Origin of the sequence: Exiguobacterium sp. CH10 (genome assembly GCF_018617635.1) — a bacterium.
GTDB classification, from domain to species: Bacteria; Bacillota; Bacilli; order Exiguobacteriales; family Exiguobacteriaceae; genus Exiguobacterium; species Exiguobacterium aestuarii_A.
This window is the reverse complement of the sequence record NZ_JACSKO010000003.1, coordinates 288,358-333,739: the sequence shown is the minus strand read 5'-3', so window position 1 is coordinate 333,739 and position 45,382 is coordinate 288,358. Positions and strand designations below refer to the sequence as shown.

Here is a 45,382-nt window from a genome sequence, read left to right as displayed (position 1 = left end):
GTTCGTCCTGAGCCAGGATCAAACTCTCCAAAGAATTTGATATAGCTCTTAAATTGACGAAGCTTGCGCTTCATTCAAAAATTGTAAAACTTATTTTTGCCTCATCGTTCAGTTTTCAAAGTTCGTCAGTTTAAATGGTGGGCCTAAGTGGACTCGAACCACCGACCTCACGCTTATCAGGCGTGCGCTCTAACCGGCTGAGCTATAGGCCCATAAAAAAGAATGGTGCACCCTGAGAGATTCGAACTCCCGGCCTTTAGATTCGTAGTCTAACGCTCTATCCAGCTGAGCTAAGGGTGCATATGGTGCGGTCGAGAGGACTTGAACCTCCACGGTGTTAACCACCACTAGGCCCTCAACCTAGCGCGTCTACCGATTCCGCCACGACCGCAGCGTATGAAATTAAAATGGTGAGTCATGCAGGGCTCGAACCTGCGACCCTCTGATTAAAAGTCAGATGCTCTACCAACTGAGCTAATGACTCAAATAAAAGCTGGGCTGGAAGGGATCGAACCTTCGCATGTCGGAATCAAAATCCGATGCCTTACCACTTGGCTACAGCCCAACGTAAATGGCGGTCTTGACGGGATTCGAACCCGCGATCTCCTGCGTGACAGGCAGGCATGTTAACCCCTACACCACAAGACCAGATTACGTTTTTATTTGAAATGGTGGAGGATGACGGGATCGAACCGCCGACCCCCTGCTTGTAAGGCAGGTGCTCTCCCAGCTGAGCTAATCCTCCATATATGGTGACCCGTACGGGATTCGAACCCGTGTTACCGCCGTGAAAGGGCGGTGTCTTAACCGCTTGACCAACGGGCCAGTGTATGTGTCTTCTAAGTAATTTTAAGTGGCGGAGACGGAGGGATTCGAACCCTCGCACCGGTTTCCCAGCCTACTCCCTTAGCAGGGGAGCCCCTTATAGCCTCTTGGGTACGTCTCCAAAATAAAATGGCTCCGCAAGTAGGATTTGAACCTACGACCTACCGGTTAACAGCCGGTTGCTCTACCACTGAGCTATTGCGGAACGTTGCTTGAAATTATCGAAGTAACGATTTATATTGTAACCGCAAACCAGAAACCTGTCAATCACTTTCTTAGAAAAACTTTTATTTCGCATGCCGTCTCTCGGCGACTTCTATAAGATATCACGGTACAAAAAGACCGTCAACACTTTTTCTAAAAAAAATCAGGTAAAATGAAAAACATTTTACCTGATTCGAGTTTCTTCTTATTAACTGTTCGGTTCAAGCATCGTCAAACTAATTCGTCCCCGGTTGACATCGACCTGTTCGATCCATACCGTAACGATATCACCGACCGCCACGACATCTAACGGATGCTTCACGTAGCGATTCGATAATTTCGAAATATGGACGAGCCCGTCCTGTTTTACACCAATATCCACGAACGCACCAAAATCAATGACGTTTCGAACGGTCCCTTGGAATTCCATTCCGACTTGAAGGTCTTCAAGACTCATGACGTCCGTGCGCAGTAACGGCTTTTGAATATCTTCCCGTGGGTCACGTCCTGGTTTCGCTAACGACTTCAAGATATCCTCGACAGTTGGAAGTCCCGCATCTAATCGCTCACTCAATACATTCGCATCAACTTGTTGTAACCGTTCACGCAATGCAGCTGTTCCGACCTCAGCTTTCGAGGATCCGATTTCTTTTAAGATTGATAATGCGAGGGGATAACTCTCTGGGTGAATCTCCGTCTGGTCGAGAACGTCCTTCCCATTCATAATTCGCAAGAATCCAGCCGCCTGCTCGAATGCCTTCGCTCCAAGTCTTGGCACTTTCTTAATTTCCTTTCTCGTTTCAAAGCGTCCATTCTCTTCACGATATACCACAATATTTTTAGCAGTCGTTTTGTTCAGTCCCGATACGTAAGTCAATAAAGACTCCGAGGCACGGTTCACATCGATTCCGACCATGTTAACCACGCTCTCCACGACGAATTCTAAAGATGCCTTCAGTTTATTCTGACTCACATCATGCTGATATTGCCCGACACCAACCGACTGCGGGTCGACTTTGACGAGTTCTGCCATCGCATCCTGGATTCGGCGTGCAATCGAGACGGCTGACCGTTCCTCTACTTTTAAGTCCGGAAATTCACTACGTGCGACTTCCGATGCAGAATAGACACTCGCTCCCGCTTCGTTCACAATCGCGTAAGCAATCTCACGCTCTGCTTTCTTTAACCAATCCGCAACGAATTGTTCGGTCTCCCTTGATGCCGTACTGTTTCCGACGACAATAACGGAAATTGGGTACTTTTTCGCGAGTCTCGTTAACACTTTCTCCGCTCCATCGATATCGTGCTTCGGAGCCGTCGGATAGAAGACACCGACCTCTTCGACTTTTCCGATTTCATTGACGACCGCCCACTTACATCCCGTCCGATAAGCCGGATCGATCCCTAAAACGACGACCTCGCGAAGAGGCGGTTGCATGTAGAGTTGCTTTAAGTTTTTCGAGAACACATCGATTGCCTGCTCTTCTGCCTTGTCGGTCAATTCACCACGAATCTCTCGTTCAATGGCTGGGAAGACAGATTTTTTATAAGCCTCTGTCACAGCTGCTTCGACAACTTCACGTTTCTCTTTGGGAAGTCGCTCATATGTACGAAGCGCTTGATCCATGAAACGCGTCTCGTCAAAAATGACTTTCACTTGAAGGACATCAGTGCGCTCCCCACGGTTCAAGGCGAGTACACGGTGTGGGACAATCCCCGCAATTTTCTCTTCATATTCATAATACTGCGCAAAGATCTCTTTTTCGTCTTCCGCTTGTTTTTTCTTCTTCGAACGCAACAATCCTTCTTTGCGAACACGGTCACGAAGCATCTGTCTTAATTTTGCTTCTTCCCCCCATTCTTCCCCGATGATGGCATGTACGAGCGGAAGAGCTTCTTCTAGCGCTACACCCTTCGAGAGCTCTTCAACCACATCTGTTGCGTATGGAGACTTGTCTCGGAACCAGTCCGCAAGTGGCTGCAATCCTTTCTCACGTCCTTGTTCCGCTTTCGTCCGCCGTTTCGGACGATATGGTAAGTAGATATCTTCCACTTGCTGAAGGGTTGTCGCTGCCTCTAACGCCTTCGTTAGTTCAGGTGTATTCTTTTCCAGCTCTTCTAACTTAGCAAGAACATCCGTTTTCCGTTTTTGCAGACTTTCTTCATATTGAAGGGCGTCCAAGATTGCTTTGATTTCGACTTCATCCAGGTTCCCCGTCATTTCTTTCCGGTAACGGGCCATGAACGGAATCGTCGCCCCTTCAGATGCGAGCTGTTGAACCGTATCTACTTGGTTCACTTTCAAGTTTAACGCCTTAGCCACTTTCGTAATCACTTGAATCACTTCCTTTTATGATCTCTTCCAAAGTGTAGCAAACATTCAAACAAAAAAGCGATGACTCGATTAGTCATCGCTTGAGAATACTTCATTGAGTGGGACTTTGATGGCTTCACGCAGTTTTTCGAGTGCTCGCCGTTGCAAACGGGAGACATGCATCTGCGAGATCCCAAGAAGTTCTCCAGTCTCTTTTTGACTCATATTCTTATAGTAGGCGCATTCTAAGATGGCGCGTTCCCGTTCATTTAGGACGTTGAACGCTTTCTCTAGAATGAGACGTTGGTCGACCGATTCATATCCACGCTCTTGGCTACCGACCAAGTCGAGTAACGTGACCGTACTGCCTTCGTTATCCGCTTCGATTGAACTATCGACCGATAGCGCTTGATAACTCTTGCCCATCTCAAGCGTTTCGAGAATTTCTTCGTCTGATACGCCAAGATGATCGGCAATCTCATCGATTCGCGGAGAACGTTGCAATTCAGTCGTCAACTCTTCGACCGTCTTCTTAATTTTCGGTCCGAGCTCTTTAATCCGACGTGGAACATGGACACTCCATGTTTTATCGCGGATGAATCGCTTGATTTCACCGATGATGGTTGGGACGGCAAACGATTCGAAGCTACGACCGAATTCTGGGTCAAATCGACGAAGTGCCGCCAATAACCCAATCATCCCAACTTGCACGAGATCATCGTGAATCGCTCGTCCACGCGAAAACTTACGGGCGAGTGCTTCAACGAGGTCTGAATAGCGATTGATGAGTAGCATTTGCACTTCTTCGTTTTGATCGTCTTGTTGGTAGCGTTCAATCCACTCTAGTACCTCGTCATCACTGTGATGGCGTTGTTGAGATTTTGCTGGCACTCTGATCCACCTCGTCCCTGTTAAGGAGTTTTGTCATCGTCACTTTGACACCGTTGTCTTTATTGATCGAGACATCGTCCATTAACGCTTCGATAAGGAAGAGACCAAGTCCTCCTTCGTGGAGCGATTCAATTTCCGTCGTCTCTTCGACCGGAGCCGCTTGACGTTTCACATCATCTGCGAACGTCTTGCCTGAATCTTCAATCGTGATTTCAAGACGATCTGCATATACTCCACAAGCGAGTTTGACCTCTCCATCTTGATGATCTTCATACGCATGCTGGACTGCATTCCCGCATGCTTCCGAGACCGCGATTTTAATATCTTCGATCTCGTCGTACGTATATCCCATACGGTTAGCGATTCCTGAAACGACTAATCGAACCACACCGACATATTCGGGTTTGGCCGGGAACGTCATGACCGTCTGTTCAACATTGTTCATTGCGTGCCACCTCTTACGTTCGAATTAATAGAAAGAAGTTTGTGAAGACCCGTCAATTCGAATAGACGATTGACTCGCTCCGTAACCCCGACAAGTGACAACTCTTTTTCGTTACGCGTGGCGATTTTCAACGCCCCGACGAACACACCGAGACCTGTCGAGTCCATATACTCCACTTCATCTAAATGAACGACCACATCTTGCTCACTGATGGCCGGATGCAATACTTCTTTCAATTTTGGTGCAGTATATGTATCCACTTCTCCGGATACGTAAAGGTGTAATTGTTCTCCAATGACTTGCTCACGAATCGATAAATCCATCGTCTATTCCCTCCTAAATGTCCGTACAGATAAATTGAGTACGATTTACTTTAATTCCCCACTATCAAAATCTTAAACCACTTTTTTAAAAAATGTTTAAAAAAAGACCGATACCTATGTACCAGTCTTGATCTATGTAAGGCTAGAGAGGGATCAATCCCATACTAATCTCTAGCGCTCGGTCAACTTTATGCATCGTCTCATCATCGAGATGAGTGACTTTATCCGTCAGACGACGCTTATCAATCGTTCGAATCTGCTCAAGTAAAATCACAGAGTCTCTCTCGAGTCCATGCTTCTCTTGATATACTTCCACATGAGTCGGCAGTTTTGCTTTTTGAATCTGAGCTGTAATCGCAGCGACAATGACGGTCGGGCTAAAGCGATTGCCGATGTCGTTCTGTACGATGAGAACGGGTCGAACGCCACCTTGCTCTGAGCCGACTACGGGCGACAGATTCGCATAAAATACGTCACCACGCTTTACGATCACTCTGCTCACACCCCACTTACTTGACGTAAGAGAGCGTGTTCGGCTTCGGCTTCAATCGTTAGCATCTCTTCTGCCATATTCAAGTTAAACGCGGCCATCTCTTGATAGCCTTTCGCCAATTCTTCACGCAGTGTTTGTTGTCGATCAGCAATTTCTTTAGACAAGTATGTCACTACATCGTTCAAGGACAGTGTTTCACGGTCTTTCATCGAAATCGGACCCCCTTGTTGCGAGAACCGATCTGGGACGGACGCTAGCGCACCCGCAGTTCGCTGCTTCAACATCTTACACCTCCAGAATCGTTTCATGGACTGGCGGAAAATCTCCCGCGTTCTTTATCAATATAACACGCGGGAATGGGAAAATATAGAGAAATCGAGAAAGAATTCAGATAATTTCACACGATTTGTGATTCACACATAGTGACGCGGTAATCGACTCGTGAACTGGCAAACGATCTCATAGTTAATCGTCTCAAGATATGACGCAAGTTCATCAATGGTGATGTTTCCACCGACAAGGGTCACATCTGTCCCTACCGGAAACTCTTCTGGAAGTCGGATCATGAAGCGATCCATGCAGACGCGTCCCACAATCGGACAACGAACACCATTCACCTCAACTTCAAATCCGCTCGCCTTCCGTAACCAGCCGTCCGCATATCCGACTGGAACGGTACCAATCCATTCATCGGTCGATGTCGTATAGGTCGCTCCGTAACTAATCGTTTGACCTGCCTCAAGACGCTTCACTTGCATCAGCTGGCTCTTCAACGTAAAGGCTGGACGGAGGAACGAATAGAATGTCTCCATCTCATATGACGGATATAAACCATAGAGTGCAATCCCGACACGAACCAAATTATAAGGAACATCTTGTCCTGCCATTCGGATGGCCCCTGCTGAATTGGACGTATGAATATAGCGGAACCGCTCATGTAGCCCATCCATCAAGTGTTCGAAACGTTCTTGTTGTGTGTAGTACAAGTCGCTATCAAGTTCATCCGCTGTCGCAAAGTGGGTGTAGATGCCTTCAATGACAAATAAATCGTTCGCTTCTTCAAGCAACGCATCAAGCTGCTCTCGCGTACGAAGACCGAGACGCCCCATCCCTGTGTCGACTTTAATATGAACCGTCAACGGCTTTTCTTCTATATAATCAGCAGCTTCTTGTAACCATTCGGCAGAGAAAACGGACAACGTGACGTCTCGTTCTGCTGCAATCCCTGCATATTGGGGAAATTGCGCCTCCATGACTAAAATCGGTGCCTCGATCCCTGCATCCCGAAGTTCGATTGCTTCTTCTAATAAAGCGACCCCAAGCATCGTCGCCCCGTTCTGAAGGGCGATATTCGCTACTTCAACAGCCCCATGACCGTAGGCATTCGCTTTGACGACCGCCATGATGTCTTGCGGGATACGTTGTGTTAACTCTTGTATGTTATGGGCGATGGCCGCCCGATCAATCTCGATTCGACTAGGACGAAACATGTTGCCCCTCCTCTTCTAAGATGACTTGTGCGACGGCATATGCACTGCTGTGACTGATGCTGACATGAATTCGTCCCGAAAACGGCGCAGTCATGACAGGTCGACCTGTCTCATCCGGTAAAATTTCAATGTGGCGCCACGATAGACCGTGCGCGATTCCGGTGCCAATTGCCTTGGCATAAGCCTCTTTTGCGGCAAAGCGTCCCGAAACAAACTCGATTTGACGCGGCAGTGGGTATTGTTGAATAAGCCCATACTCTGCATCGGTGAGCAGACGTTTTAAAAAACGCGGTTGTTTCATCGAGCGAGCCATCCGATCAAGCTCGACGATATCGACTCCGATTCCTACAATCACAGGACACTCGCTCCTTTCCTTTTTTCCCCGTTTCCCTATACAATTGGAGAAAGAGGTGATGTTATGTTTAGTCGTACGGAAAATGTACAAACGTTTGTACGGGCATATCCACTCGTAACGCTGTTCATTGTAATCCAACTCCTTGTGTTTGTCATCGATTCTTTCGCTCCTGGTTTACGAATCGTGTCAACAGGCGGGTCGTTTCATTTGGCACTCGCCGACGGACAATGGTACCGCTTGGTGACGGCCAACTTTATTCATTTGAGTCTCGGCCACTTACTATTTAATTCGTTTGCGCTGATCATCTTCGGACCAGCGATGGAACGTATGGTCGGGCATGTGAAGTTTGCTCTATTTTATGTATTCGCCGGGGCACTTGCCAACTTGTTCACCTACTTCACCGTCAGTAACTTGTTTTATCTACAAGCTGGTGCGTCAGGTGCCATCTTGGCCATTCTCGGATTCTATGTGTTCATCGGTCGCTTCCGCCGCACGTTGATGCTTAGCCAAGATGCCCGCTTGGTCTATATCTTCGTCGCCATCAGTGCCGTCTTTACACTCATCGGTTCGAACGTTTCGCTTTGGGGCCACGTGTATGGCTTCTTGGCAGGATTTTTACTTGCCATTCCACTCTCACGGTATGCCGTCCCGTATACACGCCCGATGCGCTACGGGAAGTATAAGCAACGTTCTTACGCGCCCCCAATCATTCATTCTGGGGACGGAAAATGGCTCTTCTACATCATCATCGGACTGGCAGTTTTCGGTTTATTGGCACAGTTCCTATAACAAAAGGGTGACACACGTCGTGTCACCCTTTGTCGTTACGTCAATAATGTCAGCATCAAAGCCTTCTGTGCGTGTAAGCGATTCTCGGCTTGATCGAATACCCATGACCGTGGTCCATCAATCACATCGGCCGTCACTTCTTCCCCGCGATGCGCCGGTAAACAATGAAGGAAAATCGCATCTGTTTTCGCAAGTGCCATCAAGTGACCGTTCACTTGGAATCCTTCGAATTTCAACAGTCGTTCATCAGCTTCCTGTTCTTGTCCCATACTCGCAAAGACGTCCGTGTAGACAACATCCGCCTCGTTCACAGCAAGCGTCGGGTCATCAAACAACGTAATACTGCCTCCAGTCGTCTGAGCCAACTTCTGTGCATTCTCATAAATCGCTTGATCGACAGTATATCCGCTCGGCGAAGCGATGCGGATATGCATCCCACTCAGCGCACCGCCGATCATGAGCGAATGTGCCATGTTGTTCCCATCTCCGATATACGTCAACACTCTTCCCGAACGACTACCGAATTGTTCTTCAATCGTCAACAAATCTGCGAGCACTTGGCACGGATGATGCAAGTCCGTCAATCCGTTCATAATCGGAATCGACCCGTGTTGCGCCAACGTCTCTACCGTTTCATGGGCATACGTCCGAATCATCAATGCGTCCACATACCGACTCATCACTTGAATCGTATCCGTCAATGGTTCTCCACGTCCGATTTGCAAATCTTGACCACTGAGGAAGAGCGGGTATCCGCCTAGTTCGACGACACCCACTTCAAATGACATACGTGTACGCGTCGATGCCTTCTCAAACAATAACGCAACTTTCTTACCTGCCAGCGCGGTCGCATAAGATTGGGGGGACTGTTTGACGTCGCGCGCCAACTGAAGCAACGCATCGAGCGTGTCCGGTGTCAGTTCTTCCATCGTCAAAAAGTGTTGCATCGTCTTTACTGTCATTTAACTACTTCCTCTCTCATTTGAATGGACTGTAATGATTGAACCGGATTGTCGGTCAGCGACTGACTCATTTGATAATACTGAGCCAACTGTCGTGACGAGATGATATGAACACCATTTCGGACGGCAATTTCGCGTAAGTCCCGCTCGTCTAAAGCGTCCGAGAATAACACGGCGACATTTTGGAAATCTGTGACGTCTGCGAGCGGTGTATTTCCGAACTGTTCAAACCCTTCCCCAAATGCACTCTGCGGACGGTTCATCACCCGTGTCGTTAACGCATCATACGTAAACCGTTCTGGCACATACGGGTGTGAACTGAACTGGAGTGTCTCACCTGTCGAACGCATGACCGGACCTGTCATTGGGTCGACGCCCGGCAATTTGACGTTCGAGAAAATCGGTGTCTTCACCGCATAGTTCGTCAATGTGCAAGGACTTGTCGGAACGTGATCGGCTAACGGCAAGCCGTAAGCCGCATATGTCGCCCATTCGATTAACGGTTCGCCCGTCACTTTACTGACAATCGGTACGGTCCGAGATGCTCGCGGATTGATTTCAAGGACATAGATCGTTTCTTCCTTCAACACAAACTGAATGTTCAAGGCTCCCTTATAATCGAGCGCTCGTCCGATTCGTTTGGCGATCGATTCGACTTTCCCTTGAATCGATTCACTCGTCTCGACAGGCGGCAAAACCATCGTCGAGTCTCCCGAATGGACACCCGCCGCTTCGATTTGTTCGAGGATAACTGGCACATACACCGTTTCCCCGTCTGTCACACAATCCACTTCGAGCTCACGTCCCGCTACATATTGATCGACAAGGATTGGATAGGCAAGACTCGGTAACGCCTCTGCTAACTGTTCCTCTGAACGAATGAGCAGCATCCCTTTCCCGCCGATCACGTAAGACGGGCGAAGGATACATGGATAGCCAAGTTGTTGTACCGCCTCATTCAATTCTATTTGGGAAGACACTTCCTCTCCCGGGATGTGTTCGACTTCAATCGAATCAAGGAACTGATAGAAACGTTCCCGATCTTCCATTTGATCGATGGTTTGCGCAGACGCACCGAGCAAGTGATACCCCGCCGCTTCTAATTCATGAGCGAGCGCAATCCCCGTCTGTCCTCCAAACTGAATCAACACATCGTGACATCCTTCCGCTTCTAACACATGCATGACATCCTCACTCGTCAATGGCTCCACATAGAGTTTGTCCGCAATCGAGAAGTCGGTCGACACGGTCTCTGGGTTGTTGTTGATCATAATCGTTTCCACACCGAGCTTTTGAAGCGCCCATACCGCGTGAACGGAACTGTAATCGAACTCAATGCCTTGCCCGATTCGAATCGGTCCTGCACCGATAATGGCAACTTTCGTCTTGTCACTCGGTTTTACTTCAGTCGTCCCGTGCCATGAGCCATAAAAATATGACGTCTGGCTTTCGAACTCGGCCGCACACGTGTCGATCATTTGGTATACCGGGTGAATCGAAGCCACTTCCCGAATCGCCTTGACGTCCGCGACGTGTACATTCATAATCTCGGCAATCTGCGTGTCCGTGAATCCGAGTCGCTTCGCCTGTAACAGCTGACTCGGTTCCATCAAATCTTGCTTCGTCATCTGGATGATCCGCTTCAACATCTGAATGAAGTGTGGGGTGATGCCCGTGATTTGCTGTAACGCGTCACCAGACACGAGTTCACGGTCGAGTAAGGCAAGACAAGCATGCAGACGACGATCAGTCGGTGCCTCGACTTCGTTCATCAATCTTTCGACGGTAGCGTCCTGCATCCATTTCGGATAAAGCGGTGCCTGTTCAATCCCGGCGCCACGCCATGCTTTCTGCAATGCCTCTTCTAACGTTTTCCCCATTGCCATACTCTCTCCGGTCGCTTTCATTTGTGGACCGAGCGCACGGTCTGTCTCGGCGAACAAATCGAATGGGAAGCAGGGCACTTTCGCCGTAACGTAATCGAGTGCCGGTTCAAAACTTGCCATTGTGTTTGTTGTGACCGGATTGATGCAACGGTCTAAAGGTTCCCCAAGAGCGAGACGTGTCGCAATCTTCGCAATCGGATATCCGGTCGCTTTTGACGCGAGCGCTGAGCTCCGCGAGACACGAGGATTCACTTCGATCACGTAGTACTCTGACTTCGTTGGATGAACGGCGAACTGAATGTTACAGCCACCAATCACACCTAATTCGGATACGATTCGGAACGAAGCACTCCGCAACGTTTGATGCATCTGATCCGATAGCGTTTGTGCCGGTGCGAATACGACGGAGTCCCCCGTATGCACACCGACCGGGTCAATGTTTTCCATGTTGCAGACGATAATGCACGTTCCGAACGCATCGCGCATCACTTCATATTCAAACTCTTTATAGCCGGCGATACTCTTCTCGACTAAACATTGTGAGATCGGACTCGCTTCAAGACCACGACGCGCCATCGTATATGCTTCTTCTTCCGTCGTCGCGATGCCGCCACCTGTTCCACCGAGCGTAAAAGCTGGTCGAACGATGAGTGGGACACCCGTCGTCTTGATGAAAGCTGTCAATTCTTCAATCGATTCAATCGTCGTCGACGTCGGAATCGGTTCATGTAACAGCTCCATCTTTTGTTTGAATCGTTCACGGTCTTCTCCATCACGAATCGTTTCAAGTGACGTCCCGAGTAGTTCGACTTCATATTGCGCCAATACTCCGGCTTCCTCGAGATCGAGCGCCAAGTTCAATGCCGTCTGCCCCCCGACTGTCGCGAGTACGTGAGTCGGACGTTCTTTCTCGATGATCGCGGTCGCTTTTTGCACGGTCATTGCTTCGATATATGTCGCATCTGCCATCCCAGGGTCCGTCATGATCGTCGCAGGATTGGAGTTCAATAAGACAACTTCACAACCGGCTTCACGAAGCGCTTGGCACGCTTGTGTTCCGGAATAATCAAACTCTGCGGCCTGCCCGATCACGATTGGTCCTGAACCAATGACGAGTACCTTTTTATGCATACACGTTCACTCCTTGCTGAATCATTTCATCGAAACGGTCGAATACGGATTGCGCATCGATTGGCCCCGGACTCGCTTCTGGATGGAACTGCGTCGTGAACAAGCGCCCATTCGGATGAACAAGCCCTTCAACCGAATGATCATTCACGTTCTCATAGAGCAGTTCGAGCGGGCTTTGTTCGATACTCATACGCTCGACCACATAGCCGTGGTTTTGTGACGTCATCCACACTTCGTTCGTCTTAACGTTTCGAACCGGATGATTCGAGCCCCGATGACCATATGTTTGTTTCTCAATTTTGCAACCGAACGCGAGGGCGAGTAGCTGATGTCCCATGCAAATCCCGAGTGTCGGATACGATAGCGCCAATTCGCGAATGACTTCAATCCGTCCGAGATGGTCTCGCGGGTCCCCAGGGCCATTCGATACTAAAATCGCATCCGGTCGTAACGACGTAATGACATCTTTCGTCGTATCATATGGAACAGTCGTTACGCGATAACCACGCTTCATGATTTCTCCAACCATTGATGCCTTCACTCCGAAGTCGAGACAGACGACATGTCCTTTCTCACCATTGCCTTCTAGAACCTGAGAAGTCGTCGTGACACGCGCTGTCAGATGATTGACAGGTTGAATACCGATGTGCACATCTGGGTTTGATGACATGACTCCGAATTGATCCCCTTCTTCGCGTAACACATGGACGAGGGCACGTACATCGACTTGTGAAAGTACCGGAATCCCTTCCTTTTCAAACCACTCCTTCAATGCAGGGCGATCCCCGTGGTCTGCCAGTGTCTGAACGAGGACGCCAGCCGCTTGAATGCGAGCACTTTCGCTCCCGTCTGATTCCAGTCCATATTGTCCGATCAGCGGGTAAGTGAACGCGATGATTTGTCCTGCGTATGACGGATCGGTCAACACTTCTTGATAGCCCGTCATCCCGGTGAAGAACACGACTTCGCCACTTGCGTGTCGTACACTCGTCTCCCAAGTTCCTGTAAATTGCATCCCGTTCAATAGGCTGATGCTTCCGTTCATACGACGCCCTCCTTCTGTAAGATGTGTTCAAGTTTCGTCAATGCCTCGTCGATTTCGGATTTCGTGACTAGAAGTGAGGGGAGGAAACGAATGACCTGGGGACCCGCCATCACGACCAATAACCCTGCCTCTGCCAGTTGAATGACCCACTCGGCTACCGGTTCTGTCGAAACGAGTCCAATCATCAATCCAAGTCCTCTCACTTCTACGAAGCGTTCTCCGTCCACGAATCGGGTGAGTCCCTTCTTCAAGTAATCTCCCATGTCTTTGACATGTTGAAGGGACGTTTGTGTGAAGAGAACATCGAGCGTCGCTTCTGCCGCAGCCATCGCCAACGGATTTCCACCGAAAGTCGAACCGTGACTCCCAGGTCCAAAGACCACCGTCGCTTCTTCGGTCGTCAACATCGCCCCAACCGGGATGCCGCTCCCTAACCCTTTCGCCAACGTGACAATATGAGGTTGAAGCGGTGTTTGTTCGAAGGCGAAACGTGTTCCGGTACGAGCAATGCCGGTCTGCACTTCATCGACGACGATTTTCACGTCATACTTGTCAGTCATTTCTTGCAACGCCTGTAACCACGATTGATCCGCCACGACGACACCCCCTTCGCCCTGCACGATCTCGAGCCAAACAGCGGACGTTTCTTCATCGATTAAGTCTAGTGCATTCATATCGTTGAATGGCGCATGAATGAAATCGTCCACCATCGGTCCAAATCCTTGTTTCACTTTATCTTGCCCGGTCGCCCCGAGCATCGCGAACGTGCGTCCATGGAACGACTGAGTGAAGGTAATGATTTTCGTCTTTTTCGTCCATTTGCGTACCAACTTGAAGGCCGCCTCATTCGCTTCTGTTCCGCTGTTACAAAAGAAGGCTTGCGTAAGATGTGTTCCTTCCATCAATTTCTCTGCAACCTGCTGCTGACCGGATATCACATATAAGTTTGATGTATGCCACACCTGATTCAATTGCTCTTCAATCTTTTGCTGCACGTATGGATGACGATGTCCTGTCCCACACACGGCAATCCCCATCACAAAGTCTAAGTACGTGTTTCCTGATACATCCGTCACGTACGATCCGCTCGCTTTCGCAATCTCAATCGTTCGTGGTCCGTATGTCGGTAAAAGCGAATTCATAGTTCCCCTCCCATAAACTTGTCCCTTCCAGTGTTGCGTCACTGCCATCTCGGATACGGGCACTTTTGACCCCACCTGCCACTGCTGCTAGTAATGCCTCTACTTTCGGTACCATCCCGCCATAGATCTCTCCATTCGCAATCGCTTCTTGTACGTCACGCTCATGTAACGTTGTTTGGAATTCACCATGAATACGAATGCCATTTACATCTGTCAGAAGTTCAAATTCGTCCGCTTGTAACGAAACAGCAAGTGCCACCGCACAATCATCGCCGTTACAGTTCAGCGGTCCGTCCGCGCTCGCAATCACCGATGTCACGACCGGCACATGACCAGAATCCATTAATTGTTCGAATACGTCATTTCGAATCGCTACCACCTCACCAACTTTCCCGAGGCCGGTGAGTCGGTGACCAACAATCGCATTCCCGTCGACACCTGATAAGCCAAACGCATCGATGTCATGTTGTGTCAGCGTCGACACGACATCTGTCTGCATTTCCCCAGCCAATACTCGCCAAGCCCCGATCAATACTTCGTCTGTCGTCACGCGACGTCCGTCTAAAAAGAACGGTTCAATCTGTTGAGACGTGCAGTACGCCGATAGTTTTGGTCCACCCCCGTGAACGATGAGCAGTTCATTACCCGCTTCAATCCAGTCACGCCACTCCTCAAAGTACTCAGGTGCAATCGAGTCCCAAACGCTACCGCCCAGTTTGATGACTTTCCGCTTCTTCATGTCCGATAACTCGCATTGATTTTGACGTAGTCATATGTCAAGTCACACCCGTATGCCTGACCGCTTCCTTCCCCGTCATTCAAGTCGACCGTGATGGTGACGACATCCCGACTCATCTCTTCTGTCGCATACGTCTCATCAAACCAGACAGGCGTACTGTTCTGAAGGACGAGTTGACTTCCGATGTGAAGATCGATTGCTCCGACGTTCACCGGGAACGGAACGGCACCGATGGCGGCAATTATTCTTCCCCAGTTGGCATCTTGACCGTACACCGCTGTCTTCACGAGGGAAGATCCGACGATTTGCTTAGCGATTGTTCGAGCCTCTTGGTCGGATGTGGCTCCACTGACATTGACTTCAATGAGTTTTGTGGCACCTTCCCCGTCTTTCGCAATCGCTTTGGCAAGGTCTAGACACACCTCTGTCAACGCCTGTTGGAACGCCTCATGTGCTGAAGTTCCCTCTTTGATTTCCTCCATTTCGAGTGCACCGCTCGCCATGACGAGTACCATGTCATTCGTCGAACTATCCCCGTCTACCGTGATGTTGTTGAACGAGGCGTCGACACTTTTCTTTAACGTTTGTTGCAAAAGCTCTGGTGAGATGACGGCATCCGTCGTGACGAATCCGAGCATCGTCGCCATGTTCGGATGAATCATCCCCGATCCTTTGGCGACTCCCGCGATGGTCACGGTCACTTCTCCCTCTTCGTACTGGACGCTCGTCTGTTTCGTCCCGGTATCAGTCGTCAAAATGGCTTCAGCGAACGATTGTCCACCTTCCCACGCGTCTGTCGGTTGCAGATGACCGATTCCATTAACGAGCGGGGGCATCGGGAGCGGCTGACCGATGACACCTGTCGAGGCGACCGCCACCTCTTCTGGTTTCACTCCTAGTTGTGTCGCCGTCACGTCACGCATCGTATAGGCGTCTGTCAATCCTTGTTCTCCTGTACACGCGTTCGCATTACCACTATTGATCAATACTGCCCGAATGTACCCATTTGATTCGGCCAGTGATGCTTTCGTCACTTGAATCGGTGCCGCTTGAAAGTGATTTGTCGTATAGACCGCTGCCGTACTCGCTGGTCGTTCACAAACGAGTAACGCCAAATCTTTACGTTTTCGTTTTAGTCCCGCATGGATGCCACACGCTTGAAATCCTTTCGGTGATACGATGCCCGGCTTTTTAGTCGCCATGATGTCGATCATGCTTCATCCTCCTAAATGTATTGTGGTTGACTCAACAGTCCGAGCGTTTCTTCGAATCCGAATCGAGCGTTCGCATTTTGCAGTGCTTGCCCGGCCGCCCCTTTTTGCATATTGTCGATGACCGACACGATGGTCAGTCGATTCGTCCGTTCTTCTTTGTACACCCAGAGATCGCAGTAATTCGAACCGACGACCGACCTGATTTCAGGTTCACCTTGCTGCACTCGGATGAATGGTTCGTCTTCATACGCGCTCTGAAGACGGCGTACCCACACATCTTCTGAAACGTCATCGTTCGGCTGAGCCGTGATTGTCGCCATGATACCTCGATTGATCGGCAATAAATGCGTCGACATCGTGACAGTTGTTTTCTTCTCACTCCATGTATTCAGCGTCTGCTCAATTTCAGGAATGTGCTGATGGGAGTGGATTTTATACAATTGCACGTTCTCATTCGATTTGGCGTGATGCGTCTTCTCACTCAATCCCTTGCCCGCACCCGTGATTCCTGAACAAGCAGAGACGATGATATGCACCGGATCGATCCAATCATTCTGAACAAACGGTAACAAAGCGAGCGAGACGGCTGTCGCATAACAACCAGGATTTGAAATCCATTTCGCGGTCGAGAGCTTGTCTCGATTCCACTCGGTCAATCCGTAAACAGCCTCTGCTTGAATGATTTCGTTGACAGATGGCTTCCCGTACCATGTTTCATACAAGTTGGATGGTAATCGCAAGTCCCCACTCAAATCGATGACCACCCCATCAAAAGATTCCAACTGTCGTATATAGTCAGCGGATACGCCACTCGGTGTCGCAAGGAACAACACATCGATTCCTGCTAAGGCCTCCACTTGAAACGGCTCGAGTTTTTGTGCACCCGCCTGTAACCACGGATACAGTTCCGATAAGGTCATCCCGGCGCGCGAATCGCTGATTGCTTTTTTTAAATGGATAGTCGGATGTTGTTCGATCAGCTTCAACAATTCCAACCCGGCATAACCTGTTACGCCGACGATGCCACACGTGATCATCTCTCTACCTCCTCTAAAGAATAAAATGATTGAACCATATGTATATTTATTCTGTCAATTGTATTTTTATTCATATAAAACAGCGAACTTTTATGATTGCTTGTGTAGTAAGGCTTTGGAGCATAAAAAAAGTCCGATGCATATGCACCGGACCTGTGATTAGATTTGATTTTTATGACGAGCCTCTTGAAGCGCATCGACTAAGTCTTTCACGTCTTCGACGAGGTTTTGAATTGTATCTTGGTTTTCTTCGTAGAGCGATTTCCATTCCATGACTCGGTCTTTCAAGTTGCCTTTCGATGACGCTTGAAGACCGACTGCATGTGCCTCAGTCGATGTGTTCGATGACTTCAACTTCGACTTGATGCCTTTCAATTGTCTCACTTGTTGATCGCGTGTTTCGCTATGGAGAAGTGATGCCGCTGCGCCGATTACTGCGCCCGCAGCCATCCCCAACCAGAAATAATTCTTGTTCATAAAAATCCTCCCCTAACATGACGTTATCTTTTATTATAGATTATCTGACTCGGTGACGACATAGTGTTTTATAACAGGACCTGCACCGCGCTGTTCGACCGCCCGTTTCAGACGATCTTCAAGCACCGCGTAGTCCGCTGTATCTCGGAAGTGTTTCCCACCAGATGTGAATTGAATGAATACGACCGCATGATTGTCGTCCGGGTCGACACCTAGACGATACGCCGAAAACCCATCATGTCCGACCCCGAGCGGCGCCTTTTCCGTCAACAACTGATGAAACAGGAGCGAACGGGCATTTTCATCCGTTGGCACATTCGCATATAAAATATTTCCTTTTTTGACGAATTCGCCAGATGCCTCTTCAATCTCAAACACTTTTCCACTTTTGAACGGAGATTTATCTCCTTCTGCAAGCAGAATCGTTTCATGTCCATTTGCCGCGACCACGCCCGGTTCTTTCCGGAGACGCTCGGCCACACTACCTGACGCGAAGGTCATATACAGTTTAGACAAGCTCCTCACACCCTTTCGCGAGTGTGATGTCTTTCTCCGTGATGCCCCCTTCGTCATGGGTCGATACGGTCAATGTTACGTTCCGATACTCGATCAAGATATTTGGATGATGATCGAGCGATTCAGCCAAATCCGCTACGAGATGGACGAACTGGATGGCTTCCGGGAACGTCTCAAGCCGATATGTCTTCTGAATCTCCCCGTTCACTTCTTCCCAACCGTTTAAACGTGACAGTTCATCTGTCAATTCACTTTGTGATAATACCATCGTCACAATCCCCTTTCCCTATACAGTCTACTGTCTTATTCTACCCAAACCGGAGAAAAATAATCTTCCGCGCATGATGTATAATGATTTAGAATGAGATGGATAGCCATCATTTTGATTACGAGAGAGGAGCATCTCCCATGCGCGCATTGATTGTTATAGATTATACATTTGATTTTATCGCAGACAGTGGTCGTTTGACTTGTGGGAAACCCGGGCAAGAGATTGAAGAACGGATTGTCGAGTTGATCAAAACGTTCTCGACCGAGGATTATGTCGTCATCGCGAACGATGTCCATGATGCAGGCGACACGTTCCATCCTGAAACGACGTTGTTCCCGCCTCACAATATTCGTGGGACGGAAGGTCGTGAATTGTATGGTGCGGTGAAAGAAGCATCCAAAACAGCCGACCATTGGATCGACAAGACACGGTACAGTGCGTTTGCCGGAACAGACCTTGACCTTCGTCTTCGGGAACGTGGGATTACAGAAGTTCATCTTGTCGGTGTCTGCACCGACATTTGTGTGCTCCATACAGCCGTAGATGCCTACAACCTCGGTTATCAAATCGTCGTCCACGCCGATGCCGTCCAAAGCTTCAACCCGGTCGGTCATGAATGGGCGCTCGAACATTTCGTCACGACTCTCGGTGCGACCGTCGTCGGAAAGTGACGTAAAACAGAAAGGAAAACATATGTTACATCGCAATTTAGCACTTCACACAGACCTTTATCTCCCACGCTGGATGTATATCTACTGGAAGCAAGGTCGCCATAACGAAAAGGTCGTCTTTGACCTCTATTACCGCTCGAACCCGTTCAGCGGTGGCTATGTCGTCTTCGCCGGACTCGAAAACATTGTCCACTACTTGGAGAACGTCTCGTTCACAGAAGAGGATATCGCTTATTTAAAAGCGCAGCTCGGCTTCGAAGACGAATTCGAAGATGTGTTACGAAACTTTAAGTTCACTGGTTCACTATATAGTGTCCGTGAAGGAGAGGTCATCTTCCCACACGAGCAAGTCGTCCGAATCGAATCGACCATCTTTGAGGCAAAACTTTTCCAAACAGCGCTACTCAATATCGCGAACCACGAATCACTCATCGCGACGAAGTATGCCCGGATTCGTCAGGCCGCTCCGAATGAGACACTTCTCGAAGGAGGAGCACGTCGCGCACAAGGCGTCGATGCCGCCTATTACGGGACACGCGCCGCTTATATCGCTGGCTTTGACGTGACGAGTCTCGTTTCTGCCGGACGTGATTTCGACGTGCCTACAGGAGGGACAATGGAACATGCGGACATTCAGTTCCATGATGATGAATTGAGTGCATTCCGTTCGTTCGCCGAGATGTATCCGGACAACACAAGTCTCCTGATTGATACGTATGACACACTTAAATCCGGTCTTCCGAACGCGATCACGGTGGCAAAAGAACTCGAAGTGAAAGGGCACCGCCTCAAGTCTGTACGACTCGATTCGGGTGACCTCGCTTATCTGTCAAAACGTGCTCGGAAAGCGTTGAATGAAGCCGGTCTCGACTATGTCAAAATCGTCGTATCTGGTGATTTAGATGAATACGTCATTCAAGACTTACGCATGCAAGGTGCAGAAGCCGATACGTTCCTCGTCGGGACGCGTGGAATCACGGCTTACGAACAACCTGCGCTCGGCATGGTCTATAAATTGGTCGCTCGTGAGGGTGAATCCGGAGAATTAAAACCGGTCATCAAAGTGTCTTCTTCTAAAGTGAAGACGACGACCCCTCATAAAAAAGAGTTGTACCGCATTATCGATAAGGAGACGAAAAAGTTCAAAGGGGACTATATCGCCCTTGCCGACGAACCCGTCGAATCGTATAGCGAAATCGACTTGATTGACGTCCGCGACCCTGCCTTCAAAATCAAGACGCGCAATTTTAACGTCAAACGGTTGTTGCAACCGATTTTCCTCGACGGAAAACGTGTATACGACCTTCCAAGCACGACCGAGATTCGCGCGTACCATCATGAACAGATGAACGGACTTTGGGAAGAGTATAAGCGCCTCCGTTTGCCGGAAGTGTACTCGGTGACGTTCAGTAAACCACTATGGGATTTAAAACTCGATATGATTCGCAAAACGCGAGTACCGAAATAAAAAAACGGTTGTGGGTACATTCCCACAACCGTTTGCTTATACCATCGTCATCTCGCCTGCTTGGCTTTGATCTTCTTTTCTCCGAAAGTAAAGCGCCATCGACAAAGAGAGCAATATCAAGACAAAATAGACGGTTCGTTGCCAAAACGTCGCTTCGGTGTCCCCTTGGAACAGTGCAATGATATAATCGCTCCCACTGACTAAAAATAGTCCGGCAAGCAAAAGAAAGATTCGATAGCCGGCCCGACTCCGCTCCCGTTTCACTTTGAAGAAAAGGACACCATAGTAGACGATCGCGAGAATCGTCACATACCCGATTACGCCAACAACCCAACTCATCTTGATGCCTCCCTCACTCTCTATTTTTCTGTTTCTTCCCCGTTATCTTAACACATTCTATTCGTCAGACTATGTTAAGATGGTCTAAAGAAAACGCGGAAAGGAACGATCCTATGAAAACGTTTCGCCTCGTCCAAGTCCGTCTCGTTCAAGACGAGTACGGCAATGAACTAAATTTACCAATCGATTTGCTCGACGGGTTGATCATCTCGAAAGAACATGATTCAGAATGGTTGCTCGAGATGCTCGTGCCGACCGAATCGGCCGTCACCCTTCACCATTACTTAAACAAACGAATCCTCATCCTCGCTGAAGCCATCATCACATCTCCGACGAATGCGCCCGCCGCACTCGCCTTGACCTTCACGAGTGAACGAGCCTTGAGCGATCACCATACGTTCGTCGCCGAAGGACTCATGTTGAATCCAAAACAAGATGCGACGAAACAAGTGCTCGACTCTCTCATTCAAGAAGGGGTAGCCACGTCGAATTTGAAACCCGCCTTTTTCGAGAAGAAAGTGGAAATCCAACAATCGTTCAGTCGCTCTGCCTTCAATCAATTGGTCAAAACCGGGTCATTCGAGTAATCGAATGGCCTTGTTTTTTCTTTCCCCAAAATGATTCCCCTCTCAAACAAAAAAGACGGAGAAAGGATCCCCGCCTCACACATAGATAAAGAACAAGATGACCATCATCGTCATTCCAATCACTTTTAAGAGCGTGCTGCCGAGAAACGCGAGAACCGTTCCGACACCGATGCTCCATGCTTCACGTGTTGTCTTCCCGAGTGTCAATTCCGCTAAAAATGCGAAGACAAATGGGAAGATGAGGACCCCGACGAGCGGGAAGATGAACGGTCCAGCAATCAAGCCAATGGTTGCGCCCCATTTCGCTCGTTCTGATCCCCCACGTTTATCCACTGTAGCTCTGGTGACAACGTAGTCCACCATAAACAAGAAGATGAGGAAGACTGACTGCCATACCCAGAATGTCCAGGTCAACGGCTCAAATGAAAAGCCAAATCCGTAAATCATGTATCCGATAAACAAGAACAAGACGCTCGGGATGACCGGGTAAATGAGTCCGGCAAAAGCAACCACAAATGATGCGATGATGAATACCCATAGTAAGGTCGTCATGACAGTCTCCTCATTTCATGATGGCCGGATCAGTGATATGATCAGCAACATTAATCGCCTTCACCTCAAACTGGCCATGTTGATGGATGATATAGTTCGAGCAGGCGTTTCGCATCGCATGGCGGAACGTATACGTGTCATCGATTGCAGAGAGCGCCGCTTTAATCGCATGCGAATGGCAGACGACAATGATCCGTTTCCCGGGATACATCTCTACCAAATGTTCCATTCCTTCTAGGACACGAGCACGCATCTCATCCTCTGACTCGAGACCCGGAACACGGCTCTGATCATCTGCCTGCACCGCTTCATAAATACCTTTCACCGGTTGTCCGGAGGCTGCTCCAAACTCGCGTTCAATAAATCGCTCGTCCAATCGAATCGCATCATGCTCGATTCCACAGGCTGTCGCAATTGCCTGTGCTGTATGGACCGCACGCGTTAATGGACTAGAAACGATGAAATCCCATGTTTCTTGACCCAAAAAAGCTGCACTCTCTTCTGCCTGTTGGCGTCCGAGTGCATTCAACGGATTGTCTTCACGTCCTTGAATGATTTCTAAACGATTCCAATCGGTCTGACCGTGTCTAACTAAACATAACTCTGTCACTGCTTCCACTCCTTACTCTTTCAATCATCCCCCATCGTACCATCTTCCCTAAAAATCGCAACTTCAGACAAGGCATTCGTCAATGAAACGATTGATCCGCGCCATCAACTGCTCTTCTTTGATCGGGTTGTCCGATTGTAGGAAACTCGCAAGCGAATGTGTCCCATTCGGAAACGAGATGAGCTGAACGTTCGCGCCGACATCACTCGCATGTTCGACGAAGTGAAGCGCTTGACCGAACGGCACAATTGGGTCTTTCTTTCCGTGTAACAGTAAAATAGGTGGGGCATCGGCATATAAATGGGAGACTGGTGAGCATTTTACCATCAGTTCACGCCATTCTTCACGGCTTCCCTCGTAAAACTTCAAATGAGCTAGCCATGTTTGAATGAATTTGAACAACAAAAAGTTCGTCGGTGGATATAAGGCGATAACTCCTTTGATTGTCGGAAGGTCATCCCCGAGTTCCCCTACAAATTGTTTGTGACGATCAAGCGCAGTCGCGAGCATTAAAGCTGCTCCAGCAGAGTCGCCCCACACGAGTAACTGACTCGTATCGAGGGTGAGCAATGATTCATGCTGTTTTAAATAGCTAAGCGCATCGGAGACGTCGATGATATTGTCAGGGAAATACACCCCATCTTCAAATAGACGGTAATCGATACTGACGACGGCGATCCCTTTCCCCAAAAAGTGATCGAGTAACGGATGGAACAGCGTAACCATGCTACGGCTCCCTCTCACAAATGCTCCTCCATGTGCATAGACCGCTACCGGGAACGGTCCCTCCCCTGGCGGGAGATACAAATCAAATTGGAGCGGACGATCATTAACAATTTTATACGTATACGTGTGGCGCCGGCGTGTTGTCGGTCGAATCGGCAATTCGGGCTCTTGCCATCTGACAAGTGATCCGTACTGACTCCACACGCTAGCCCCGGCTGCCGTCGCCGCAGCAAGTGCCGCGCCCCCGACAAACCAGGCAGTCTCCTTTCTCATACAATCCACTCCTCGTTCCTTTTTTAAATCATATTCCCGCTTTTTTCAAAAATCTATCCATCAGAAGTCGGACTTGACGTGCTCCGAAGGTCACACTATAATATTACTCGCAGTCATAAAACGTAACAGTTACGATTTAATATTCAGATAATTTGAAAGGTGGACGATAAAAGATGAAGAAGACTTGGCTAGGCGCTGTCGCAGCCGGCACGCTTTTGCTTGGCGCGTGTGGGAATACCGAAGGAGACAATGCATCCGAATCGACAGATGATCAACTGACCGTCTACGCTTCGACTTTTGCCTTAAAATCAATAGCAGAGGAAATCGGTGGTGACCGCGTCAATGTGGAAATGGTGATCCCACCTGGAGCAGACCCGCACACATATGAGCCGACTTCAAAGCAGATGACTCAAATTGCAGAAGCGGATCTCTTTTTGACAATCGGTCATGACCTCGAACCTTACGTCGAGTCCATGGAGAAGAGCTTGGAAGGACAAAACGTCGCTTTCGTCAAAACGGCAGAGGACGTGACGTTGCTTGATTCAGCAGATACCGTCCATGTTCATGGCGAAGATGGACATTCTGAAGATGAACACGATCATGAGGAGGACGGACATGCGAACGAAGAAGAAACACATGCCGAAGATGATCATGGTCACGGACAATATGACCCCCACGTTTGGCTTGACCCGATGAACGCCGTTTCAATGGCAGAAGCGGTAGAAGCAGCTTTCAGCGAAGAAGCGCCGGACTATAAAGACGAGTTCTCAGAACGGTTGAGTGTATTTAAAGACGAAGCGAATGCCCTCGATGCTGAGTTAAAAGCAGCCGTCGAGAACGGTTCGAAGTCAGAGTTGCTCGTCACACACGCAGCATACGGCTATTTGGCTGAACGATATGGTTTCGATCAGTTGCCAATCGCCGGACTCACACCTTCTGAAGAACCATCACAACAAGCCCTCAAACGAATCATTGAAGAGGCTCGTCTCCACGACTTGAACTATATTGCCTTTGAAGACACGGTCACACCGAAAGTGGCTGAGGTCGTGAAGCAAGAAATCGGCGCAGAGAGCGTGACGATTTATAACTTGGAATCTGTCACAAAAGAACAGATGGATAAGAGCTATTTTGACTTGATGCGTGAAAACGTCAAGGCACTCGAGACAGCTTTGAAATAATCAAAATCCCGAAACGAACGGATTCGTTTCGGGATTTTTTATACTTCGATCCGACGGTCTAGCGTTTTCATCGTCACGAAAAGAAGAAGTAGTAGTGACACAATCACACTCATCATCCATACATCTTCATGCATGAAGGATGACCACTCCCAGTTGTCCGTGCTCAGTCCGAACCACGCTTGACTAACGCCCACTCCAATCAGTCCGAATAGAGTAAACCGAAACCATGTCATCTGCGGGACGAACCGTTTGCTGACGAAGTAACTATTCAACACCAAAAGACTAACGTAAGCGATGAACAGCAAACTCCACGCTGTGTCAAATAGGGTCGGTACTGTTCCGCCCGCTACAGCATACCCCCACGTCACCAAGAATACGATGAATAAGATGAGCGTGATGCGATAAAGCGACACACTTTTCGTTTGATAGGCGAGAAACGGGTTGACGAGAATACCAAGCCAGATGAGTGTGCCGAACACGTCCATGATCGAATCCCCTTTTATCCATTTTTTTACATTATACCATGGTGGATTCATCTTTACTCATAATAAATGAGGACGAGTTCTTCTTGGGATGCGGCCGTCTCACAGAACTCTTGCAACCTTGTCCAATCTTCCCAAATCGTCTCAAACTCATCTTTCGGTACGAGTGCCATATCTTTCACATCATCCCGTCCGAACGCATGCAATGTGTCTTTGACGATGTGAAGTAGCTGTGGGGTCAAAATCCCGACCACGACCGCCTGTGCTTCATTCACAATCAACTCCTCGCCAACGAGCGCCATTTCCATATTGTATGTGTCAGCCCCATCGATATACACCTCGATTTGACTGAGCACGCGTTGAAACGATTCGACATTTGAGAGCGTTAACGTGTCGTCCCGATTACGGTATTGCTCATGCATATGAATCAACCAGTCTAAAATCATCTCCGGATCTTGATTAAATGACACCCAAACTTCTGGGGAAACACGTACATAATGCGTCGTCTCCATACATGAACGCCCCCTTTTTATGACATTACCCGTCTTGTATACGTAAAAAAACCGCCTACGTGAATTCGTAGACGGTTCCATTCATCAAGAACGACTTGTTCCTGTTTTTTGTTCTTCCGTTTCGCTTTCCCAAGCTTCTACATACTCACGACCTGGAAGGTTTTCTACCGAGTCGACATAGAAGACCGGATCTTGTCCTGCCCGACGCTGTGACAAGTAGTCGTCAAGAACGGCTCGAGCCACTTTCGCCAAGCGGAAGATTGCGTACAAGTTGACGAGAGCCATGAGACCCATGAACACATCAGCAATCGACCAGACGAGGCCGGCAGAGCGAACCGCACCAAACAAGACCATTCCGACAACACCGATCCGATAGAGCGTGACGTAGATTTTTTTATCCGAGATGAACTGAATGTTCGTCTCACCGTAGTAATAGTTTCCAAGAATCGAACTGAATGCGAACAAGAAGATCGCAATCGTCAAGAACGATGTCGCGACCGAACCGACTTCTGCCGTCAATGCAGCTTGCGTCAATTCGACACCACCGAACGATTCTGAACCGGCAACACCTGAAATCAAGATGATCATTGCTGTCGACGTACAAACGAGCAATGTATCAACAAATACGCTGAACGATTGAATCAAACCTTGTTTGACAGGGTGTGAAACTTCCGCTGTCGCAGCGGCGTTCGGCGCAGAACCCATACCTGCTTCGTTCGAGAAGAGACCACGACGAATCCCTTGGAGTACCATCGCACCGATTGCACCACCAAAGAGTTGCTCAATTCCAAGAACTCCTTCTGAGAAGATGAGGCTGAAGACGTCTGGTAAGAGGGATACGTTTGTCACCATGATCCAAATCGCGAGTAAAATATAGCCACCCGCCATGACCGGAACGATAATACTCGACAAGAGCGCAATCGATTGAATCCCACCGAATACGACCACCGCCGTAATGATAGCGAGGACAACCCCGACGACTGTCGTGCTGATGCCGAACTGGTTACTCACAGAAAGTGAAATCGTGTTCGACTGAACAGAGTTGAACGCGAATCCGAATGAGAACGTGATTAAAATCGCGAACAAGACACCGAGCCAACGTTGACCGAGCGCACGCTCCATATAGTAAGCCGGACCTCCGCGCCATGTGCGTCCGTCACGAATCTTATACACTTGTGCCAATGTACTTTCGACAAATGCAGAAGCTGCTCCAATCAAAGCGATGAGCCACATCCAAAAGACCGCCCCTGGGCCACCTAGCGCAATCGCTGTCGCCACACCGGCAATGTTCCCTGTTCCGACACGTGCTGCCGTCCCGATTGCGAACGCTTGGAACGAAGACACTTGGCCTTTCTCACGAGCTGTCCCTTCTTTGAACAAAAGGCGGAACATCTCAGGAATCATGCGGAACTGAACAAAGCCCATACGGACCGTGAAATAAATACCTAATGCGACAAGAACAACGATGAGCACTTGCGACCATAATAAATCGTTCGCTTGTGAAACGAGGTTCTCTACAAATTTCTCCATACTAATCCTCCATCATTCTAAAAATCTCAACAGAAAAAGTCATGTTAACTTTTTTAACATGACTAGAATTATAGGTAAATTATACGAAAATTGCAATATGAATTCGTTTTCTTGCTTATAAGGTCTTCCTTCGGTTTGTATCTCACCAACAAAAAACGAATCGGATTGCCCATCGCAACCCGATTCGCTATACAGTTTCATTTAGATAAAGAGGTTTAAGTTGCCGCCCTCTGCTGCACCGAGATACGCCGCAACACCACCAAGGTCGACCCCATCGATCAACTCTTCTTCTTTAATGCCCATGACGTCCATTGACATCGTGCAGGCTACCATTTTTACGCCTGCCTCTTGAGCTGACTTGATCATTTCTTCGACAGAAGGGACGTTTTTGTCGCTCATGACTTTCTTCATCATTTTTTGACCGACACCACCGAAGTTCATGTTCGAAAGTGGAAGTTCACCGGCATGTCCTGGCATCATCATGCCAAACATTTTCTCAAGACCTTGTTTCTTCACTTCCGGTGCGTCCGGTTTGCGGATGACATTGAGTCCCCAGAACGTGAAGAACATCGTTACTTCTTTCCCCATCGCTGCAGCACCTTGCGCAATAATCAGAGATGCGAGTGCACGGTCAAGATCTCCGCTGAAGACGACCATTGATGCACCGTCTCCTGCTGGAGCGCCCGCTTGTGGTGCAGCCGGACCTTGTCCTTTTTGAAGAATCGCTTCAACACGTCCGTTAATGAATTGTTTCGAGACGAGTTTGTTACCTGTCTTCTTCGCCCACGCTTCGATATCGGCGAAGAACCCTGGGTCACTTGCGAGGACGCGAAGCGTTTCGCCTTCTCCAAGCTCTGCAACTTTTTTATTCACTTCTAAAATTGGTCCCGGGCATTGTAGACCACATGTGTCTAACATGACCGCTTCACCGATTGGTGCGTTCGTCATTTGTGTTGGCTCCTCTTCTACAACGGTAGCCGCTGTTTCATTTGATGTGTTCGCTTCTTCAAGAGCCTCGAAATCACGATTGATTTGTGACCATGTTTTATAGCCACCGCTCAAGTTTTTCACCTTGAAGCCATTTTGACGCAAGATGCGTGATGCGAGATATCCACGAAGACCGACTTGGCACGTCACATAAATCGTTTCGTTTCGGTCATAGTTGTCTAAGTTTTCACGTAACGAGTTGAGTGGGACGTTGATCGATCCTGGAATCTTCCCAAGTTCATGTTCTGATTCATCACGAACGTCAAGTAACGTCGCTCCGTTCTTCACGAGCTCATCGATTTCATCCCAATGCACGACTTCGTTATCACCAAGTACGACGTTAGAAGCGACATACCCAATCATGTTGACGGGATCTTTCGCCGAGCTGAACGGTGGTGCATAACTGAGTTCAAGGTCAGGCAGGTCTAGGACCGTCAAACCACCTTTCATCGCTGTCGCAATGACGTCGATTCGCTTGTCGACTCCGTTGATCCCGACACCTTGTGCACCGTAAATCTCACCCGTTGTTGGGTGGAATAAGAGTTTGAGTGACACCGGTGTCGATCCTGGATAGTATCCGGCGTGCGAACCCGGGTGTACGTGAACAGCTTCATACGTCTTACCGGCTGCTTTCAAACGTTTCTCGTTCCAACCAGTCGATGCGACCGTCATATCAAACACTTTCGCAATTCCTGTTCCCATTGTTCCGTTATATTTCACGTCACGACCGTTAATGATGTCGGCAACGAGACGACCTTGACGGTTCGCTGGCCATGCGAGTGGGACGACAGTTGGCTCTTGGAAGACATAGTCGAGCACTTCGACTGCATCTCCAATCGCGTAAATCGATGGATCAGATGTCATCATTTTTTCATTAACACGAATCGCACCGCGCGTACCTGTTTCAAGTCCCGCTTCACGCGCAATCGTCGACTCTGGTGTGACCCCAATGGACATGATGACCATGTCTGTATCGATGACACGACCACTCGTCAAATGAACTTTCTTCCCTTTTTCAGAGAATGAAGAAACGCCATCTGACAATTGAAGTTCGACGCCGTGAAGACGTAAATGTTCATGAATCGGTGCGACCATTTCACGGTCGAGTGGTGTCATGACTTGGTCTGCCATTTCAACGAGTGTCACATCCACCCCACGCTCACGTAAGTTTTCTGCCATCTCAATCCCGATGAAGCCCCCACCAATTACAGTCGCGTGTTTTGGTGCTTTGTCATCGACATAGCCACGGATTTTATCTGTATCTGGAATGTTACGAAGTGTGAAGATGTCTTCTGCCTCGTCGATTCCAGGGATGTTTGGACGAATCGGCTTCGCTCCTGGTGAAAGGATGAGGACATCGTATGACTCATCGTACGTTTCGCCTGTTTGAACATGCTTCACCGTCACTGTTTTCTCGTCACGGTTGATGTTAACGACTTCCGTTAAATTACGGATATCGAGTTGGAAACGTTTGTTCATCCCTTCAACCGTTTGGACGAGCAATTTTTGACGATCTTGAATGACGTCCCCGATGTAATATGGAAGACCACAGTTAGCGAATGAAATGTATTCCCCACGGTCAAACATAACGATATGGTTTTCTTCATTTAAACGACGTAGTCGTGCAGCAGCAGATGCACCACCCGCTACCCCACCGACGATTACGATCTTTTTACTCATTGTCCATTTCCTCCTCTGACGACTTCTCCTGGCCAACTCATCAAGCCATCTTCTATATTGACCACTTTATAGCCTTTTGCCTCCATTTGCCAAGTCGCTTGCGTGCTGCGTGCACCAGAGCGGCAAAGGACGACATATTCTTCAGCAGGGTCGAGTGTGTCGATCCATGTTGTCATTTCTGATAACGGATAGTTTTTGGCACCTTCGATATGCGCTTCTTGAAACTCGTCGCGTTCACGAACGTCGACAATGTTTACAGGCACTTCAAAGTCCATTTGACGTTTTAAAGCAGATGCTTTCATCATTAATCTACCTTTCTATTTTCGATTCCATCTATACCATTCGGCTTGGTAGCTGGCGCTCAACAAAGTTTGTGATTCATTGAACATTTCGCTTCCACGTCATTAATATACCCCCTTAGGTATTAAAATGCAAGAAATAAGTTTGACGAAATGTAGAATTTTTCATCACACCTTCATAAAGTAGTTGATGCTCGACACATACTCCCCCATGTATTAAGATGAGCCTACACAAGAAATAGTTGGGTAACTGAACAATTTTTACTATAGAGGTGAAGGACATGGAACAGTATCAATACGACCCGAAAGTATTGAATCGTATGAAACGGGTAGAAGGGCAAATTCGCGCCATCATCCGCATGATGGAGGAAGGGAAAGAGTGTCGTGATGTCGTGACACAACTGAGCGCAGCACGTTCCGCACTCGACCGCGCCTCGACGATTATCGTGGCCAAGAACTTAGAACAGTGCATCATCACAGCGCAAGCGGATGGCGAAGATACGTCAGAAACGGTCGAAGAAGCCATTAAAATGTTGATGAAACGCTAGTTCCCCTTGCTTTCCCCGTCCAAATGGGGGAAAGTTAGAGTAACGACTTACTAAGGGGGATTTCCTTGTGAACTTCGAAGAAAAAGTAGAATCATTTAGAGCGCTCGCCGCTGAACGCAACATGACGTTCAAAGAGAGCGACACTGAAACGCACGTCACGTTTTTGACGCGTGAAACAACAAAATCCGGGGCTCAGCCCGTTATGATTATCGCTTTTAACAAAAAGACGACAGACGCTGAGTTATACGCTGCGACCGTCACGCACGTCCCAGACTATGTAGAAGACTTACCGATTCTAAATGCCTTGAACGAGTTCAACCAGGAGTTCAAATACTTCCGTTGCGTACTCGACAGCGATCGTGATGTCACACTCGCATCAACACTCGACCTCGATCTCGGTTTCTCACCAGAGATTATCTTGCAACATTCATTCATGATGTTCCAAGCGGCCGACGAAGTGAACGAGTACATGCAAAAACTGTACACACAAGTACAATAATGAAAAGCCGTCCGGAACATTTCCGGACGGCTTTTTTGAAACATCTTCTTACTATAGCTCGTATGGTTGACCAAGGAGGAGATTCGATATGACACGTTATGAACGATATGTAGAGGCGTTAGATGCCATCAAGGAAGCGACCAAGTGGGAGTTGACGGATGACTTCCGGCGCTTGATGGCCATTCATTATGCGATTCACGACACCCCATTCGAGGCATCTCGATTTTCGAACGCACGCGATACATTGAAACAAAAAACGAAGATGTTTTCAAAGTTTAGGGGCAGTCAAAACCTCGTCTGGCTCTCTTTTCTCGATGCCAAGTATGAAGACATCGGGACCGCAATCGACGAGGCCCTTCGACTTGATACGTTACTCGACCGAAAGCATTTCCGTTTCAGTTCATTACGACCTTTTTTAGCGAATCAACTGATCAATGTAGAGGAACCTGAGCAACGACTCGATGAAGCGACTGACTTATATCAAACGTTCAAACAACACCATCCCTGGTTGACGAGCGAGGAAGACTTATTATCGGCACTCGTGCTCGTGCAAGCGTTTGACGACGTCATCGATTTGAACGAACGGATCGAGCAGCATTATACGTTATTGAAAGACCGACTACCGAAATCGAACGAACTGCAACTCGTCTCACATCTTTTGACATTCAGCGAGTCTGCACCAGAAGAAGCGGTCTCTCGACTGCTGGCATGGAAATCGCAGTTAGACGAAGTCCAACTATCCATTCGACGTGAGCATTTGCCCGCGCTCGCTTTACTGAGCATTGTCGCGGAACCGAATGCGGATGGCGTACACGCCATTCAAGAAATCGTGAATGCCGAAAAAGACAAACAGCGCTGGTTCAACACGCATAGCGTGCTTGTCGCCCTTCAACTCGTAGCCGCCGACCACATCACGGGAGAAGCGAATGATTTATTGCTACACGGTACCTTCGCCCACTTGCTAGCGATGCAACAAGCAATGACCGCTGCGACAACTGCCGCCGTCATTGCCAGTACTTCGTCCTCAAATTAAACAAGACAAATTGAAAGCATACAAAATGTTCCGCGAGGTGAGTTCTGACCATGTCTTTACTACCAAAAGATCGAAAGAGTCGGTTTATCTTCAAATGTGTCATCGGGATGAGTTTCATCCTACTCTTGATCGGTCGAAGCGAAGTCCCTCTACCGATTCACGCAACGACTTCTTTCGTTCCATTCGAGATTCATCCTCCTACGCACCTGCCTTTTGTCGCTGAGACCGAATATGCACATCTGGTCAGCCTAGGGCGGGTCGAGCTCGTCTATGAAAATGAAGAGGAGTCTATGAGCATATGGGCGACTACTGAACTCGGATGGCACCATGTCGAAGAGTGGGGACGGTACGCACAAACCGTTCAAGGTTCTCCTGTCTACCTCAATGAATCCGATGAACTCACTATTCTCAGCTGGCAACGAGAGGGCGTCGAATACGCAATCGACTACAAAGGACATCAACTTTCGAAGCAAGATTTGTTTGACATCGCCGCTTCGATGAACTAAAAAAACGATCTCACGCGAGATCGTTTTTTGGTGTCCAATTTGGTACGACAGGTGTCGCTTTCGGCTCATCGACGACAAGCATCTTGGTGACGACCCGTCCGGCGATTGACACCGCGACGAGCGTATACAATGCGTTCGATAATGGTAAATAAATGAGTGAAATCCCAAGGACGATCACATCAAAGATAATTAAAATCGTACCGACCGACACGCCTGTCCATTTCGATAATCCGAGGGCGAATAAGTCGTCGCCACCGGTCGCTCCGCCTGATTTCAAGACGAGACCGAGACCATATCCGGTCAATATCCCACTCGCGATGGCAGCGAATAACGTCGCTGGCCATACTTGAATATCAAACGTGAGCAAATCGAGACGGTCCCACATCGCATAACTGAGCGATAAGGACGAAGCGGCTAACACCGCCTGTCCGACAAAACGCCATCCTTTCCACCACAATGCGATGATAAAAAATGGGATGTCGAGCATGATCATCGAGATCGCCGGATCGATATCAAATAGATAGCGACCGAGTAGCGATAACCCGACGAATCCACCTTCCGCCAAACCAAACTGTTCATTCAAATAATAATAACCGAACGCCATGATCAGCGTTCCGAGCACTATGGTAGCAACTCGTTTCATTCCGATTGTCCTCCCCGTTCTTGACGGAGAGGAGGATCCTCAGTCGTAGCTGCGGTTCCATCTGTTCCATCTCCGATCTTCCGTTTGTTGATTGATACACGTCATGGTGATCATTCAACGCTAGAAGTCCGGAAGTTGGAACAGAGGCCACGTCCTCTCGGTATCCATAAAGACCTTCCTTTCTCAAATTGCGCGTAATCTTGTACGTAGTTTACCACACATTTTGATTCAGTTCATGAATTTTACCTTTAGTGCATGTTACGTTTCGGTAAATCTTTCTTACCGAACCACCACCAGTTCCAATCCCCAAACAGTTTCATAAGAGATGGAACGAGCAGGATTCGGATAATCGTCGCATCGATAAAGATGGCGAGGGCGATCCCAACACCGAGCTGTTTAATCGGGCTGACACCCGTAAAGGCAAACGCACCGGTCACGACAATCATGATGATGGCAGCCGAGGTAATGATTTTACTCGTTTTCGCCAGTCCCATCTCTGTCGCATAGTCATTGTCACCTGTCTCCCGGTAGTATTCCTCGATTCGTGAAACGAGGAACACCTCATAGTCCATCGACAATCCGAAGACGAGTGAGAAGATGAAGACCGGTGTCAAAATACTGATTGTCTCCGCGTCATACACATAGCCTGACTCAAAGATGATGACGAGTAAACCGAACGTTGCCCCGAGACCGAGTACATTCATGAGAATGGCTTTGATTGGAATCAAGATGGATCGGAATGCCCACATGAGGATGAAGAACGTCGCCAAAATGACGGTGATCACTGCATATGGGATGCTGTCGTAAATCTCATCATAAATCTCTTCGTTAAAAGCAGCCGGTCCACCGACCTCAAATCCCTGGTCTCGCCAATCACGAACAAATGCCTGTGCTTCTTTGTCACTCGGTGGTACATCGAAACTCACGTTGACGAGGGCGAGATCCGTATTCCCCTCAAGTGTGACGAGACGTTCAAGCGGAGCGAGTTGTTCCGGGGCCGCCTCCACGAGTTGCGTGAACGCTTCAGGCGTCAAACCGGACGTCGTCAAAAAGGTCGAGACGTTATCGACAATCCCTACTTCGTTTAACTCGTCCGTGAGCGTTGTCAGTTCTTCTAAAATCATCGGGTCCGTCAAATCATTCGCTTCGAACAAAATGACCGCATCAGTTGAGTTTTCCCCGAACACATCGTCAAATCGTTCAAGTGCCGCCCGTGATTCATACGAAGTCGGGAGCGCATCTGCGTCCGGAATGTTCAGCTCTAAGTCACGGACGAACCAAAGGCTCGGTAGCAGTAACAATAACGCGACGAGTGTCATCGTCACAGGGCGCTTCATGACGAAGCGGGCAAGCTTTTGCCAACGCTTTTCTGACTTCGTTTCGTCAGACTTGATGATCCGCCCTTTATTCAAGGCATCCCCGACTAAATACAGAGATGACGGCAAGAGTGTCAGTGCGGACAATACAGCCCCCGCGACGGCAATGAGCGCACCGAGCGCGACCGCCTGGAAGACATCGACCTGGATAAAGAGTAGACCGGCCAACCCGACAAAGACACATAATCCAGAGAAGAGGATTGAGCGTCCTGCCGTCGCCACCGTCCGGACGATGGCTTCTTCTCTCGATTGTCCACGCGTCAACTCTTCACGATACCGATTGACGAGGAGCAATGAGAAATCAATCCCGAGCGCAATGGCAATCATCGCCACGGCGTTCAAGACGAATATGGATAATTCCATGTTTTGCGCAAAAAAGAATAGAGAGCCTGCCGCTACGATGAACGTGATGAGTCCGACGAGCAACGGCATGAGTGCCGCGAGCGGCGTTCCGAAAACAAGTAACAATACGACGAGAGCAACCGGAATCCCGATCAATTCTGCTCGAATCAAGTCATTTTTCGACGCTTCGTTCAAGTCGTCTGCAAATACCGGTTCCCCAGTCAACCGCACTTCTGTATCCGTGTCTGTGATCAGGGCGTCACGAACCGCATCAATCGAAGATTCGGCTGCTTCATAGTCTTCAAATTCAAGCACAAAGTACGAGACGTCGCCTGAACGAGCATCTGGATTCTCGGATGGCGTAATGACACCATCAATCGACCGAATTGCCTCGAACCGTTCCTGTTGTTCGTCCATGACCGCTTCTATTTCTCCGCCTTCAAATAACACGATCATCGAGGCTCCGGCACGGTCAAACCGATCATTCAGCGTCTCCTCTACTTGTTGAAATCGCCCGTCTTGAATTGCGAAGCCGTTTCCTCTCAACTCACCCGGGAGCTGCAGTCCAAAATAGACCGACCCCGCAATTAAGATCGTCCAAATGAGTAGTACTCCATATCGAAAGCGAACCAACTGCCTACCTAACCATTCCATCTTTGTCACTCCTCCCTGTCTAACCATCTACTTCCCGTTTCTCTCTTCATTCATCATCACTTCACAAAAAATTCCTGAACCTGTTTCGGTTCAGGATTCTTGTCGTTCAAAGACTTGAAGCCAACTATGGCAAAATCGTGGTGGTGCGGATAAGACGACGAGTCGGTCTCCTCGGTCATCTAACAGCATGACCTTCAGCAATTGATTGTCCGCACACACAGTCGAACAAAACAGTTCTTCCTCTCGATGAAACAGTTGGAACGCTTCGGTCGAAGTGATTGCCGTCGTTTCGCCGACTTGATCGAGAATGACCGTATCACGGTCCCCTTCATACGGAATACGCCAGTTCTCATTCGTTTTCACATTCTCCACTAAAAAGTGATGCGTGTTTTCATCAAATAAGGTCACACATGTTTCAGGTGTGAATCGTTCAAAATCATACGTCCCTTGATACGCCAACTCGATGATGTTCCCAAAGAGCGGAACTTCTTCGTAGCGACTATATCGAAACGTATGATCGTGGAGGTTCAAAGCCACGACATCCGATTCGGCTGAATATAAGAAGATGTCATCGCCTTGCCAATAGTGCAAATTGCTAAACCAGTCACCGTTAAAACGTTGTGGAATCGCATGCGTCTCCATCTGTCCTTTTTGTAAATCAATGACTCCGTAAAGTCCTTTTTCTCGGAACCATGCCACGGCACGCGTCGCATTCGGCTCCACATATAGGGCGCACGGTGTCCAAGCCCAGTCAATCTCCCAGCGAATTTGGGACGACTCGTCAAAGAACAAAAATCCGGTTTGCGCCAAGTACAACATCCAACCTTCACCGACACGTTCTAACCATTCAATCGTTTGATGAAATTGAAAGTCTGCTGTTTGTTTGTACATTTGATCACTTCCTAATTTCAGCTTAGCAACGACCGAAGCGAAATTCGATTTTGAATGTGTTCGTTCAACACATTTTCGATTTTCCTGTATACTGTCGGTATAGATGAATGGTTCAGAAAGGAGTATACCGATGCGCCCATTACAATTATCACCAGAGACCGCGGTTGAGCTTGCGAAAAAGTTGAACGTCCCGCTCGAAGAATTGATGCATATGCCAAAGCATATTCTCGTTCAAAAAATGATGCAACTCGAGGCATCTCAAACAGAGGAAGACACACCAAAGGAGACGGATTAACGTCTCCTTTTTTGGTTACTGTTCTTTACGTTTTCGTTTTTTCGATACATACCAGAGACCACCGAGCACGGCGAGTGCGGCACCTCCAGCAACAGCGTATTTGCTGTAGTCCGGACGACGCTCCGTCACCACGAGTGTCGATAGTGGCGCGACTGTCATATGACGGTCCTCGATTTGACGCGGAGCCGTCAGATTGACGGTATGGTCTTCCACGTTCACTTCAAACTTACCGGACGGAAGTTTGATCTCGACCGCTTCCTCTAGCGCGTTATGATACACGACGTGTCGTTCTACATAGCCTTCGACGTGGCGGCTCAACTCGAATGCGATCACGCCTTCTTCTTCATCGAAGAAGCGTAAGTGTTTTCGAATCTGTTCCGTGTTCTCGAGTCGGAAGAGCGGATACTGTTTCCGCAGGCGCAAGAGACCTTTCACATATTCCACACTCGGTGCTTCTTGTTCTGCACGTGTCCAGTCGACACGGTTGACGACCTCGCCTGAGTTAAAGCTATTCTCGTCCCCATCTTTTGTGCGGAAGAACTCTTGCCCACTGTGGAGGAACGGAATCCCTTGTCCGAGAAGCACGATTGATGTCGCCAAACGATGGCGGCGACGGCGTGTCGTCTCATCATCTTCTGGATTTGTCACGGACAACTTGTCCCAAAGCGTCAAGTTATCGTGACATTCGACATAGTTGACGACCTGGTTCGGTTCATCGGCAAAACTTTGGCTCGTAATCCCGCCAGCGATTCCCCGTTTCACGTCAGCTGTCATGTCTGTGTTGCCGCTCACCCAGCCTGGTAAGTCCTCGATGAACACGTCTCCACGGACACCATCTCGAATCCCATCATTAAATTGCGCGATTCGTGGCATCTTATGCGCATTGTGTTGATTCGCTTTTTTACGGACCGGGAGTGGTGTGTCTAAATCCCAACCTTCTCCGATGACAAGGATGGATGGGTCGACGCGGTCAAGCGCCTTCCGAATTTGATTCATCGTCTTCACATCATGTAATCCCATCAAGTCGAAACGGAATCCGTCGATCATGAATTCCTTCGCCCAATATGTGACACATTCGACCATGAGCTTACGCATCATCGCACGCTCAGATGCCGTATCATTCCCACATGCTGAACCGTCTGCGAGTGTTCCGTCCTCATTTAGTCGATAATAATAATCCGGGACGAATTGACCGAGCGGTGTCGTCAACACATCGTACGTATGGTTGAAAACGACGTCCATGATGACACGGATGCCTCGATCGTGGAGGGCTTGAATCATCGCTTTCAGTTCAATAATTCGTGTCGCCGGATCATCTGCTGACGAGGCGTATGATCCTTCGACCGCAAAGTAATGCACCGGGTCATATCCCCAGTTATAGTTATCTTCGCTCTCGCGTGATTCGTTCACCGACCCATAGTCAAAGAATGGCATCAATTGAAGATGTGTGATACCGAGCGATGTGATGTAGTCAAGGCCGGTCGGGTATCCGCTCGTTGTCGTCGTCCCCGTCTCGGTCATCCCCAAGAACTTCCCACGATGTGTGGCTCCGCTCTCCGGATGACTCGTCAAATCACGTACGTGCGCTTCGTAAATGACCGCTTCTTGTGAAGAATTGAATAGCGGACGTTCTTTAATCCAATGGTCCGGGTTCAAGGATGCCGGGTCAAGCAGACATCCACGCTTCCCATTCACTCCGACGACTTTTGCATAAGGATCGAGTGATTCCACTTTCTTCCCATCAATCATTGCTTCAAATACATAAAATTGACCTTCGAACAAGGCACGGTCGAGTTCAATGACCCATGTCCCTTTTTCAGCCGGTTCGAGCTCGAGTCGATCAAACTTGCGGGCACGGGCTGTGCGATATAACTTGACCGACATCTGTTCCGCTACCGGAGACCAGACACGTAGTCGAATCTGTTCCCCTTTAAACGTCACCCCAAGGTCTTTCCCGTGATAGGCAACGTGATCTAAGTCTGCATGTGTATGTTGATCCATTGTACGTTCCATCTCTTCACTCCTTCACTGCTTCAAATCTGCTATCATTATAACAAAACCACACAAAGGATGGATGAAACATGGCAAAAGACAATTCTTTCGATATCGTGTCAGAAATGAATCTTGAAGAAGTGAAGAACGCGATTCAAATCGCGGAGAAGGAAATTTTGAACCGTTACGACTTTAAAGGCTCAAAGAGTGAAATGTCGCTCGACAATGGCGACCTCGTCCTCATCTCGGATGACGACTACAAACTCGAGCAATTAAAGGACGTCTTAATCACGAAGTTGATCAAGCGCGGCGTCCCGACAAAAAACCTCGACTATCAAAAAGTAGAGAACGCACTCGGCGGCACGGTTCGTCAACGTGTGAAATTGAAGAGCGGCATCGACAAAGATGACGCGAAAAAAATCAACAACGCCATCAAGGAATCAAAACTTAAAGTCAAATCGCAAATTCAAGACGATCAAATCCGAGTGACGGGGAAATCACGTGACGATCTTCAAGCCGTCATGCAGCTCGTTCGTGAGCTCGAGTTGTCCGTCGACGCCCAATTCACGAACTTCCGATGAAACTCGCGATCATCAGTGACCCACACGGTTCGTTTGATGATTTGAAGGCGGTTCTCGATGATGTCCGGCGGGAAACCGAGCATATTCTCTGTCTCGGCGACCTATATGAATGCCATATCGGGAAAAAACGACGTCACGAGCGCTTTCATCATGTGGAAGACGTCGTGACATATGACCCGAACTATGAAGCGCTACTGACGTTCCCGAGTCTACGCGGTAATCAGGAGGAGCGAATCGACGAGGTGCTCGTCATCGACCATCCCGTGAAAACACGAATTTCCTTATTGCCGGAACAGACGACTCTTGGCGAAGCACGCTTTTTACATGGGCATCAAGTCAAGTGGAACGAAGACTGGGAACCGATTGTCGAGAAAGGGAAATATCCGCTCGTCTTCATCGGACATAGTCACATCCCCGGGATTTATCGGAAAGGGAGATCTTTGCCGTGGGAAATCGGGACCCCATTCCATTTGAAGAAAAAGCGATATGTCATCAATGTCGGTGCCGTCATCTTCGACCGGGAATGGTGTCTCTATGACACGGAAGCCCGAACGGTGACGCGGATGAAGGTGTGAGCATAGGAAAAGGACCTCATTTTTTTGAGGTCCTTTCGTCTGTCTTACATTTCTTCCGGAGCTTCGACACCGAGTAAACGGAGTCCTTCCGTCAATACGAGTGTCACTGCCTTCACGAGTGCGAGACGCGATTGTTTGCCTGCATCTTCTTCTAAGACACGGACATGACCGTAATACTTGTTGAACGCTTGCGCGAGGTCAAGTACATAACGGCTGATGATAGATGGTTCGCGACGTTCATGTGCACGCGTGATGACGTGTGGGAACGCGTTGAGCATCGTGACGACACCCCATGAGTAGTCATCGTCTGCACCAGTGAACGGTGAACCATCGTAGTTCCCTTTCCGGAGGAGTGAGTTCGCACGAGCGTTCGTGTATTGGACGTAAGGTCCTGTCTCTCCTTCAAACTTGAGCATGCTGTCGAGATCGAATTCGATGTTGTTGATGCGTTCGTTCTTCAAGTCGTGGAAGACGACCGCTCCGACACCGACCATGCGTGCGACGTCTTCTGCGTTCGCAAGGTCTGGGTTCTTCTGCGCGATGTTCGCTTGTGCTTTTTCGATCGCTTCTTTCAACACTTCCTCAAGAAGAACGATGCGCCCTTTACGTGTCGACATCTTCTTCCCTTCTTGCAAGATCAAACCGAACGGTACGTGGTGCATGCCATCGACGAAGTCGTAGCCGAGCTTACGAAGAACCGAGAAGAGTTGTTTGAAGTGAAGCGCCTGTTCGCCACCGACGACATAGTTCGCTTGCACGAAGTTGTACGTTTCGTAGCGATAGATTGCTGCTGCCAAGTCGCGTGTCGCGTACAATGTCGCGCCATCTTTCTTCTTGATTAAGCATGGTGGCAAGTTCTCTTCTTCGAGCGAGACGACCATGGCGCCCTCACTTTCGACTAAGAGATTTTTTTCTTCGAGCATCTCGACGACGCGTCCCATTTTGTCATTGTAGAACGCCTCACCATTGAAGCTCTCGAATTTCACACCGAGGAGGTCGTATACTTTTTGGAACTCCTTGAGTGACTCGTCACGGAACCATTGCCAAAGCTCTGTCGCTTCCGCATCGCCGTCTTCAAGCTTCTTGAACCACGCGCGACCTTCGTCTTCGAGTTCTGGTTGTGTCTTCGCTTCTTCATGGAAATGAACATATAATTTCAAGAGTTCTGCGATCGGATTGGCGCGTACCGCTTCCTCATCGCCCCACTTTTTGTATGCGACCATCAATTTCCCGAACTGTGTGCCCCAGTCACCGAGGTGGTTGACGCCGACAACGTCATATCCGTTTTTACGTGCGATTTGGTTGATTGCATTCCCGATCACCGTCGAACGTAAATGACCCATCGAGAATGGCTTCGCAATGTTTGGTGACGAGAAGTCCGTCACAATCGTTTCATTGCGTGTTGCATGTGTCGCGTACTCTGACTTCTCCTCGAGCACCGTGTTGATGATTTCTTTTGACACGACGTCACGGCTCAAGAAGACGTTGACGTAAGGTCCCGCTGCCTCGACTTTTGTGAACAATTCATCATTCAAGTCATTCGCGATATCTGTCGCAATCATGACAGGTGCTTTACGGTAAGCTTTCGCCAATTGAAAACACGGGAACGCGAGGTCACCGTGCGCCTCGTGTTTTGGCTTCTCAATCAATGCTTCAATCTGGTCAATCGTGAGCTCGTCTCCGATGACACGTGATAACGCTTCTGCGTACTTGCGTTCATAACTCATTTGTATGTCCTCCTTCTTCGTATCACAACTCATAAAAAAAACGCCCTTTGCATAGATGCAAAGAGACGGGAATTCCCGCGGTACCACTCTTCTTGCCTGCATGACGCAGACCGCTTTATGGTGATAACGGTTCCCTCCGGCTATGCCTACTCTCGTTTCGGATAGCATCTCAAAAGTGCGTTTCGCGACGTTTGTCAGCCTAGGCTCTCACCAATCCCCAGGTCGCTTTGTTGACTAAACCATCGTTACTCTCTTTTTCATCGACATTCGTCTATGCGGTTGAAAAGCAATTTCATTATAGAGGATATTCCGTGTATACTCAATGCTAGAATTCAAGCATCATGGAACAGAAGCAGGACTCACACGAAATCGTGACGAATCTTTACTATTAGATCTTGAAATGTCCCATGCTAGGAGGGAACGCATGAACCACTTTCGTAAGATGTCCGTGCTCGGTTGGAGTATATGGAGTGCCTTATTCATCTTCACCATCGCATTATTCGCATTGGATATCCTACACGCCCCAACAATCGATCCGCTGTCGTTTATTTTAATTTCATTGCTTGTCATCATTTTTCAACTCGACTCGATCGAAGTCAAAGGTGTGTACTTCACATTTTCTGAAAGTATCGTCTTAATTTTATTTTTATTCTTTGGATTTGAAACAGCACTCATCGTCAACCAAATCGGGTTGTTCATCTTTCAATTCGCCAACTTGAAACCGAAAGTCGCTATCCGTCGCTTCCGCTTCACGTATCCTTGGAATGCCATTACGGCGTACTTAGAAATCGTCATTCCGGCTGCTGTCTATCTCGCACTAGGTGGGGAGACCGGTCTCGACTTTTATTCGCAAGATTCGCTCGTGCCGCTTGCTGGATTGTTCCTTGCCATCTTCTTAAACACTGTATTTCAAAAATATCAGGTGAAATGGTGGTTCCGCGTCGACATCGCATTGAGCGATTTTATGAAAATCGCCTTCTACACGTACGTCGTCAGTTTGATTTTCATATTAGCGGCAGCGTTTTTCCGAGAGACCAACTTACTCGTCGTCAGTAGCATCGCCGCTGCGTTAACATTCTTCATTAAACGTCTCCTCATTCAAAAAGAGCGACAAGATGCATTTAAATCCTTGATTGAGCAATACGATGAAGCGAAAGAGGCCGTTTCCTTATCACAGAGCGAGGCGCAAGCCATCGAAGTGTTTTTAAGTCAATGCGAACAGCTGAATCATTATGATGAGGGGTATGTCGAGTTTAAATTGTTTGAACGCACCCTCTACTTTGACTTGAAGACGCGACAGCCCATCGATCGACCCATCGTCTTTACTTTGCTTGACATGAGTCAGCCAATCGAGCAAGTCCTCGACTATGAAATGCGCTTTGAATGGGATACTTCCCTTTCTGACGCTTTCCATGACGATTACCACAGCTTCGTTTCTGTTCGTTCGGAGGAAATCGAAGAGATTCGTACATGGATTGTCATGATGGGAGAACCTGTATACGGTTATCCAAAAATTATTCAGCATGAGATCATCAAATTGTTAAAATCGTTCAACCGGACCATTAGCCGTTGTCACGAACGGGACCGCCTCTATACCGAGAGTCGGACGGACAGTTTAACGCTTCTCGCCAATGCGCGTGCGTTTTATGAATATGGCATTCAACAAATATCCGATATGTCGGTATATCCGATATCGGTCGCCATGCTCGATATTGATTTTTTCAAAAAAATCAACGATACGTACGGTCATCAGGTCGGGGACCATGTGTTACAAGAGTTTGGACGACGAATCCGTCAGGTGCTTCGTCCCGATGACTTTGCTGCACGTTATGGCGGCGAAGAATTTATTTTATTGCTCAATCATTGTGACATGAACCAAGCAATCGAAATCACGGAGCGAATTCGCAATCAAATCGAAGCGAAACCGTTTCTTGTCGACCACCATGAGATTTCTGTCACCGCGTCCATCGGGGTCGACACAATCGAAGCGTTCGGGAACAAGCGTCTCGATGATACGATTCGAAACGCGGACCGTGCCCTGTATGTTGGTGGAAAATATGCAGGACGTAACCGCGTGGCGCACTTCAACAATTTAACGACGTAAACTCCCCTTTCTCACATCGAATTGGGGAGTTTTTAGGTTGACAACTAGATTTGAAACAGGTACGTTAGGGAACGTGTTTGATAATAGGATAACTTAACTTTTTATCGAGAGAGACGGAGGGACTGGCCCTATGAAGTCTCGGCAGCGGGGAACCTGTGCCAAATCCAGCGGACATACGTCCGAAAGATGAAAAGGTATTTCACACGAAGGACCTTTTTCTCAAGAAAAAGGTCCTTTTTATTTTTTAGTGAGGTGATTATTTTGGAACAACCAACAGCAAACAAGTGGGCACTTCTGCCGTTACTCGTCTTCTTGCTCTTTTTCATCGGGGCGGGTGTCTACTATGGAGACTTTTATAAGTTTCCGGTCCTCGTCGCAGCCATCATCGCCTTGATGGTTGCAGCATTCATGACAAAAGGAAGCGCCACACAAACCGTGGAACGCATCGCACAAGGTGCCGGAAATCCGGGAATCATCATTATGATTTTTATTTTCTTACTGGCCGGTGCCTTTTCAACTGTAGCTGAATCCATCGGGGCAATCGATGCGACGGTTAACGCCGCGTTGACGCTCTTACCGCCATCTCTCTTATTGAGTGGGCTATTCGTCATTGCCGCTTTTATTTCGATGGCAATGGGCACGTCAACTGGTACGATTGCGGCACTTGCACCAATCGCTCTTGGTATTCATGAAGAGAGTGGTGTAAACGTCGCGATCGCTGCCGCGGCAGTTGTCGGCGGAGCCATGTTCGGAGATAATCTCTCATTCATCTCGGACACGACCATCGCTGCCGTAAGGACACAACGGACGAACATGCGTGATAAGTTCCGGACGAACTTCTGGATCGTGTTACCAGCTGCCATCATCACGACGATTTTACTCGCGGTCTTGTCAAACGGTGAATCGACGGTCGATGTCGCCGCATTCGAATGGTACAAACTCATTCCGTATCTCGCGGTCATCGGACTGGCGTTAACGGGACTGAACGTCATTCTCGTCTTGTTAGGCGGGATCACGCTAACCGGAATCATCGGTCTTCTCGACGGAAGCTTATCCGTCACAGCATTTGTGACCGCTATCGCCGATGGCATGGTCGGTATGGCCGAAATCTCGTTCTTGACGTTACTCATGGGCGGCCTCGTCGGTCTTATTTCGCACAACGGTGGACTCACG

46 protein-coding genes, 10 tRNA genes, 1 riboswitch and 1 other annotated feature (1 of these 58 cut by a window edge) are annotated in these 45,382 nt (G+C 48.6%); of the genes, 14 read left to right on the top strand and 42 right to left on the bottom strand.

Annotated features, from left to right (window positions below; genetic code table 11):
* Positions 1–135 precede the first annotated feature (135 nt).
* The 18 genes from KNP04_RS12200 to acpS all read right to left on the bottom strand — a co-directional run bounded on the left by KNP04_RS12200 (position 136) and on the right by acpS (position 7,340).
* Positions 136–212: transfer RNA gene (locus KNP04_RS12200), tRNA-Ile, on the bottom strand.
* 11 nt (positions 213–223) lie between these two features.
* A tRNA-Arg gene (locus KNP04_RS12195) sits at positions 224–300 on the bottom strand.
* A 3-nt stretch (positions 301–303) separates the two neighbouring features.
* A tRNA-Leu gene (locus KNP04_RS12190) sits at positions 304–391 on the bottom strand.
* Between the two features lie 17 nt (positions 392–408).
* Positions 409–484: transfer RNA gene (locus KNP04_RS12185), tRNA-Lys, on the bottom strand.
* Positions 485–493: 9 nt separating this feature from the next.
* Positions 494–565, bottom strand: a tRNA-Gln gene (locus KNP04_RS12180).
* Positions 566–572: 7 nt separating this feature from the next.
* Positions 573–648: transfer RNA gene (locus KNP04_RS12175), tRNA-Asp, on the bottom strand.
* A gap of 21 nt (positions 649–669) precedes the next feature.
* Positions 670–745: transfer RNA gene (locus KNP04_RS12170), tRNA-Val, on the bottom strand.
* 5 nt (positions 746–750) lie between these two features.
* A tRNA-Glu gene (locus KNP04_RS12165) sits at positions 751–825 on the bottom strand.
* A gap of 29 nt (positions 826–854) precedes the next feature.
* Positions 855–946, bottom strand: a tRNA-Ser gene (locus KNP04_RS12160).
* 9 nt (positions 947–955) lie between these two features.
* Positions 956–1,030: transfer RNA gene (locus KNP04_RS12155), tRNA-Asn, on the bottom strand.
* A 207-nt stretch (positions 1,031–1,237) separates the two neighbouring features.
* Entirely contained in the window at positions 1,238–3,364 is a 2,127-nt protein-coding gene (locus KNP04_RS12150) for a Tex family protein (RefSeq protein WP_214876409.1), read from the bottom strand.
* A 69-nt stretch (positions 3,365–3,433) separates the two neighbouring features.
* Positions 3,434–4,234: an RNA polymerase sigma factor SigB gene (sigB, locus tag KNP04_RS12145; protein WP_015880560.1), complete on the bottom strand. Its 801-nt coding sequence runs from the start codon at positions 4,232–4,234 to the stop codon at positions 3,434–3,436.
* The gene (gene rsbW, locus KNP04_RS12140; RefSeq protein WP_214696024.1) at positions 4,200–4,679 is read right to left on the bottom strand and encodes an anti-sigma B factor RsbW; all 480 of its coding nucleotides are present in this window, start codon (positions 4,677–4,679) and stop codon (positions 4,200–4,202) included. The genes sigB and rsbW overlap by 35 nt, the downstream gene beginning before the upstream one ends.
* Positions 4,676–5,002, bottom strand: coding sequence for an STAS domain-containing protein (locus KNP04_RS12135; RefSeq protein WP_214696023.1), 327 nt, complete (start codon positions 5,000–5,002; stop codon positions 4,676–4,678). The genes rsbW and KNP04_RS12135 overlap by 4 nt, the downstream gene beginning before the upstream one ends.
* Before the next feature lie 142 nt (positions 5,003–5,144).
* Positions 5,145–5,495 (bottom strand): type II toxin-antitoxin system PemK/MazF family toxin, encoded by a 351-nt coding sequence (locus KNP04_RS12130; RefSeq protein ID WP_026824472.1) that lies wholly within the window; start codon positions 5,493–5,495, stop codon positions 5,145–5,147.
* A gap of 5 nt (positions 5,496–5,500) precedes the next feature.
* Entirely contained in the window at positions 5,501–5,779 is a 279-nt protein-coding gene (locus tag KNP04_RS12125; protein WP_026824473.1) for a hypothetical protein, read from the bottom strand.
* 129 nt (positions 5,780–5,908) lie between these two features.
* Positions 5,909–6,985, bottom strand: coding sequence for an alanine racemase (gene alr / locus KNP04_RS12120; RefSeq protein WP_214876407.1), 1,077 nt, complete (start codon positions 6,983–6,985; stop codon positions 5,909–5,911).
* Positions 6,972–7,340, bottom strand: coding sequence for a holo-ACP synthase (acpS, locus tag KNP04_RS12115; protein WP_214876405.1), 369 nt, complete (start codon positions 7,338–7,340; stop codon positions 6,972–6,974). The genes alr and acpS overlap by 14 nt, the downstream gene beginning before the upstream one ends.
* Before the next feature lie 63 nt (positions 7,341–7,403).
* Between acpS and KNP04_RS12110 the strand changes: the two genes are divergently transcribed.
* On the top strand, positions 7,404–8,129 hold the full coding sequence (locus KNP04_RS12110; RefSeq protein WP_214876403.1) for a rhomboid family intramembrane serine protease: 726 nt from the start codon (positions 7,404–7,406) through the stop codon (positions 8,127–8,129).
* A 35-nt stretch (positions 8,130–8,164) separates the two neighbouring features.
* On the opposite strand, the gene argF is transcribed toward KNP04_RS12110, so the two are convergent.
* The 10 genes from argF to KNP04_RS12060 all read right to left on the bottom strand — a co-directional run bounded on the left by argF (position 8,165) and on the right by KNP04_RS12060 (position 18,546).
* A complete protein-coding gene (gene argF, locus KNP04_RS12105) occupies positions 8,165–9,091 on the bottom strand; it encodes an ornithine carbamoyltransferase (RefSeq protein ID WP_214876401.1) in 927 nt (308 codons plus the stop codon).
* Positions 9,088–12,108: a carbamoyl-phosphate synthase (glutamine-hydrolyzing) large subunit gene (gene carB / locus KNP04_RS12100; protein WP_214876399.1), complete on the bottom strand. Its 3,021-nt coding sequence runs from the start codon at positions 12,106–12,108 to the stop codon at positions 9,088–9,090. Before carB ends, argF begins: the two co-directional genes overlap by 4 nt.
* Positions 12,101–13,153 carry a carbamoyl phosphate synthase small subunit gene (locus KNP04_RS12095; protein ID WP_214876397.1) on the bottom strand — a complete coding sequence of 351 codons (1,053 nt, stop codon included), beginning with the start codon at positions 13,151–13,153 and terminating at the stop codon, positions 12,101–12,103. The genes carB and KNP04_RS12095 overlap by 8 nt, the downstream gene beginning before the upstream one ends.
* Positions 13,150–14,295: an acetylornithine transaminase gene (locus KNP04_RS12090; RefSeq protein ID WP_214876395.1), complete on the bottom strand. Its 1,146-nt coding sequence runs from the start codon at positions 14,293–14,295 to the stop codon at positions 13,150–13,152. The genes KNP04_RS12095 and KNP04_RS12090 overlap by 4 nt, the downstream gene beginning before the upstream one ends.
* Positions 14,255–15,034, bottom strand: coding sequence for an acetylglutamate kinase (argB, locus tag KNP04_RS12085; RefSeq protein ID WP_214876393.1), 780 nt, complete (start codon positions 15,032–15,034; stop codon positions 14,255–14,257). Before argB ends, KNP04_RS12090 begins: the two co-directional genes overlap by 41 nt.
* A complete protein-coding gene (gene argJ, locus KNP04_RS12080; RefSeq protein WP_214876391.1) occupies positions 15,031–16,248 on the bottom strand; it encodes a bifunctional glutamate N-acetyltransferase/amino-acid acetyltransferase ArgJ in 1,218 nt (405 codons plus the stop codon). The genes argB and argJ overlap by 4 nt, the downstream gene beginning before the upstream one ends.
* 11 nt (positions 16,249–16,259) lie before the next feature.
* Positions 16,260–17,285, bottom strand: coding sequence for an N-acetyl-gamma-glutamyl-phosphate reductase (gene argC / locus KNP04_RS12075; protein WP_214876389.1), 1,026 nt, complete (start codon positions 17,283–17,285; stop codon positions 16,260–16,262).
* 159 nt (positions 17,286–17,444) lie between these two features.
* The gene (locus tag KNP04_RS12070) at positions 17,445–17,762 is read right to left on the bottom strand and encodes a hypothetical protein (protein WP_015880545.1); all 318 of its coding nucleotides are present in this window, start codon (positions 17,760–17,762) and stop codon (positions 17,445–17,447) included.
* Positions 17,763–17,795: 33 nt separating this feature from the next.
* Positions 17,796–18,278 carry a hypothetical protein gene (locus KNP04_RS12065; protein ID WP_251129931.1) on the bottom strand — a complete coding sequence of 161 codons (483 nt, stop codon included), beginning with the start codon at positions 18,276–18,278 and terminating at the stop codon, positions 17,796–17,798.
* Positions 18,271–18,546, bottom strand: a complete 276-nt coding sequence (locus KNP04_RS12060; protein ID WP_015880543.1) for a 4a-hydroxytetrahydrobiopterin dehydratase — start codon at positions 18,544–18,546, stop codon at positions 18,271–18,273. The genes KNP04_RS12065 and KNP04_RS12060 overlap by 8 nt, the downstream gene beginning before the upstream one ends.
* Positions 18,547–18,686: 140 nt before the next feature.
* Here KNP04_RS12060 and KNP04_RS12055 point away from each other — a divergent pair, with 140 nt between their 5' ends.
* Complete coding sequence (locus KNP04_RS12055) at positions 18,687–19,220, top strand: cysteine hydrolase family protein (RefSeq protein ID WP_074034315.1); 534 nt, start codon at positions 18,687–18,689, stop codon at positions 19,218–19,220.
* A gap of 22 nt (positions 19,221–19,242) precedes the next feature.
* Complete coding sequence (locus KNP04_RS12050) at positions 19,243–20,688, top strand: nicotinate phosphoribosyltransferase (protein WP_214876387.1); 1,446 nt, start codon at positions 19,243–19,245, stop codon at positions 20,686–20,688.
* Between the two features lie 36 nt (positions 20,689–20,724).
* Here the strand turns inward: KNP04_RS12050 and KNP04_RS12045 are convergent, their stop codons facing one another.
* Positions 20,725–21,027 carry a 7TM diverse intracellular signaling domain-containing protein gene (locus KNP04_RS12045; protein ID WP_031424443.1) on the bottom strand — a complete coding sequence of 101 codons (303 nt, stop codon included), beginning with the start codon at positions 21,025–21,027 and terminating at the stop codon, positions 20,725–20,727.
* Positions 21,028–21,140: 113 nt separating this feature from the next.
* Here KNP04_RS12045 and KNP04_RS12040 point away from each other — a divergent pair, with 113 nt between their 5' ends.
* Complete coding sequence (locus KNP04_RS12040; protein WP_214696006.1) at positions 21,141–21,614, top strand: YwpF-like family protein; 474 nt, start codon at positions 21,141–21,143, stop codon at positions 21,612–21,614.
* 75 nt (positions 21,615–21,689) lie between these two features.
* Here KNP04_RS12040 and KNP04_RS12035 read toward each other — a convergent pair whose 3' ends face one another.
* The 3 genes from KNP04_RS12035 to KNP04_RS12025 all read right to left on the bottom strand — a co-directional run bounded on the left by KNP04_RS12035 (position 21,690) and on the right by KNP04_RS12025 (position 23,775).
* The gene (locus KNP04_RS12035; RefSeq protein ID WP_214876385.1) at positions 21,690–22,166 is read right to left on the bottom strand and encodes a DUF456 domain-containing protein; all 477 of its coding nucleotides are present in this window, start codon (positions 22,164–22,166) and stop codon (positions 21,690–21,692) included.
* A gap of 10 nt (positions 22,167–22,176) precedes the next feature.
* The gene (locus tag KNP04_RS12030) at positions 22,177–22,776 is read right to left on the bottom strand and encodes a histidine phosphatase family protein (protein ID WP_214876383.1); all 600 of its coding nucleotides are present in this window, start codon (positions 22,774–22,776) and stop codon (positions 22,177–22,179) included.
* A 63-nt stretch (positions 22,777–22,839) separates the two neighbouring features.
* A complete protein-coding gene (locus KNP04_RS12025) occupies positions 22,840–23,775 on the bottom strand; it encodes an alpha/beta hydrolase (RefSeq protein ID WP_074034302.1) in 936 nt (311 codons plus the stop codon).
* A gap of 173 nt (positions 23,776–23,948) precedes the next feature.
* Here KNP04_RS12025 and KNP04_RS12020 point away from each other — a divergent pair, with 173 nt between their 5' ends.
* Positions 23,949–24,953 carry a metal ABC transporter solute-binding protein, Zn/Mn family gene (locus KNP04_RS12020; protein WP_214876381.1) on the top strand — a complete coding sequence of 335 codons (1,005 nt, stop codon included), beginning with the start codon at positions 23,949–23,951 and terminating at the stop codon, positions 24,951–24,953.
* 38 nt (positions 24,954–24,991) lie between these two features.
* On the opposite strand, the gene KNP04_RS12015 is transcribed toward KNP04_RS12020, so the two are convergent.
* The 5 genes from KNP04_RS12015 to KNP04_RS11995 all read right to left on the bottom strand — a co-directional run bounded on the left by KNP04_RS12015 (position 24,992) and on the right by KNP04_RS11995 (position 30,446).
* On the bottom strand, positions 24,992–25,438 hold the full coding sequence (locus tag KNP04_RS12015) for a hypothetical protein (protein ID WP_214876379.1): 447 nt from the start codon (positions 25,436–25,438) through the stop codon (positions 24,992–24,994).
* 53 nt (positions 25,439–25,491) lie between these two features.
* Positions 25,492–25,947 (bottom strand): DUF1877 family protein, encoded by a 456-nt coding sequence (locus KNP04_RS12010; protein ID WP_214876377.1) that lies wholly within the window; start codon positions 25,945–25,947, stop codon positions 25,492–25,494.
* 84 nt (positions 25,948–26,031) lie between these two features.
* Positions 26,032–27,477, bottom strand: coding sequence for an alanine/glycine:cation symporter family protein (locus KNP04_RS12005; protein ID WP_214876375.1), 1,446 nt, complete (start codon positions 27,475–27,477; stop codon positions 26,032–26,034).
* A 201-nt stretch (positions 27,478–27,678) separates the two neighbouring features.
* Positions 27,679–30,144: a CoA-disulfide reductase gene (locus KNP04_RS12000; RefSeq protein WP_214876373.1), complete on the bottom strand. Its 2,466-nt coding sequence runs from the start codon at positions 30,142–30,144 to the stop codon at positions 27,679–27,681.
* Positions 30,141–30,446 carry a rhodanese-like domain-containing protein gene (locus KNP04_RS11995; RefSeq protein ID WP_214695982.1) on the bottom strand — a complete coding sequence of 102 codons (306 nt, stop codon included), beginning with the start codon at positions 30,444–30,446 and terminating at the stop codon, positions 30,141–30,143. The genes KNP04_RS12000 and KNP04_RS11995 overlap by 4 nt, the downstream gene beginning before the upstream one ends.
* Before the next feature lie 278 nt (positions 30,447–30,724).
* Here KNP04_RS11995 and KNP04_RS11990 point away from each other — a divergent pair, with 278 nt between their 5' ends.
* From KNP04_RS11990 to KNP04_RS11975, 4 genes are all read left to right on the top strand, one after another.
* Positions 30,725–30,991, top strand: coding sequence for a metal-sensitive transcriptional regulator (locus KNP04_RS11990; protein ID WP_214695974.1), 267 nt, complete (start codon positions 30,725–30,727; stop codon positions 30,989–30,991).
* A gap of 67 nt (positions 30,992–31,058) precedes the next feature.
* On the top strand, positions 31,059–31,490 hold the full coding sequence (locus KNP04_RS11985) for a type III secretion system chaperone family protein (RefSeq protein WP_015880528.1): 432 nt from the start codon (positions 31,059–31,061) through the stop codon (positions 31,488–31,490).
* 88 nt (positions 31,491–31,578) lie between these two features.
* The gene (locus tag KNP04_RS11980; RefSeq protein WP_214876371.1) at positions 31,579–32,523 is read left to right on the top strand and encodes a DUF4003 family protein; all 945 of its coding nucleotides are present in this window, start codon (positions 31,579–31,581) and stop codon (positions 32,521–32,523) included.
* 50 nt (positions 32,524–32,573) lie between these two features.
* Positions 32,574–33,029, top strand: a complete 456-nt coding sequence (locus KNP04_RS11975) for a hypothetical protein (RefSeq protein WP_214876369.1) — start codon at positions 32,574–32,576, stop codon at positions 33,027–33,029.
* A gap of 10 nt (positions 33,030–33,039) precedes the next feature.
* Here the strand turns inward: KNP04_RS11975 and KNP04_RS11970 are convergent, their stop codons facing one another.
* The 3 genes from KNP04_RS11970 to KNP04_RS11960 form a co-directional block, all read right to left on the bottom strand.
* Entirely contained in the window at positions 33,040–33,672 is a 633-nt protein-coding gene (locus KNP04_RS11970; protein ID WP_214876367.1) for a YitT family protein, read from the bottom strand.
* A 248-nt stretch (positions 33,673–33,920) separates the two neighbouring features.
* Complete coding sequence (locus tag KNP04_RS11965; RefSeq protein ID WP_214876365.1) at positions 33,921–36,044, bottom strand: MMPL family transporter; 2,124 nt, start codon at positions 36,042–36,044, stop codon at positions 33,921–33,923.
* 90 nt (positions 36,045–36,134) lie between these two features.
* The gene (locus KNP04_RS11960; protein WP_214876363.1) at positions 36,135–36,935 is read right to left on the bottom strand and encodes a hypothetical protein; all 801 of its coding nucleotides are present in this window, start codon (positions 36,933–36,935) and stop codon (positions 36,135–36,137) included.
* A gap of 130 nt (positions 36,936–37,065) precedes the next feature.
* On the opposite strand from KNP04_RS11960, the gene KNP04_RS11955 reads away from it, so the two are divergent.
* Positions 37,066–37,230 (top strand): YycC family protein, encoded by a 165-nt coding sequence (locus KNP04_RS11955; protein ID WP_074034904.1) that lies wholly within the window; start codon positions 37,066–37,068, stop codon positions 37,228–37,230.
* A gap of 15 nt (positions 37,231–37,245) precedes the next feature.
* On the opposite strand, the gene pulA is transcribed toward KNP04_RS11955, so the two are convergent.
* On the bottom strand, positions 37,246–39,243 hold the full coding sequence (pulA, locus tag KNP04_RS11950; protein WP_214876361.1) for a type I pullulanase: 1,998 nt from the start codon (positions 39,241–39,243) through the stop codon (positions 37,246–37,248).
* 68 nt (positions 39,244–39,311) lie between these two features.
* On the opposite strand from pulA, the gene KNP04_RS11945 reads away from it, so the two are divergent.
* Positions 39,312–39,803, top strand: a complete 492-nt coding sequence (locus tag KNP04_RS11945; protein ID WP_015880519.1) for a YajQ family cyclic di-GMP-binding protein — start codon at positions 39,312–39,314, stop codon at positions 39,801–39,803.
* On the top strand, positions 39,800–40,378 hold the full coding sequence (locus KNP04_RS11940; protein WP_214876359.1) for a metallophosphoesterase family protein: 579 nt from the start codon (positions 39,800–39,802) through the stop codon (positions 40,376–40,378). The genes KNP04_RS11945 and KNP04_RS11940 overlap by 4 nt, the downstream gene beginning before the upstream one ends.
* A 44-nt stretch (positions 40,379–40,422) precedes the next feature.
* Here KNP04_RS11940 and argS read toward each other — a convergent pair whose 3' ends face one another.
* Complete coding sequence (gene argS / locus KNP04_RS11935) at positions 40,423–42,105, bottom strand: arginine--tRNA ligase (protein ID WP_214876357.1); 1,683 nt, start codon at positions 42,103–42,105, stop codon at positions 40,423–40,425.
* 58 nt (positions 42,106–42,163) lie between these two features.
* Positions 42,164–42,375 (bottom strand) — a binding site (T-box leader).
* A gap of 154 nt (positions 42,376–42,529) precedes the next feature.
* Here argS and KNP04_RS11930 point away from each other — a divergent pair.
* Both KNP04_RS11930 and KNP04_RS11925 read left to right on the top strand, forming a co-directional pair.
* A complete protein-coding gene (locus tag KNP04_RS11930) occupies positions 42,530–44,209 on the top strand; it encodes a GGDEF domain-containing protein (protein WP_214876355.1) in 1,680 nt (559 codons plus the stop codon).
* Between the two features lie 98 nt (positions 44,210–44,307).
* Positions 44,308–44,402, top strand: a riboswitch (SAM riboswitch).
* A protein-coding gene (locus KNP04_RS11925) for a Na+/H+ antiporter NhaC family protein (RefSeq protein ID WP_353047927.1) crosses the window boundary here: on the top strand, positions 44,396–45,382 show its 5' portion. The gene runs 372 nt beyond the window's last position; the window shows 987 of its 1,359 coding nt (coding positions 1–987); its start codon is at positions 44,396–44,398; its stop codon lies beyond the right edge, outside the window. (Overlaps the previous riboswitch by 7 nt.)

What these genes read in the sequence shown, in the direction of transcription:
- KNP04_RS12070 (WP_015880545.1), bottom strand. Translation starts at nt 17,762, where the DNA reads ATGAACAAGAATTATTTCTGGTTGGGGATGGCTGCGGGCGCAGTAATC.
- KNP04_RS12025 (WP_074034302.1), bottom strand. Translation starts at nt 23,775, where the DNA reads ATGAGAAAGGAGACTGCCTGGTTTGTCGGGGGCGCGGCACTTGCTGCG.
- KNP04_RS11975 (WP_214876369.1), top strand. Translation starts at nt 32,574, where the DNA reads ATGTCTTTACTACCAAAAGATCGAAAGAGTCGGTTTATCTTCAAATGT.
- KNP04_RS12060 (WP_015880543.1), bottom strand. Translation starts at nt 18,546, where the DNA reads ATGGTATTATCACAAAGTGAATTGACAGATGAACTGTCACGTTTAAAC.
- KNP04_RS12055 (WP_074034315.1), top strand. Translation starts at nt 18,687, where the DNA reads ATGCGCGCATTGATTGTTATAGATTATACATTTGATTTTATCGCAGAC.
- KNP04_RS11955 (WP_074034904.1), top strand. Translation starts at nt 37,066, where the DNA reads ATGCGCCCATTACAATTATCACCAGAGACCGCGGTTGAGCTTGCGAAA.
- argC (WP_214876389.1), bottom strand. Translation starts at nt 17,285, where the DNA reads ATGATCACGTGTGGCATCGTCGGCGTAACAGGTTATGCCGGGTTGGAA.
- KNP04_RS11995 (WP_214695982.1), bottom strand. Translation starts at nt 30,446, where the DNA reads ATGAAAGCATCTGCTTTAAAACGTCAAATGGACTTTGAAGTGCCTGTA.
- KNP04_RS11990 (WP_214695974.1), top strand. Translation starts at nt 30,725, where the DNA reads ATGGAACAGTATCAATACGACCCGAAAGTATTGAATCGTATGAAACGG.
- KNP04_RS12045 (WP_031424443.1), bottom strand. Translation starts at nt 21,027, where the DNA reads ATGAGTTGGGTTGTTGGCGTAATCGGGTATGTGACGATTCTCGCGATC.
- argF (WP_214876401.1), bottom strand. Translation starts at nt 9,091, where the DNA reads ATGACAGTAAAGACGATGCAACACTTTTTGACGATGGAAGAACTGACA.
- argJ (WP_214876391.1), bottom strand. Translation starts at nt 16,248, where the DNA reads ATGATCGACATCATGGCGACTAAAAAGCCGGGCATCGTATCACCGAAA.
- KNP04_RS11930 (WP_214876355.1), top strand. Translation starts at nt 42,530, where the DNA reads ATGAACCACTTTCGTAAGATGTCCGTGCTCGGTTGGAGTATATGGAGT.
- KNP04_RS12090 (WP_214876395.1), bottom strand. Translation starts at nt 14,295, where the DNA reads ATGAATTCGCTTTTACCGACATACGGACCACGAACGATTGAGATTGCG.
- KNP04_RS11980 (WP_214876371.1), top strand. Translation starts at nt 31,579, where the DNA reads ATGACACGTTATGAACGATATGTAGAGGCGTTAGATGCCATCAAGGAA.
- KNP04_RS12135 (WP_214696023.1), bottom strand. Translation starts at nt 5,002, where the DNA reads ATGGATTTATCGATTCGTGAGCAAGTCATTGGAGAACAATTACACCTT.
- rsbW (WP_214696024.1), bottom strand. Translation starts at nt 4,679, where the DNA reads ATGAACAATGTTGAACAGACGGTCATGACGTTCCCGGCCAAACCCGAA.
- KNP04_RS12050 (WP_214876387.1), top strand. Translation starts at nt 19,243, where the DNA reads ATGTTACATCGCAATTTAGCACTTCACACAGACCTTTATCTCCCACGC.
- KNP04_RS12035 (WP_214876385.1), bottom strand. Translation starts at nt 22,166, where the DNA reads ATGACGACCTTACTATGGGTATTCATCATCGCATCATTTGTGGTTGCT.
- KNP04_RS12110 (WP_214876403.1), top strand. Translation starts at nt 7,404, where the DNA reads ATGTTTAGTCGTACGGAAAATGTACAAACGTTTGTACGGGCATATCCA.
- KNP04_RS11960 (WP_214876363.1), bottom strand. Translation starts at nt 36,935, where the DNA reads ATGTACAAACAAACAGCAGACTTTCAATTTCATCAAACGATTGAATGG.
- KNP04_RS12020 (WP_214876381.1), top strand. Translation starts at nt 23,949, where the DNA reads ATGAAGAAGACTTGGCTAGGCGCTGTCGCAGCCGGCACGCTTTTGCTT.
- KNP04_RS12015 (WP_214876379.1), bottom strand. Translation starts at nt 25,438, where the DNA reads ATGGACGTGTTCGGCACACTCATCTGGCTTGGTATTCTCGTCAACCCG.
- KNP04_RS12000 (WP_214876373.1), bottom strand. Translation starts at nt 30,144, where the DNA reads ATGAGTAAAAAGATCGTAATCGTCGGTGGGGTAGCGGGTGGTGCATCT.
- KNP04_RS12010 (WP_214876377.1), bottom strand. Translation starts at nt 25,947, where the DNA reads ATGGAGACGACGCATTATGTACGTGTTTCCCCAGAAGTTTGGGTGTCA.
- KNP04_RS11970 (WP_214876367.1), bottom strand. Translation starts at nt 33,672, where the DNA reads ATGAAACGAGTTGCTACCATAGTGCTCGGAACGCTGATCATGGCGTTC.
- KNP04_RS12125 (WP_026824473.1), bottom strand. Translation starts at nt 5,779, where the DNA reads ATGTTGAAGCAGCGAACTGCGGGTGCGCTAGCGTCCGTCCCAGATCGG.
- pulA (WP_214876361.1), bottom strand. Translation starts at nt 39,243, where the DNA reads ATGGAACGTACAATGGATCAACATACACATGCAGACTTAGATCACGTT.
- carB (WP_214876399.1), bottom strand. Translation starts at nt 12,108, where the DNA reads ATGCATAAAAAGGTACTCGTCATTGGTTCAGGACCAATCGTGATCGGG.
- alr (WP_214876407.1), bottom strand. Translation starts at nt 6,985, where the DNA reads ATGTTTCGTCCTAGTCGAATCGAGATTGATCGGGCGGCCATCGCCCAT.
- argS (WP_214876357.1), bottom strand. Translation starts at nt 42,105, where the DNA reads ATGAGTTATGAACGCAAGTACGCAGAAGCGTTATCACGTGTCATCGGA.
- KNP04_RS12040 (WP_214696006.1), top strand. Translation starts at nt 21,141, where the DNA reads ATGAAAACGTTTCGCCTCGTCCAAGTCCGTCTCGTTCAAGACGAGTAC.
- KNP04_RS11965 (WP_214876365.1), bottom strand. Translation starts at nt 36,044, where the DNA reads ATGGAATGGTTAGGTAGGCAGTTGGTTCGCTTTCGATATGGAGTACTA.
- argB (WP_214876393.1), bottom strand. Translation starts at nt 15,034, where the DNA reads ATGAAGAAGCGGAAAGTCATCAAACTGGGCGGTAGCGTTTGGGACTCG.
- KNP04_RS12005 (WP_214876375.1), bottom strand. Translation starts at nt 27,477, where the DNA reads ATGGAGAAATTTGTAGAGAACCTCGTTTCACAAGCGAACGATTTATTA.
- KNP04_RS12095 (WP_214876397.1), bottom strand. Translation starts at nt 13,153, where the DNA reads ATGAACGGAAGCATCAGCCTATTGAACGGGATGCAATTTACAGGAACT.
- KNP04_RS11945 (WP_015880519.1), top strand. Translation starts at nt 39,312, where the DNA reads ATGGCAAAAGACAATTCTTTCGATATCGTGTCAGAAATGAATCTTGAA.
- KNP04_RS11940 (WP_214876359.1), top strand. Translation starts at nt 39,800, where the DNA reads ATGAAACTCGCGATCATCAGTGACCCACACGGTTCGTTTGATGATTTG.